General features: G+C 66.3%; 45 protein-coding genes and 2 pseudogenes. 31 read left to right on the forward strand and 16 right to left on the reverse strand.

Features of this window, described 5'->3' with window-relative positions:
- Positions 1 to 1,232, reverse strand: a 1,232-nt coding sequence (locus AB1I47_RS06390) for a hemagglutinin repeat-containing protein (protein WP_354682931.1), incomplete at its 3' end; no start/stop codon positions are given.
- Between AB1I47_RS06390 and AB1I47_RS06395 the strand changes: the two are divergent.
- Positions 1,195 to 1,502, forward strand: a pseudogene (locus AB1I47_RS06395) (transposase family protein); the annotation flags it as partial. The gene AB1I47_RS06390 and the pseudogene AB1I47_RS06395 sit on opposite strands and share 38 nt — an antisense overlap.
- Positions 1,503 to 1,526: 24 nt before the next feature.
- Here AB1I47_RS06395 and AB1I47_RS33940 read toward each other — a convergent pair.
- The 6 genes from AB1I47_RS33940 to AB1I47_RS06420 form a co-directional block, all read right to left on the reverse strand.
- Entirely contained in the window at positions 1,527 to 1,814 is a 288-nt protein-coding gene (locus AB1I47_RS33940) for a MafI2 family immunity protein (RefSeq protein ID WP_475572025.1), read from the reverse strand.
- Positions 1,815 to 1,840: 26 nt separating this feature from the next.
- The gene (locus AB1I47_RS06400) at positions 1,841 to 2,419 is read right to left on the reverse strand and encodes a hypothetical protein (protein WP_354682932.1); all 579 of its coding nucleotides are present in this window, start codon (positions 2,417 to 2,419) and stop codon (positions 1,841 to 1,843) included.
- 109 nt (positions 2,420 to 2,528) lie between these two features.
- Positions 2,529 to 2,984 carry a hypothetical protein gene (locus tag AB1I47_RS06405; RefSeq protein WP_354682933.1) on the reverse strand — a complete coding sequence of 152 codons (456 nt, stop codon included), beginning with the start codon at positions 2,982 to 2,984 and terminating at the stop codon, positions 2,529 to 2,531.
- Entirely contained in the window at positions 2,981 to 12,574 is a 9,594-nt protein-coding gene (locus AB1I47_RS06410) for a hemagglutinin repeat-containing protein (protein WP_354682934.1), read from the reverse strand. The genes AB1I47_RS06405 and AB1I47_RS06410 overlap by 4 nt, the downstream gene beginning before the upstream one ends.
- A gap of 58 nt (positions 12,575 to 12,632) precedes the next feature.
- Entirely contained in the window at positions 12,633 to 12,893 is a 261-nt protein-coding gene (locus AB1I47_RS06415; RefSeq protein WP_354682935.1) for a hypothetical protein, read from the reverse strand.
- 17 nt (positions 12,894 to 12,910) lie between these two features.
- Positions 12,911 to 14,719 (reverse strand): ShlB/FhaC/HecB family hemolysin secretion/activation protein, encoded by a 1,809-nt coding sequence (locus AB1I47_RS06420; RefSeq protein WP_354682936.1) that lies wholly within the window; start codon positions 14,717 to 14,719, stop codon positions 12,911 to 12,913.
- A 512-nt stretch (positions 14,720 to 15,231) separates the two neighbouring features.
- Between AB1I47_RS06420 and AB1I47_RS06425 the strand changes: the two genes are divergently transcribed.
- Positions 15,232 to 15,435, forward strand: coding sequence for a hypothetical protein (locus tag AB1I47_RS06425; RefSeq protein WP_354682937.1), 204 nt, complete (start codon positions 15,232 to 15,234; stop codon positions 15,433 to 15,435).
- Between the two features lie 76 nt (positions 15,436 to 15,511).
- Here the strand turns inward: AB1I47_RS06425 and AB1I47_RS06430 are convergent.
- A pseudogene (locus AB1I47_RS06430) lies at positions 15,512 to 18,450 on the reverse strand (Tn3 family transposase).
- Positions 18,451 to 18,688: 238 nt separating this feature from the next.
- Here AB1I47_RS06430 and AB1I47_RS06435 point away from each other — a divergent pair.
- The 23 genes from AB1I47_RS06435 (at position 18,689) to AB1I47_RS06545 (ending at position 41,755) form a co-directional block, all read left to right on the forward strand.
- Positions 18,689 to 18,817 carry a nuclear transport factor 2 family protein gene (locus AB1I47_RS06435; RefSeq protein ID WP_354683024.1) on the forward strand — a complete coding sequence of 43 codons (129 nt, stop codon included), beginning with the start codon at positions 18,689 to 18,691 and terminating at the stop codon, positions 18,815 to 18,817.
- 167 nt (positions 18,818 to 18,984) lie between these two features.
- Positions 18,985 to 20,055, forward strand: a complete 1,071-nt coding sequence (locus AB1I47_RS06440; protein ID WP_354682938.1) for an ABC transporter substrate-binding protein — start codon at positions 18,985 to 18,987, stop codon at positions 20,053 to 20,055.
- Positions 20,056 to 20,079: 24 nt separating this feature from the next.
- Positions 20,080 to 20,955, forward strand: a complete 876-nt coding sequence (locus AB1I47_RS06445) for an ABC transporter ATP-binding protein (RefSeq protein ID WP_354682939.1) — start codon at positions 20,080 to 20,082, stop codon at positions 20,953 to 20,955.
- Positions 20,949 to 21,737: an ABC transporter permease gene (locus AB1I47_RS06450; RefSeq protein ID WP_407935801.1), complete on the forward strand. Its 789-nt coding sequence runs from the start codon at positions 20,949 to 20,951 to the stop codon at positions 21,735 to 21,737. Before AB1I47_RS06445 ends, AB1I47_RS06450 begins: the two co-directional genes overlap by 7 nt.
- Positions 21,730 to 22,680, forward strand: coding sequence for a substrate-binding periplasmic protein (locus tag AB1I47_RS06455; RefSeq protein WP_354682940.1), 951 nt, complete (start codon positions 21,730 to 21,732; stop codon positions 22,678 to 22,680). The genes AB1I47_RS06450 and AB1I47_RS06455 overlap by 8 nt, the downstream gene beginning before the upstream one ends.
- Before the next feature lie 272 nt (positions 22,681 to 22,952).
- Entirely contained in the window at positions 22,953 to 24,212 is a 1,260-nt protein-coding gene (locus AB1I47_RS06460) for an SfnB family sulfur acquisition oxidoreductase (RefSeq protein WP_354682941.1), read from the forward strand.
- A gap of 4 nt (positions 24,213 to 24,216) precedes the next feature.
- Positions 24,217 to 25,479 (forward strand): SfnB family sulfur acquisition oxidoreductase, encoded by a 1,263-nt coding sequence (locus tag AB1I47_RS06465; RefSeq protein ID WP_354682942.1) that lies wholly within the window; start codon positions 24,217 to 24,219, stop codon positions 25,477 to 25,479.
- Complete coding sequence (locus tag AB1I47_RS06470; protein WP_354682943.1) at positions 25,479 to 26,840, forward strand: LLM class flavin-dependent oxidoreductase; 1,362 nt, start codon at positions 25,479 to 25,481, stop codon at positions 26,838 to 26,840. Before AB1I47_RS06465 ends, AB1I47_RS06470 begins: the two co-directional genes overlap by 1 nt.
- Positions 26,841 to 26,911: 71 nt before the next feature.
- On the forward strand, positions 26,912 to 27,730 hold the full coding sequence (locus AB1I47_RS06475; protein WP_354682944.1) for a MetQ/NlpA family ABC transporter substrate-binding protein: 819 nt from the start codon (positions 26,912 to 26,914) through the stop codon (positions 27,728 to 27,730).
- Positions 27,730 to 28,938, forward strand: coding sequence for a methionine ABC transporter ATP-binding protein (locus AB1I47_RS06480; protein WP_407935802.1), 1,209 nt, complete (start codon positions 27,730 to 27,732; stop codon positions 28,936 to 28,938). The genes AB1I47_RS06475 and AB1I47_RS06480 overlap by 1 nt, the downstream gene beginning before the upstream one ends.
- Positions 28,919 to 29,572, forward strand: a complete 654-nt coding sequence (locus tag AB1I47_RS06485) for a methionine ABC transporter permease (protein ID WP_354682946.1) — start codon at positions 28,919 to 28,921, stop codon at positions 29,570 to 29,572. Before AB1I47_RS06480 ends, AB1I47_RS06485 begins: the two co-directional genes overlap by 20 nt.
- 203 nt (positions 29,573 to 29,775) lie before the next feature.
- Complete coding sequence (locus AB1I47_RS06490) at positions 29,776 to 30,243, forward strand: rhodanese-like domain-containing protein (RefSeq protein WP_354682947.1); 468 nt, start codon at positions 29,776 to 29,778, stop codon at positions 30,241 to 30,243.
- 36 nt (positions 30,244 to 30,279) lie between these two features.
- Positions 30,280 to 31,215: a serine O-acetyltransferase EpsC gene (epsC, locus tag AB1I47_RS06495; RefSeq protein WP_354682948.1), complete on the forward strand. Its 936-nt coding sequence runs from the start codon at positions 30,280 to 30,282 to the stop codon at positions 31,213 to 31,215.
- Positions 31,212 to 31,475, forward strand: coding sequence for a helix-turn-helix domain-containing protein (locus AB1I47_RS06500; RefSeq protein WP_354682949.1), 264 nt, complete (start codon positions 31,212 to 31,214; stop codon positions 31,473 to 31,475). Before epsC ends, AB1I47_RS06500 begins: the two co-directional genes overlap by 4 nt.
- A gap of 121 nt (positions 31,476 to 31,596) precedes the next feature.
- Positions 31,597 to 32,529, forward strand: a complete 933-nt coding sequence (locus tag AB1I47_RS06505; protein WP_354682950.1) for a family 2A encapsulin nanocompartment shell protein — start codon at positions 31,597 to 31,599, stop codon at positions 32,527 to 32,529.
- A complete protein-coding gene (locus AB1I47_RS06510; RefSeq protein WP_354682951.1) occupies positions 32,504 to 34,354 on the forward strand; it encodes a family 2A encapsulin nanocompartment cargo protein cysteine desulfurase in 1,851 nt (616 codons plus the stop codon). Before AB1I47_RS06505 ends, AB1I47_RS06510 begins: the two co-directional genes overlap by 26 nt.
- Positions 34,355 to 34,602: 248 nt before the next feature.
- Entirely contained in the window at positions 34,603 to 35,502 is a 900-nt protein-coding gene (locus tag AB1I47_RS06515) for a GntR family transcriptional regulator (RefSeq protein WP_354682952.1), read from the forward strand.
- A complete protein-coding gene (locus AB1I47_RS06520) occupies positions 35,499 to 37,244 on the forward strand; it encodes a fumarate reductase/succinate dehydrogenase flavoprotein subunit (protein ID WP_354682953.1) in 1,746 nt (581 codons plus the stop codon). The genes AB1I47_RS06515 and AB1I47_RS06520 overlap by 4 nt, the downstream gene beginning before the upstream one ends.
- Before the next feature lie 13 nt (positions 37,245 to 37,257).
- A complete protein-coding gene (locus tag AB1I47_RS06525) occupies positions 37,258 to 37,503 on the forward strand; it encodes a 4Fe-4S dicluster domain-containing protein (RefSeq protein ID WP_354682954.1) in 246 nt (81 codons plus the stop codon).
- 100 nt (positions 37,504 to 37,603) lie between these two features.
- A complete protein-coding gene (locus AB1I47_RS06530) occupies positions 37,604 to 39,043 on the forward strand; it encodes an ABC transporter substrate-binding protein (RefSeq protein WP_407935799.1) in 1,440 nt (479 codons plus the stop codon).
- A gap of 14 nt (positions 39,044 to 39,057) precedes the next feature.
- Complete coding sequence (locus AB1I47_RS06535; RefSeq protein WP_354682955.1) at positions 39,058 to 39,915, forward strand: ABC transporter permease; 858 nt, start codon at positions 39,058 to 39,060, stop codon at positions 39,913 to 39,915.
- Positions 39,912 to 40,757 (forward strand): ABC transporter ATP-binding protein, encoded by an 846-nt coding sequence (locus AB1I47_RS06540; protein ID WP_354682956.1) that lies wholly within the window; start codon positions 39,912 to 39,914, stop codon positions 40,755 to 40,757. The genes AB1I47_RS06535 and AB1I47_RS06540 overlap by 4 nt, the downstream gene beginning before the upstream one ends.
- 26 nt (positions 40,758 to 40,783) lie before the next feature.
- Positions 40,784 to 41,755, forward strand: coding sequence for a HEAT repeat domain-containing protein (locus AB1I47_RS06545; protein WP_354682957.1), 972 nt, complete (start codon positions 40,784 to 40,786; stop codon positions 41,753 to 41,755).
- A 103-nt stretch (positions 41,756 to 41,858) separates the two neighbouring features.
- Here AB1I47_RS06545 and AB1I47_RS06550 read toward each other — a convergent pair whose 3' ends face one another.
- A complete protein-coding gene (locus AB1I47_RS06550) occupies positions 41,859 to 42,263 on the reverse strand; it encodes a VOC family protein (RefSeq protein ID WP_354682958.1) in 405 nt (134 codons plus the stop codon).
- Between the two features lie 87 nt (positions 42,264 to 42,350).
- Here AB1I47_RS06550 and AB1I47_RS06555 point away from each other — a divergent pair, with 87 nt between their 5' ends.
- The 4 genes from AB1I47_RS06555 to AB1I47_RS06570 all read left to right on the forward strand — a co-directional run bounded on the left by AB1I47_RS06555 (position 42,351) and on the right by AB1I47_RS06570 (position 47,091).
- Positions 42,351 to 42,926, forward strand: a complete 576-nt coding sequence (locus tag AB1I47_RS06555; protein WP_354682959.1) for an NnrU family protein — start codon at positions 42,351 to 42,353, stop codon at positions 42,924 to 42,926.
- A 275-nt stretch (positions 42,927 to 43,201) separates the two neighbouring features.
- Positions 43,202 to 43,963 (forward strand): cell envelope integrity protein TolA, encoded by a 762-nt coding sequence (gene tolA, locus AB1I47_RS06560; RefSeq protein WP_354682960.1) that lies wholly within the window; start codon positions 43,202 to 43,204, stop codon positions 43,961 to 43,963.
- Positions 43,964 to 44,170: 207 nt separating this feature from the next.
- Positions 44,171 to 45,280: an ABC transporter substrate-binding protein gene (locus AB1I47_RS06565; RefSeq protein WP_354682961.1), complete on the forward strand. Its 1,110-nt coding sequence runs from the start codon at positions 44,171 to 44,173 to the stop codon at positions 45,278 to 45,280.
- A complete protein-coding gene (locus AB1I47_RS06570; protein ID WP_354683027.1) occupies positions 45,280 to 47,091 on the forward strand; it encodes a sensor histidine kinase in 1,812 nt (603 codons plus the stop codon). Before AB1I47_RS06565 ends, AB1I47_RS06570 begins: the two co-directional genes overlap by 1 nt.
- A gap of 573 nt (positions 47,092 to 47,664) precedes the next feature.
- Here the strand turns inward: AB1I47_RS06570 and AB1I47_RS06575 are convergent.
- From AB1I47_RS06575 to AB1I47_RS06585, 3 genes are read right to left on the reverse strand one after another with little or no spacing between them, the layout of a single operon-like run.
- On the reverse strand, positions 47,665 to 48,447 hold the full coding sequence (locus AB1I47_RS06575) for a citryl-CoA lyase (protein ID WP_354682962.1): 783 nt from the start codon (positions 48,445 to 48,447) through the stop codon (positions 47,665 to 47,667).
- An 11-nt stretch (positions 48,448 to 48,458) separates the two neighbouring features.
- Positions 48,459 to 50,006, reverse strand: coding sequence for a class I adenylate-forming enzyme family protein (locus tag AB1I47_RS06580; protein ID WP_354682963.1), 1,548 nt, complete (start codon positions 50,004 to 50,006; stop codon positions 48,459 to 48,461).
- A gap of 59 nt (positions 50,007 to 50,065) precedes the next feature.
- Positions 50,066 to 51,073 (reverse strand): tripartite tricarboxylate transporter substrate binding protein, encoded by a 1,008-nt coding sequence (locus AB1I47_RS06585; protein WP_354682964.1) that lies wholly within the window; start codon positions 51,071 to 51,073, stop codon positions 50,066 to 50,068.
- Between the two features lie 99 nt (positions 51,074 to 51,172).
- Between AB1I47_RS06585 and AB1I47_RS06590 the strand changes: the two genes are divergently transcribed.
- Together AB1I47_RS06590 and AB1I47_RS06595 are read left to right on the forward strand one after the other, a co-directional pair.
- A complete protein-coding gene (locus AB1I47_RS06590) occupies positions 51,173 to 52,126 on the forward strand; it encodes an IclR family transcriptional regulator (RefSeq protein WP_407935800.1) in 954 nt (317 codons plus the stop codon).
- Between the two features lie 152 nt (positions 52,127 to 52,278).
- Positions 52,279 to 53,247, forward strand: a complete 969-nt coding sequence (locus AB1I47_RS06595) for a tripartite tricarboxylate transporter substrate binding protein (protein WP_354682966.1) — start codon at positions 52,279 to 52,281, stop codon at positions 53,245 to 53,247.
- An 8-nt stretch (positions 53,248 to 53,255) separates the two neighbouring features.
- Here the strand turns inward: AB1I47_RS06595 and AB1I47_RS06600 are convergent, their stop codons facing one another.
- From AB1I47_RS06600 to AB1I47_RS06615, 4 genes are all read right to left on the reverse strand, one after another.
- Positions 53,256 to 54,188, reverse strand: a complete 933-nt coding sequence (locus AB1I47_RS06600) for a LysR family transcriptional regulator (protein WP_354682967.1) — start codon at positions 54,186 to 54,188, stop codon at positions 53,256 to 53,258.
- 48 nt (positions 54,189 to 54,236) lie between these two features.
- Positions 54,237 to 55,430: an iron-containing alcohol dehydrogenase gene (locus AB1I47_RS06605; RefSeq protein ID WP_354682968.1), complete on the reverse strand. Its 1,194-nt coding sequence runs from the start codon at positions 55,428 to 55,430 to the stop codon at positions 54,237 to 54,239.
- 387 nt (positions 55,431 to 55,817) lie between these two features.
- Complete coding sequence (gene hisN / locus AB1I47_RS06610) at positions 55,818 to 56,594, reverse strand: histidinol-phosphatase (RefSeq protein ID WP_354682969.1); 777 nt, start codon at positions 56,592 to 56,594, stop codon at positions 55,818 to 55,820.
- A 522-nt stretch (positions 56,595 to 57,116) separates the two neighbouring features.
- Positions 57,117 to 57,641, reverse strand: coding sequence for a GlcG/HbpS family heme-binding protein (locus AB1I47_RS06615; RefSeq protein WP_354682970.1), 525 nt, complete (start codon positions 57,639 to 57,641; stop codon positions 57,117 to 57,119).
- Between the last annotated feature and the right edge of the window lie 30 nt (positions 57,642 to 57,671).

Consider the following 57,671-nt stretch of genomic DNA (forward strand, 5'->3'; position numbering starts at 1 on the left):
GTGGTGCCATAACAGAACGGCGGCACGCAGATGCTGGCCTGCATGCCGGACGACGATTCCTTGCTGTGATAGGTCTCGGTGTCCGGACGGCTCTCGATGTTCAGGTCCCGGCCCACCGTGCCCGCGACGGTGTCGCCGATCAGCTGCGCGCCCTTGAGGTTGGTGTCGCGGCCGCTCAACACCGTCACGCGGTCGGTGCCCAGCACGTGCGAGTTGTGATTCGTCACCGACTCGCCATTGGCGCGGGCCTTGTTCTGGCTCGCGGCCAGCTCCAGTGTGAAGCCATTCTGGTCACCGCCGAGGCCGAATCCGACACCGATGCTGGCATTGCTGCCCGAGCTGCGGCTGTCCAGGGTGGCATGGTCCTGCGCGCTTTCCAGGTTCACATCTCGCGCTGCGGAGAGGGTCACGGTCTTGCCCTCGATCTGCGCGCCACGCCCGCTGATGTCGCCGTCGGTGGCGAAGCCGTCAGCATCCTTCTGGCCGGAGCCCGTCGCCACGATGGTGACCGCATTGCCCGCCTTGACGGCCGAGCCCTGGTTGGTGCTCGCCTGGCTGTGCGATTCGCTGCTCTGGCTGCCACCGCCCACGCTGGCGGTCACCTTGATCGCCGCAGTCTGGCTCACGCCGCCGCTGGTCACGGTCTGGATGCCCTGGATGCCGTTGGCGATCGCCAGGCCCGCCTGCACCCCGTAGAGCGTCGCCACCCGGCCGTCCTTCTTGTCCTCGACAGCGTGGGCGGCATTCTCGACGGCCTGCGCCGCGGTCACCGTGTAGCCCGACAGTGCCAGCGTCGTGCCGTACTGGCTCACGCGATGGCTTTCGTTCTGGCTGGCAGCGTCCGTTCCCGGGTCCAGAATGACGTTCTTGCCGATCATCGTCACATCGTTGCCGGCGGCAATGTCGGCGCCGCGCGCGGTGATGTTCTCGCCCGCGCTCATCGTTACGTTGCCTGACTTGCTGACCACCTGGCTGCGGATGGTGTTCTGGGTCGTCTGGTTGAAGTCCGTGTGGTGCGACTCGCTGCGCACGCCCACGGTGCCGGAATACCCGGTACCCCCCAGGTCGCCGATCTGGCGGCTGGAACTGTCCGAGCGCTGCGACAGCGTGTCCTGCCCGGACAGGATGTCGATCTTGCCCTTGGCCGCCGACAGCGCCACGTCGCCCTCGGCGGCAATGCCGCTGCCGGCGAGGGCAGTGCCGGAGCTGCCTGGCCGGCCGCGGAGCCGCACCGACAAGCTTCACGCCCACAAGAGGTATGACTTCGAACGATGTCATCGGCATTTGCGTAAGCGGGGCATCAGCCCACGAATTCCACGCCGCGGCATGGAGAAGAACGTCCGCCTCACCAAGCATCGTTGGGCTGTGGAACGCAGAATGCCTGGCTTGCCGGGTTCGAGAAGCTGCGCATTCGCTCTGAACGGCGCCTCGATACCCCGCTCGCCCTGCTCAAGCTCGCTTGCGCTGACATCTGCTCCCAATTCGTCGAGGAGTTTTGTTAGCCAGGCATAATCAAATTTAATGAGCTACGTCTCTTTTCGCTGGTAAACCCACCACTTCTTACCAACATCAGCAAAGCAAGCGGGAGCATCAACACGGGCACTCAGCATTCTCACCTCGCAACCCGGAAAGTGAGACCAGAGTTCTGATGCAATCTCTTCCATGGCTTCCTGATCATTCTCGGATGCAGGGCCATCAAATATGATCATCACTGCAATTTCATCTCCATCATATTCGCATGAAATTGCCCTCATATTAGGCGTGACGTTACCTAGGAGAGACGCTTGCGTAGATAGCAAGAGCCGAATCCTCATGTAACTGATTACTACTCATTTTGGTCTCACCGGAACCGCTTCTGCAAATCCGGATTGTCGAGGATCTGCTGGCCGACCAGTTCAGCCGCTGCGGTGGCCACAGAATCACCGGCTGCACCCGCCGCAAAGCTGCCACCCATGGCTTGCGCCATCAACCCACCGATGACCGCGTGCGCCGCCACCTTCACTTCCGGCGGCTGGCTCTGCGTCAGCGTGCCGACTTGGTCATACACCATCGGCGCCAACTGCTGCGCCACCTGGCTCTGCAGCTGGTTCAGCTCCCGCTGATCCTTGACCTTCTGCGCATCGAAGATCTTGTCGATGCTCTGGTTGGCGTTCGCCGTGTCGCGGTTCAGGCCGGCAACGGCCTCGTCTGCGGTCTGGCCGGTCTTGGCCTGCTGGCCCGCGCTGTCCGTAATAGCGACCGTGCCCGCAGCAATCGCGCTCCTGGTGACGCCAGCGGCACTGCCGTCAATCGACTTCTGCGCATTGCCCGCCGCCGTCGCCGCCAGGCTGTTGGCCGCACCCTGCAACAGGTGGATGTTGACACCCCACTCCACATGCGCCGGCAGCACCGGACCGAGGTTCGGGTCGCTCGCCGGCACGCTCTTGCCGCCGCTGTAGCTGGCACGAGCGTGGTCGCGTCGCTGCTGTACTCGGTCCTGTTCTCGCTATTAGCCCTCTGCCAAACGGTTTCCCGAGGCGCACCGTGATTTACTTTTTCGCACTCTTTCTCAAGATTGACATGGCCCGGTGCCGCAACCTTTGGCTAGCCCAACGCTGTTTGGTGAGAACCCGCAAGCTATGCTGTAGTTCTTCTGGAATATTTGCGCCGGCATCGAGCCAATCCATGGCTTTCTGAGGCCAGTAGTCAGACACGGACGTTTCGAAGGCACATTTAATCAAAAGCATCTCGGGGAAGGCCGTCCCCGGGAGATCCGGGACGGCCTGAGCAACCTTCTCAAGATGGCAGTAGAAGATCGAGCGACTAAGCTCGAGCAGCGGGAGCATGGAAACCATATCCTCTTGCGCAGAAATTGAAATAAATTGCCCCTTAGAGCAAATACACCAGCCAGTTCCCGCTTGGAAGCCAAGCTGGAGTTGACCAATCTCCACCAACCACCAGATCGGAGACTCGGCGCATGGCAGAAAGATGAGTTGAGGTTTCATTTTCCTCCCCAAGGCTGATGATTTACCGGAACGCCAACTCGATCAGAAAGCCATTTCTGAAACTTGGCCCATATTTCAGGAGTCCAATTTTGACCATAGTGGCCACTGTTCTCCGTGGTAACAATTGACCCATCGGCGGCTCGACTGAATGTTCCGCCGACAACATTTTCGTCCTTTGCGCCAATTGCTTGAGCCAGCTGTTGGTGAGGTGAGCCATCAAAACCCCCTCCGCGCGGCTTTCCTACAGCGAATGTATTTGTTGACGTATCGAATACAAACTCAATACCGCCGCCAGCTGGATGGTAGTTTCGCAGTGCCCCCACTGAGGTACTATCCGTGATTGCTATCACGCCTGGGGCCGGACCTGATCCAACGAAAGTCGGCGCGACGTTCTTCGCCGCCCATTTCGCTACCGTTTCCGCTGCCTCGGCCTCGCCGTTCTTGACGATGCCAAGTAAGCCAGCATTGACAAGCGCTGTTGTGGCACCTTTGACACCTGTTACCGCAAGCGTCGAAATGCCTTTATAGGGTATCAGATCGTCAGGCGAGATAAGAGGGGCTTCCAACCCTTGTGCCTTTTTTTGTGCGGCCAACCACGCGTTGCCAAGCTTCGTGCAATCCGCGCTCGACGGATTCGTACCACAGCCGGCCGCCTTCATCTGGTCGAGGATAAAGTTGGACACTCCTTGGCAATCCTCGCCGGTATGGCATCGATTCACGGAACCGGCCAGATTACGATCTTTCTCCTGATCGAGTGCTTCCCAAGTCTTCGCCTCCGCACAAGCGTTCGCATTGCCCTGGCTGCATGCCTGTTTCGACTTCTCGTACTTCTCGCGCTCAACGTGGCTCAGATAGTTGCTCTCCGTCGCCACCTTGCCAACCGAGACACCCGCCGCCGCATCCGACAATGAACCCCCTGCCGCCGCCCCGGCCGCCCCGCCAACGATCGCGCCAGCCAACTGCACCAGCGCCTTGCGATCGCCCTCGCTCAAGTGCTTCTGGTCGAGCAATGCCTGGCCGAAGGCCTCCATCGCCAGCGAGGCCGCAGCTCCACCCGCGGCGCCCGCGTCGAAGCTGCCCCCCAGCGCCTCCGACAGCAGCCCGCCGACCAGCGCGTGGACCGCGGCCTTGGTCTCCGGCGCGGCGCCCACGAGCACATCGCCAACTTGCTGATACACCATCGGCGCCAGCTGCTGCGCCACCTGGCTCTGCAGCTGGTTCAGCTCCCGCTGATCCTTGACCTTCTGCGCATCGAAGATCTCGTCGATGCTCTGGTTGGCGTTCGCCGTGTCTCGGTTCAGGCCGGCAACGGTTTCGTCTGCGGTCTGGCCGGTCTTGGCCTGCTGGCCCGCGCTGTCCGTAAGGGTGACCGTGCCCACAGCAATCGCGCTCCTGGTGACGCCCGCGGCACTGCCATCAATCGACTTCTGCGCATTGCCCGCCGCCGTCGCCGCCAGGCTGTTCGCAGCACCCTGCAGCAGGTTGGTGTTGCCTGCCCACTCCACATGCGCCGGCTGCACCGGACCGAGGTTCGGGTCGCTTGCCGGCACGCTCTTGCCGCCGCTGTAGCTGGCCACGAGCGTGGTCGAATCGCTGCTGTACTCGGCCTTGTTTTCGATATCGCTGGTGGTCAGCGTCCCGGTCTTGAAGTGGTTGTTGGCCGCATCCGCCGTGCTCGCCAGGATGCCGCCCTTCAAATCGGTGTTGCCCTTGACGTCGAGGTTGAAGCCACCTTTGCCGGCGTAGATGCCGCTCTGCTCCTGTACCGAGCTGTAAGTGCTGTCGGTATTGCCCTGCGTCACGCTGCCGCTGGCGTGCACCGTGGTGCCATAACAGAACGGCGGCACGCAGATGCTGGCCTGCATGCCGGACGACGATTCCTTGCTGTGATAGGTCTCGGTGTCCGGACGGCTCTCGATGTTCAGGTCCCGGCCCACCGTGCCCGCGACGGTGTCGCCGATCAGCTGCGCGCCCTTGAGGTTGGTGTCGCGGCCGCTCAACACCGTCACGCGGTCGGTGCCCAGCACGTGCGAGTTGTGATTCGTCACCGACTCGCCATTGGCGCGGGCCTTGTTCTGGCTCGCGGCCAGCTCCAGTGTGAAGCCATTCTGGTCACCGCCGAGGCCGAATCCGACACCGATGCTGGCATTGCTGCCCGAGCTGCGGCTGTCCAGGGTGGCATGGTCCTGCGCGCTTTCCAGGTTCACATCTCGCGCTGCGGAGAGGGTCACGGTCTTGCCCTCGATCTGCGCGCCACGCCCGCTGATGTCGCCGTCGGTGGCGAAGCCGTCAGCATCCTTCTGGCCGGAGCCCGTCGCCACGATGGTGACCGCATTGCCCGCCTTGACGGCCGAGCCCTGGTTGGTGCTCGCCTGGCTGTGCGATTCGCTGCTCTGGCTGCCACCGCCCACGCTGGCGGTCACCTTGATCGCCGCAGTCTGGCTCACGCCGCCGCTGGTCACGGTCTGGATGCCCTGGATGCCGTTGGCGATCGCCAGGCCCGCCTGCACCCCGTAGAGCGTCGCCACCCGGCCGTCCTTCTTGTCCTCGACAGCGTGGGCGGCATTCTCGACGGCCTGCGCCGCGGTCACCGTGTAGCCCGACAGTGCCAGCGTCGTGCCGTACTGGCTCACGCGATGGCTTTCGTTCTGGCTGGCAGCGTCCGTTCCCGGGTCCAGAATGACGTTCTTGCCGATCATCGTCACATCGTTGCCGGCGGCAATGTCGGCGCCGCGCGCGGTGATGTTCTCGCCCGCGCTCATCGTGACGTTGCCTGACTTGCTGACCACCTGGCTGCGAATGGTGTTCTGGGTTGTCTGGTTGACGTCCGTGTAGTGCGACTCGCTGCGCACGCCCACGGTGCCGGAATACCCCGTGCCACCCAGGTCGCCGATCTGGCGGCTGGCGCTGTCCGAGCGCTGCGACAGCGTGTCCTGGCCGGACAGGATGTCGATCTTGCCCTTGACTGCCGACAGCGCTACGTCGCCCTCGGCGGCAATGCCACTGCCAGCGATCGTGATGTCACCCGTGCGGGCCTTCACGCCCACAGTGTTGCCCTTGATGGTGCTGGCGTTCTGCTTGCTGCTGGTGGTGGCCCCGCCGACGTTGCTGGTCTGGCTGCCGAACGGCACCATGCCCACGCCGCTGTTGTTCGGGCCACCGCCGAGATGGCGGGCCACGTCACCGGGGCTGGGCAGCGCGCTGCTCACCTGCCAGCCGCTGCTGCTGGCGCTGTTGGACGCCTGATAGGTGTCGGTGGAGGCACGCAACGTCACGTCCCGGGCTGCGTCCAGGAGGGCGGCGTCGCCCGCGCTGATCGTGCTGCCCGACACCAGGATGTTCCCGTCCACTGCCTTGCCGTTGGCATCGGTCTCGCCGTTGCCGGTGGCACGTACGCGCACATTGCCGGCGCCCGTCAGGTTGCTGCCGCTGCTGGTGGTGGCAACGCTCGAGCCCTGAGCGTTGCTCTTCTGGTTGCCGATGCGCACAGCGACCTGCGGCAGGGTCAGCGCGGACGCGCCCAGTTCCTTCATCGTGCCCGTCACGCGCGACACGGTACTGGGGTCCTGCTGCACCGCCTGCAGGTTCTTGGCGGTATCGTAGGGCGTGCCGACGAGCGCCACCGACAGGCCGCTGGACCTGTTGCGCTGGCTCGCGTCCTGGTACACGCGGTCCACGCCCTCAGTAATGGTCACGTTCTGCGCGAGGATATCGATGTTGCCGGCGCTGGCCGCCTCCTTGTTGCCTTGACGTCCGGCGATCAGGTCGCTGCCGATGATGGCTGCGTCCTTGCCTGCGGTGATGATGACGTTGCCGTTGCTCGCGCCCACCACGCTGCGCGCATCGCTCTGGGTGATGGCCAGGGTGTGGCTCGCCCCCGACGCCTCGCTCTTGCCCACCGAGACGCCGATGCCGCCCTGGCCCGCGAAGCCGGAGATCCCCGACTTCTTGACCTGTTTGGCATCGCTGTCCTCGCGGATATTCTGCCCGGCGGTCACCAGCACGTTCCCCCGGGTGGCGGTCAGCGCCACGCCATCGGTTGCGGCGATAGCGCTCTGGCGCACCGTCACGTCGTTGCCGCCCTTGACCCGCACGGTATCGCCGGACAGCGTGCTGCCCACGCCTATGTCGCTGTGGCGGCTCGACTGCTCGCTGGTCGAGGTGCGGGACACGAAGCTGCCGCTCTTGCGCTGGATATCGACGCTGCTGTCGTGCAGCTCCCGCACCTCGGCCACGGTCACATCGCGGTCGGCCACCACGTTCAGGGTGCTGCCACCCTGGCCGTTGGCGCCTGCCGTCACGTTGGCGCCGATCAAGCTCACCTTGCCCTGGCCATCCGTACGGTCCAGCCCGCCCCCCTGGCTCGTTGGCTTGACGGCGGCCAGCGTGGCGTTGCCACCTGCCTCCAGATTTACACCGACCGTGCTCTGGTCGCGGCGGTGGTCTTCCTGCTGGCGCTGCTTGCTCTGGCGCGCCACGTTGTCATGGCTGGTTTCGTTGATGACGGCACTCGCCTTCAGGTCGCCACCGGCCACCATGGTCAGATCGCTGCCGGTCTTGACCTGGGTGCCCTTGAGGGTGGTGTCGCCGCCACTGCTGGTTGTCAGGCTACCGCCAGCCTGGACGGAACTGACCGTGTGCTCGGTGCGGCTGTCCTCGCTGTGGTGCCTGTCGCTGTTGTAGACCGACTGATGAGTCTTGCCCTCGAGCGTGTCGAAGGTGAGATGGCGCCCCGCCAGCACGGCGGCATCGCCGCCTGCACTGATGGTCGAGCCGGTGGCGGTGATATCCCGGCCTGCCGAGAGCAGCATGCCGCCGGTCGAGGTAATGCCTGCCTGCTGGCCGTACAGACTCGTGGAGGCCTTGGCGTTGCCCGCCGCGGACTGCTCCCCTTGCTGGTCAAAGAGCGTCGTGTTCTGGATATCGCGCGCCGCGACCAGCCCGACCTTGTCGCCGCTGATCTGGCCGGACTGGTTCACGATGTCTCGCCCCGCAGAGATGGCCGTTACCCCCGCGCTGCGGATGGCGCCGCCCCGATTCACCACATCGTCCCTGGCGGCAATCGACAGGCGGCTCTTGGCATCGACAATGCCGCTGTTCTGCATCGTGCCGGCACTGTGTAGTTCCAGGTCGTCGGCGGCGATCAGTGCGCCGTTGGCCTGCAGGTCGGCGGCATGGGCACGCGCCAGGTAGATGCGCGGCACCAGCACGCTCTGGGTGCTGCCGTCCGGCAGAGTGACGGTCTCTGACACCAGCCACACGATATCGGTTGTAAGCGCCTCCATCTGCGCCGCGGTGAGCGCCATCCCCGGCAGGATGTTGAACTGCTGGGCGGCCTGCACGCCCGACGCCATCAGTGCCTTGTACTGCTCCTCAGCGCTGTCATAGCCCGCGAGATAGACCCGCCCGGTTAGCTGGCTCACCTGGTCGCGGATCAGCTTCTGCTCATAGAAGCCGTCGCCGAGGCGCTTCTGTGTCATGGCCGGGTCGATACCGAGCAGCCCCAGCATGTAGTCCGACGAGAGAAAGTTGCCGTACTTCGTGAAGCGCGGATCGGTCTCGATCAGGTAGGTGTAGCCCGGCTCGGTGTGGTATTTGTACAGGCCGTTGCTCGGCAGGTTGAGGGGCTGGTTGGTCAGGGTGACGGTGGACACGCGGTGCGCGCTCACCTGGGTGCCGGTCACGGTCGTGCTGCCGGTGCCGGCCATGGGGTCACTCTTGCCGACGTCCTGGTTCTGGACGCCACCGCCATAGATCGCCAGGCGCTGACCGGCGGTGATGCTTCCGGCAACCCTGCCGATCACCACGGGGGTCATCACCACGCTGGGCTGGACGACCGGCCCCACGTCCTGGGTGGTGTCCTTGCTCCAGGCATACGTGGACACGATGTCCTGGGTCGTGCGCTGGTACAGCGTCTGGCCAACATTGGTGACCGTGGTGGCCCCGAACTGGCCGGATTCCAGCGCGCCGGACGAAGTGCTCTGGTCGCCGATCTGCATGCTGCCGCCCGAGGCGATGGTGCTGTAGCGGTTGGTCAGGCTGCCAACGTTCGCCAGGATCATGGCACCGCCCGAAACCAGGTTGGCGCTTGGCTGGTTCGGGTTGGCGTCGCGGTCGGTCACCGTGGTGGTGGTGGTATCCCGGGCGATCTCGACCCGTTGCCAGCCGCGCTGCGCGTCATTGAGGATCGCATATTCGGTGCCGGGATCGTAGTGAATGTCGCGGTCGTACCCATCCCAGTAGTTGACCTGCAGCACGCCATTGCTTTCGGTGAGCGTGTTGTAGTCGATCTGGGTGGCGATCCCGTTGATATTGACCACCAGGCGCTGCCTGGCGTCGTCGCGCGACAGGATCTGCGCGGCGGTGAAGGTGGCGTTGACAGGGGTCTTGTAGGGGCCTTCCCACAGCGCCTGTGTGCAACCCATCTGCGGGTAGGCATTGGTGGTCGCGCAGTGAATATACTTCTCGCGCTTGAGCTGGTGCTTGGAATCGACCGTGGTGTCGCTCACGATCACCGGGTCGGGGCGCTGGTTGATCAGCTCCTGCGCCGCAATCTCGACCACGCTGTAGTCGCTGCCGCCCTCGATGGTGCTGCGGTCGTTGAGCACCCGGCCGGTGCGGTTCCTGAGATATCCCCGCTCGTCGCGCTCGCTGTTGGCGGCGATGTTCAGGTCGCCCAGGCTGTAATACGTCGCGCCTTCCGTGTTGGTGACCAGCTCGCGCCCATACACATTCAGGGTATCGGTGGCAGCCATGATGGCGGCGGCCCCGGTGTTATGGATCTCCCGGGCGTTCGCGGTGACCGAATCGCCGATCAGCGTCCCGGTATTGTCGAGGGTGTCGCTGTTGGTGGTGAGCGCATCGCCCTCAATGCGCCCGGCATTGGCGATGTCGGCGGATGCATTCAGGGTTGTCGTGGCGGAGTTGATCGTCGCCCCGGCCTCGTTGACGATGCGGCGGCCGTTGATCGTCAGGGCGTTGACGGCCTCGAACTTGCCCTGGTTGCTGAAGGTGCCGGTCGTGCCGAAGATAAGATTATGTTCGGCCTTCAGGAGATTGGCGGCGGTATTGACATAGTCGCCCTGCATGGCCACCGCGAGGTCGTTCCCCGCATGAACGGTCCCGGTCCCGGTGAACGCGGCGGTGTCCAGATTGATGTCACCGTCGGCCACCACCTTGCCGCCCTCGTTGCTGAGCGAGGCGAGCTTGAGCGCGGTATTCCCGCCGGCGGCAAGGCCACCGCCGTCATTGCTGAGCGCAGCACCCGCACCATTGACTGTGAGGCCAGTGCTTCCATAGGTTTGGCCACCCGCATTGTTGAACGCCAGGCCGGCGGTAATCTCCATTGCCTTGCCGGAGATCAGTTGGGCGCTTGCCGTGTTGGCGAGCCGATCCGCGCTGACGGCCACATCGCCGTTGCCGCCCAGCGTGGCGCCGTTGGTGTTGATGACGGTTGCCGCCGTGACGCTGGTCTTGCCGGTGCCCGTGTTGGCAAGCTGGCCCGCGTCGTTGCTGAGTGTTCCCGCGGCCGAGACGTCCAGCGTGGTGCCGCCCTGCAGCACCCCGCCCGTGTTGTCCAGGTCGCCGCCAATTCCGACCTTCAGGTCTTCATCCGCGAGGATCGTGCCTTGGCGGTTCGAGAGCGAAGCGCCGGAAATCTGGACCGACTTGCCCGAGATCGCGCCCCCGTCGTTGCGCCAGCTGACTTGGCTGCCATCGACGGTGAGACGCTGCCCGGCGTAGATCTGGCCACCAGCATTGTCCGCCGACTGGGTCAGGTGCAGGCCGAGGTCGGTGCCAGCGATCAGCTGGGCGCCACCGGTGTTGAACAACTGGTCGGCAGTGACGGAGGCGGCGCCATTGCCGCCGATTACGCCGCCGTTGGTGTTCTCAAGGCGCTGGGCACGGATGGCTGCCAACCCGGCTCCGGCGTTGGTCACACGGCCCCTCGCATTGCTGAGCAGGCCGTCGGCGGACAGCGTCAGGTCGCCGGCATCGGTCAACACCTGTCCGTCGGTGTTGTCGGCGTTGCCAAGGATCGTCAGGGCCGCGCCGTTCCGCGCATAGAGTGTGCCGCCCCGCCGGTTGGAGAGTTGCTGCGCGGTGCCATCGATCCGCGCGGCGCTTACCTTGGCGCCGTCGCTGCGCAGCAAGCCCGCGGCGTTAGCTGTCAACCCCTGGCCGGCCGTGACGGTGGCGTTGGTCAGATCGAGCGCTCCGGCCTGTGCGGTGAGCGCGATGGCGCCAACCGCGCGTGTCTGGCTGCCGGCGAGGCTGACATGGCCACCGGTGACCGCCATATTGCTGCCGGCCAGGTTCTGGCCGGTGGCCACTACGCCTTGCACGCCGCTCACGGACAGGTTGGCCGCCTGGCTCATATTTCCGTTGGCATCGATGCCGGCGGCCAGGGTGCCGCTCGACTGCACCGACTGGCCCGTGACGCCCAGGTTCTGCCCCGCGATCAGTGCGCCGGTGTTCTGGATGTCGGCTTCGCTGGTGGTCGAGAGGTTGGCACCGGCGGCTGTGGTGCCGAGGTTGTCGACACCCTGTGCGCCGTGAATGGCCAGGTTGCCGGTGGCGGAGGTACTGCCGGTAAGCGTCACGCGCCCGGCACTGTCGATCGAGAAGTCACCCGCCTGCGCCGCCAGCGTGCCGGCGCTGCGCACCCCGACGCCTGCCTCCGAGCCGATGAGCCGGATGCGGTTCGCGTACATCCCGCCCAGGTTCGACACGTCGATGCCCACCGTGGGGACCGCGCCTTCGCCCTGGATCACCTGCACACCCAGGCTCGCGTAGTCGACCTGATTGGCGCCAGCCATGACGTTGACCTGGTTGGCCCACAGGTTGGCATTGACTGTCACCGAGCGGGCAATCAGGTCCACCTGGTCAAGATTCGTACCGTTGAAGCCCTGGCCCTCGACCTGGATGCCGCCGCGTGTGACGCGGAAGGCCGCGAGGCTGCCGTCCCCACCAAACACCGGGGTGCCGGTGGTCAGTGTGGCGCGGTTGACGTTCAAAAATCCGCCGCCGTTGATCGAGATCCCGTTCAAATTCGAGACCACCACGTCAGCCCGCCGCCCGGCCATTTCAATATAGCCATTCAACTGGCTGGGGCTGGTTCCCGTGATTTCGTTCAGGATCACCCGAGCCGGGCCGCTGGCGCCAAGGTTGGCATTGCCAGGCACGTACCCGCCCAGTTGCGTCTGCGCGATGCTGGTGGCGTTATTGAGGATCGCTCCTCGTCCATCGACCGAGAATTGCTGGTACTGGTTGTGCGAGACGCCAGCGCCCGACGGAGCCTGAATATTGACCAGCGGCGTGCCATTGGGCGCGGTGGTCACGCCCGGGCCATGTCCGGCGCGCGGGTCGGACACGATCTGGGCGCCCGCCATCTGAACGCCCCCCATCGCCACGAGCAAGGCCCACGCCAACGGGCGCAGCGCGGCCCAGATTGCACCTCTTGCACCACCCGCCGCGCCGCCCGCGCGTTCCCCTGACGCGGCCTTGTGCGCGCCGTTGGCGCACTCGGCGACGGCCATCAGCATGCCACGATGTTTGTTGAAGACCAGACGAAAACGGTTTTGATTCATGGCTTGGTGTACATCACGACATCAGAAGAGCTGCATGCGGGGCCGACGCGCCTGGCAATCAGGTGCCAGCCTGACCCGTGTCGACGGGTGGTTCCCCAACCGGCACGGCGACGGGATGCCACAGCAGGTTGCGGCGCAGGCCAAAGCTGCTGGCATCGTGGGCGTCCGGCTGAGGCAACAAGGCATATGGGGAAGGCGGGGTGACTTCGGCCAGAGATTCCGGAGCCGGGTGCACCGCTGCATCGGCGGCAGGCTCCGCTGTCTGCACATGGCACGCCGCGAGAGACAACAGGAGTGAAAGGGACAGCGAGCGCTTCATGACGCAACCTTCGACGGTCAGTACTGATAGGTCAGGAAAAATCCGCCCGCCGGAGAACGGGTGGGGAATCCGTCGGGCTTGACCAGTGCCCAGCCCAGGAAGGCGTCGTAGTAAAGCCCCTTGACGGGCGAGCCGCGCAGGCCGATCGCCGTGCCGGCCAGGGTCTTGCCCGGCAGGTAGGCCGCGCTCGGACCGCTCACGGTGCCGGCATCCAGCCCCACGTAGACGCTGTGGCCCGTGCTGCCCAGTGGCGCTTCCAGATCGTTGCGCCAGTAGAACCCCCGCTCCGCCGCCAACGTCACGTCTCCGCTGAAGCCGCGCACCGTCCAGCGATTGCCGATGGACAGGAACTCGGAAGCGAGCAACTGGCGGTCGGAGTATTGGCCGTGGAAGGTGGTGGTGTAGCGCAGCGGCAGCCGGCGCTCGGCGGACAGCGGCACGGCGAACGGCACCGAGAGCGTCGCGTCCAAGAGGCCGATGCGGTAGAGAAACTTGTCGCGCTGGCTCGGTGCATCGGGCACGATCGTCTTCACCTCGGTCTGGCCGTTGAGCCAGGGCACGCCGAAGCGGTAGGCCAGTGACAGGTCGAACTGCGCAGTGCCGAAATAGTGCCGGTGCAGCCAGTCGATCTCGGCGAAGGTCGTGCTGCGCTGCTGGTTCAGAATCTCAGTGTCTTCGATAAAGGCGTGGCTCCAGCGGTGGCCGATACGGAACTGCAGGCTGTTCTTCTGAAACTGGTCGCGCTGGAACAAATACATGGCCTTCAGCTCGGCGTTCTTCGAGTTGCCGCTCGATTCGAACACCTGGTTCACGCCGGCGATGCGCTGGAAGTAGTTGCTGCTGCTGGCGGCGGTGGCAAACGTCCAGTCGCCCCACGGCACGGAGTAGAAGGCATTGAAACCGCGTGTGCCGCGCCCGCCCTGATTGACGTTGGCGTCGTGGCCATATCCGATATTGAAGAGGTCGTTCAGTCCAAGCGGGTTGTCGATGCCCAAGGATAGATTGCCCTGAAGCTTGCCGGTGCCGGTATTGCCGCTGTCATCAAGCGACGCCACGACCTTCAAGGCCTTGGTGCGCCGCACCGTGATCACCACATCCGACTCACCCGGCAGTTCGCCTGGGACGATCTGCATCTCGACGTCCTGGCTGGGTACCCGCTTCATCTGCTCCAGGCCTTGCTCCAGGTCCCGCACGTTCAGCAGGTCGCCGGGGCGTGCGGGGAATGCGGACTTCCAGCTCCCGCGCAGGGCTTCATCGGCAAAGCGGATTTGGCGAATGACACCTGGGATCAGGGACAGGCGCAGCTCACCGGTCGACAGGTCCTGCTCGGGCACCGCCACGCGGGTGGTGGTATAGCCTCGGCCAAGGATCTGGGCGCCCAAGCGCCTGACGATGGTGTTGACACCGTCGCGGCCGATGCACTGGCCGGCATACTGGTCCAGATATTCCTGCGCAAAGCGGAAGGTGTCCAACGGCAACGCGCTTGCGCCCAATGCGCGGATGCTTCCCGGTAGTGCCTCTGGTACTGAAAGCTGCATGCGGGTGATGGCAAAGCAAGGCGATTCCACCGGCAACTGCGTCGACAGGGCTTCGCGTTCAGCCGCGGCGCCGTCCAACGACACGCTGGGCGCCTGCACTTGCCGGACACGTTCGTCGGCCTGTTCGATGTTGCGCTCACGCTGGAGTTGCTGATTCTGCTCGGTGCGCGAGCGGCGCAGGGCCTCTTCGACGTCAGGCAAGGCCTGCGCGAGTGCAGGCGCCGCCAGGATCAGGCTGGCGGCAGCGGGGATCGAGTGGCGTAGGAATGGGGCAAGGCGAAGGCCCATGCATCAAGGCTCAGAGGTGGGGTCGTACACAACGGACAGACTAATCGGCCCGCGATCTTCGCACCCCGATGGCTCGCCAGAACCGCGCTTAACAAAATTTCACGTTCCGTTGCGGCCACGCAAATGCCTCCAGCCGTCGGGGGGACAACAGCTTGAGGCAGAACAGGGACTGCGGAGTCGGCTGATATTCGGCTCAGGTCCGCCAAGGCTAAATCGAGCGAGCATAGCGAGACCTACTTGCGGCAGATATAGGAATAATCCGATTTTTGATGTGATTTTTCTCGGCTCTGGTCGAGAGAGTGAGTCGCCGTGTCCCAGTTGACGGACATCAGGCGGCCGGCATAGCGCTTCAACCAGGAGAGGCTCTCCGGCGGTTGTCGTTCTACAATCGAGCCGCATTGCCATGCCTTTCTGGCAACGCCGTTACGAATCCGTATCGAACCCCAACCGGAGACTCTCAATGGCCACGCCGCCATTTGCCTGGCCGAAGGACGTCGGCTGAGCGCGAGCTAATGCCGGGAGGCACCTTCGTCTACCACCTGTCGCATGCGCAGATCGGCAAGCTGGGCCGCATCCTCCTGACGCCGGCTCCCGGCAGCGGTGCCCGGCTCGACTGCAAGGTCTACGCTGAAGGAGCCACCAGCGTGATCGAGCGTCGCCGTGCGGTGATCGAACCGCTGGCACGTGCCGTCTCGGCGATGCTGGGCGGCCGGTAAGCGTGATTGCCCGAGTAGACTGGCCCTGGCTCCTGGCTCCTGGCTCCTGGCTCCTGGCTCCTGGCTTCGGCTGCCTCTAGCCGGCCTGCTGATGCCAGGCCGGCAGCTCCAGCGCCGGCGCGGCGTTCGGCAGCAAGCGATGGGCGTAGCGCGCGATGGGAAACTCGAAAGTGCCGCGCAAGTTGATGCCCTCCAGATGCGTCGGCGCGATCTGGCGCAGGTCTTGGGCACGCATGGTTTCGCCGCCGATGGCCTCGATTGCATCGAGGGCGCGCTGCATGTGCAGCGTGTTCCAGGCCATCACCGCATTGGATAACAAGGTCAGTGCCGACGAGACCGCCGCCAGCGACGCATCATGCCGGGTCAATTCGACCGGAATCTTGCCATAGTGGATGGCCCGCTGCACCGTGTGGACCGCCTCGCCTCGGTTCAAGGCATGCTGCATCTCATGGCGGAATGCGCGAACGGTGAAATAGTCGATCAGGAAGATGGTGCGAAACAGCCGGCCAAGATGAACGCCAGCTTCATAGACTGGCTGACCCTTCGCCGCCGCACCAAAGCGCGTGAGCGCCTGGACAGCCGTACATTGCCCGCTCTGCACCGATGCCGCAATGCGTACCAGTTCGTCCCAGGCGCGTTCGATCAGCTCCAGCCGGACATCCGCGTCCGTCACCGCAGCCAGCTCCGCTAATATGTCGTGGTCCCGGGGGACATGCAGACGGCGGTCGCGCAGATGAGCAAGCCGCGGGCAAAGATCAAAACCGAGCAAGCGGGACAGACACATGGCGAAGTCGGTAAAGCCATGGGTATCGACTGCCAGTTGTGCCACGTCTTCCGATCCGCTCTGGCGGATGACGCCCTCGATGGCGGCACCGGCCTGCCGCTCGTTCAGCAGGATCGGCTGGTCGTAGAAGATGCCCCAGCGGTCACGGACATGCGTATACATGCCGATCGATGCAGTGCGTCGGCGCGGATCGGCCCGTGCCCGCCAGACTGTTCGCGTGGTCTCCAGCGACATCATGTCCGACGACGCCAAGTCGGCGCGTCCCCAGTGCTGGGCGATCGGGTGCTGATGCATGAAAACCAGGACAGCATCGGCAGCCTGTCGCAGTTTGCGCTCGTCCGCGATGCGATGCATCATTTGCCGGATCGCGCTGGGCGACAACTCCGGCACCATACGTGCAAGGTCTGCCGCCGACATCGAGGTGCCGTGCGCCAGTACCGCGGTGTAGACCATCAACAGCTCGCTACGCGAATGCGGTTCCCGGCCCAGCAGGAGCCAGCTGAAGTGCGTACTGCTGTCAATCTCCAGAAGGATTTCTGGCAATTGCCCACCGGGGTGCCGCTCGAACAGCGCGCGCCGCAGCGCCTCCACGGAGGCTTCCGGTTTCATTGCCGTGAGCGGATCGATATGGATCGCGCTATCGATCTTCAGCTCCCCACGCTGGGCAGCGTCGCGCAACCTGGCGAGCCCTGCATCCAAATGCGCCACCACGGGCTCCAGGAATGCCTTGGCGTCCTGCGGCAGCTTGAGATGGCCGTAGAAATGGTTACGCCGGGCTTGCCAAGCCTCGTTGGAGATCAATAGTGCCGCTTGGCTGCGGTAGGCGAAGCTGTGGTCCAGAAATACCGAGCCATTACGCAGGGCCACCCGCAGGGCAAACAGCGTCCCCCATTCGAAGGCGGCCAGGGCCCGTTTGCGATCCTGGCCCTCCATTGCTGGCTGCCAGGCGCGTCCCAATCGAACCGTCACCCGATCGGGAAGCCAGTCTGCCCGGCGCGCATAGAGCTTGCGAAGCACCTCCATGGCCTCGATCACCGGGTGGGCCGACTGGGCGGCGAATGGTAGGCGGATCAGCCTGCCCAGCATGGCCCTGGCTTGCCGGTGTCGTGACAGGAATTGTGCGCGGATCAGGCTGGCTCGGCTTGGCAGATTCTGGGAAGTCGCCGCATCGGCCAGGGCGCCCAATTGCTGGCAAAGGGCTTCTCGTGTCAGCGTCTCGTCGCCGACCAGTGCCTTGACGGCAGCAGCGAATTCCCGCAGCTTGACGCCAGGGTCAGGGCGGCCGGCATCAATCAGGCGGCCGGCATCGTTGACGGATTTTTGAATCCAGTGCCGCAGCATCGACGACAGCTGGTCCGTGGCCGCACACAAGGCATAGCGCAAGAAGCATGCGGCTTCCAGCCGGCGGGACAGTTGTGCAACGCGCTTGCTAACTGACGCCGGGCGATTCGCACAGCGCCTCGCGTAGTGGCGTACCACCGCCTCGTTGCAGACCGCCGGCCAACCTTGGTGGATGCCCAGTTGGTACAGCCGGTCGATCTTGTCAAACAGCTCGCCCATCTGATGCGTGGAATTGCGCAGCGGGACCGCCCACAGCCATTGCTGGAGGCTCGCGCGGTCGCCTTCCGGCCGCGGGAGCAAGGTCCCCCACGCGTCGAGAGAGGCCTCGCCATAGGCTTGCACCAGCGCTTGAGACAGCGCCGCCTCATAGGCTCCACAGCCTGGCTGATCAGCCGCTTCAGCGCCCGGTCATGTGGAATCAGGATGCGATGTTCGTACAGCCAGCGTTTCAATTCATGCAGCAGGTCATTGCGGCTCGGTTGGCCTGCCAGCCGCTCCTTGAGCCAGCGCGTCACGTAACGCCGCTGATGTTCCGCCATCGGGCTGAACCCGAGCGCTTGGTAGGCCAGCATCTGGTGGTCCACCAAGGTATCGGTACGCCCGTCATAGAGCGCGCCCAGCGTGCCCATAACCGGTGGGGTGATGCCCAGTTGCTCGCCGACAAAAGCCCAGAGGAACTTGGGCACCTGCTTGTAGGCATCGAGCGTGCGGCCCGTCATACGGACAAAGCCAATGTGAACGGCGCAGGCCAAGCGGTACAGGTGGCTGCGCCGCGCATCGATCAGGGCCCGCTCCTTGGCGGAGAAGGTGAAGAACGTGGCAAGCTCGAACTCGCTGAGTTCGCGCGGAATCTGCCGCATGCCGAGATACGCCTGTTGCCAGTGATCCATCGCGCTTTCTCCCACGCCTGAGACGGACGGCAGAGATTAGCGGCAATGCGACGCGGACGCAACGCAGGCGCCAAGAAAGTGCGCTAGAAGGCGATTCTTCTGGTGGGGAAATAGCAGACAGCAACTTATTGATTTACATGGCTATTTCCGCAGCCATCGCCCGTAAACCCGCGTGGCTGCTTGGGGTGGCTATCCCGGTAAACTGCACGGGAATCAAGGGGATCCCAACTTCCGCTTTGTGCTCGCCGACGGGCGCGAAACCGCCTCGGCACCGCGGACGACGTGGGTGCTCGTCAGGCGCCTGGGGGTGTGGCAGATTCTGCAGCACCACTTTTCCCCGACACCGGAGGCACCGCCTATCCAATAGCCGGCGCCCCCGCATCGACAAGACCCGATGCACGAAGACCATGCGCCCGCCGACCACGCGGCGCCGACGCCTACCCGCGAATTGGCGCAATATCGATAGTCGAAAGGCTTCGTTGTAGCCGGGCTGTCCTTTCTGAATACTGCACATCTCAGAACCAGGAAGCTCCGATGCCCCTTTCCAACACCCTCCCCGGCGCGCGGCGCACCGCGCTCAAGCAACTTGTCTCGCTCGCTGCGGCTGGCGGCGTTGGTTCGCTGCTGGCGGCATGCTCGCGCGGCGGCGATGAGACGAAGCCCGCGGCGGCATCGGCAAATGCGCCGGCGGTGGTCGGCAAGGCCGGCGACAAGGTCCGCTTCCGCTACCCCGACAATCCGACCTTCGACCTGGTCTATCTGGCCGATCAGCTGGGCTACTTCGAGGGTACCAATACGCGCCCTCAGTACATCGGCAAGGTGGCCGCGCCACAGATCATTCCGCTGGTGGGAACCGGGGAGATCGATTTCGGTTCCCGCATGGTGCCGCTGGTGATTTCGGCGGTGGCCAGCGGCTCCGATCTCAAGGTGGTCGCGGCCGGCAACAAGACCCTGAAGGATGCCCCGCACATGAAGTACTTTGTGCGCAAGGCATCCGGCATCCGCGCACCCAGGGATCTGGAAGGCAAGACCGTTGGCATCAACAGCTTTGGCGCCTGCGCGGAGTTCGTGACCAAGACTTACCTGCGCCAGCATGGGGTGGATGTCAACAAGGTGAACTTTGTCGTCATCCCCGATGACCAGGCCGAACAGACGCTTGTCACCGGCAATACCGACCTGGCCATCATCCATGCGCCCTTCTCGGGCCGCGCGGACCACACCGACCAGCTGGTACGGCTGTGGAGCGACTTCGACCTGGACGGCGGGCTGGGTGGCATGCAGCCATACAGCGCGCATGGCAAGTTCATCCGCGAACATCCGGAGTCGGTGCGCGACGTCGTGACGGCCCTGGCCAAGGCGGCCAACTGGGTCAATGCAAATCCGGAAGACGCGCGCAAGCTGGTTTCGCAGCGTATCAACCTGCGGCTGGATTTCGTCGACCGGTACGCGTACGTCGACAACCTGGTGGTCACCGAGCCGCCGATCCAGTACTACATCGACGTACTGGAAGCGGAAGGCAAGCTGCCCAAGGGCAAGGTGGCGGCACGGGACATCTACACCAATGCGTTCAACCCCTACGCGGGCGCCACGCCGGCCAGGGCCTGAACGCGGAGGCGGAGCGCAGGCATCATGACAGACAAGATCCTGGCGCGCGGCGTGCGCATGGACTACACCGTGCGCAATGACGCTGGCCGGCACGAGGACGTGGCAGTGCTGCGGGATTTCAACCTCGCGATCCGCGACGGCGAGTTCCTGTCCATCCTTGGGCCGTCGGGCTGCGGCAAATCGACATTCCTCAGCATCCTGGCCGGACTGACCGACCGCACTGGTGGCGAGATCGCCATCGACGGCAAGGCGTTGCAAGGCATCAATCCGGCCCAGGGGGTCGTGTTCCAGGGTTACGCACTGTTTCCCTGGCGGACTGTCTTGCAGAACATCGAAGTGGGGCTGGAAATCCGCGGCGTGCCGCGCCAGGAGCGGCGGCGCATTGCCCAGGAGCATCTTGATCTGGTGGGCCTGTCCGGCTTTGGCGAGCGGTTTCCGCACGAGATTTCCGGCGGCATGAAGCAGCGCGTGGCCATTGCGCGCTCGCTGGCATACAAGCCCGAAGTGCTGCTGATGGACGAGCCGTTTGCAGCGCTGGACGCGCAAACGCGCGAGATCCTGCAAGGCGAGCTGCTGCGGATCTGGGAGCAGTACCGCAAGACCATCGTGTTCATTACGCACAGCCTCGATGAAGCGATCTTCTTGTCGGACCGCGTTGCCGTGATGACCCGCCGGCCTGGCACGATCAAGCAGATCCTGGACGTGCCGCTGCCCCGCCCTCGCCCGCCCGAGCTGCGCAATGCCGAGGCGTTCGTCCGGCTGCGCCAGCAGGCGTGGGACATCCTCAAGGACGAAGTGCAGTTTGCCAGCCCGGCCGCGGTACACCGTCCACTGGGGGCTACGGCCAATCCCGGCGAGCGCGTGGAGGGCGAGCGCGCCATGGCAAAGGCGGTATCGTGAGCAGCCATCCGCGCCCCCTTTCCGGCGACCGCGCGCTGGGCCTGCTCGGCATCGCGGGCTTCCTCGTCCTGTGGGAACTTGTGCCTCGCACCGGCATCGTCAGCCAGGCGTATCTGAGCCCGCCTTCGCAGATCTTCGAGACCATCTGGCAGCTTCTGCACAGCGGCACGTTGTTCAGGCACCTGGGCGCAAGCCTGCAACGATCGCTGTGGGGCCTGTTGCTGGCGATCGGGCTGGGCGTGACGCTGGGGCTGCTGATGGGCTGGTTCAGCCGCTTCGAGCGCATTGTCGACCCGATCCTCCAGCTGTTCCGGCAAACGTCGGCGTTTGCACTATTCCCCGTGTTCATCCTGTTTCTTGGCATCGGCGAGCTGTCCAAGATCGCCATCATCTTCTGGGCGTCGTTCTGGCCGGTGCTGCTGAGTACCATCAGCGGGGTCAAGCAGGTGGACCAGCTACTGATCAACGCCGCGCGTTCAATGGGTGCGTCACCGCTGTTCGTCTTCCGCAAGGTAGTGCTTCCGGCGGCATCGCCATCCATCTTCACCGGCGTAAGGCTGGCCGGCACCTATTGCATTACCGCGCTTGTCGCCGCGGAAATGATCGGGGCCCATTCCGGACTGGGGTTCCTGACGCTGAATTCGCAGGAGGTATTCCAGATCCCGACGATGTATGCGGGCATCCTGCTGCTGGCCCTGCTCGGCCTGGCCCTGAACTACGCCCTCGCGCTGATCGAGCGCCGCCTCACGCGCTGGCGCAAAGGCCTGACGCTCAATGCCTGAATTCCCTTCTGCACAGGCATTGCCGGCAGCGGGGGTTGCCGCGCGCCGCTTCTGGTCCATCGTGTTTCTGACGGCCTCGCTGGGGCTGGTGCTGGCGTGGGGCGGTCCGCGGATGCTGGAGCGGGCGCCACATGTACCGGAACGGCTGCCTGCACCGCTGCAGGACTGGCTGCAGCGGCTGCAGGCAGAGCCCGATTGGTCTGAGGTTCCAGTCGGCCCGCTCCTTGGCAAGGCCCGCCGCCGCGGCGAGCTGGTGGTGGGCATCCGGCAGTACGCCCGCCCTGCGCCGCCAGGCGCCCCGGCGCCCGCTGAGCCTGACAACTTCGATGCCGCGCTGGCGCGCTTCCTGGCCGAGCGGCTGAATGTCCGGGTGCGACTGGTCGGCCTGGGCCCCGACGCTGCCCCGCAGGCAGTCGATCTGATCATCGCTGGCACCCGCCAGGCGGGCAGCGGTGTACCGGCCGTGCCAACCCCTTACACCGGTGGCGACGGGGTTCTCGTCGTGCTGCGTGGCAGCGCATCTCGGCATGCATCCGACCTGCGGCAGCGCACGGTTTGCGTTGCACAAGGCAGTCCCTACGCAGCTGACCTGTCGCAGCGGATGGCCGCGCAACTCAAGGTCTATGGTTCTGCGATCCGCGCGGTGTCGGGTTTCATGGCGGGGGAATGTCAGGCACTGGCTGAAGACGGCGTCGTTATCGCCCGCCTGCTGAGCCTGCCGGAATGGCGCTTCTACCGCCAGTTGGACACCACGCTGAGACCCGACAACAACAGCCCGCAGATTGCGCTACGAATGAACGATGCGGTATCGGCTGCGTGGCTGGACCGCGCGGTGCGCCAATGGAAGCTCAGCGGCGCACTGGCACAGGCGCGCGAGCGCCGGGCGGGCGATGTGGCATTCGAAGCCAGCCAGCTGCAGGACGGGCTGGTCTGCCATTCGTAAGGGCAGGCGTCGTTCGCCGCGAGCGCAGCTCGCATAAAAAGCCCGCTCCACGCAAAGCCAGATCCGAGTAAGCATCTACGCAAATCTTCGTGGAAATGGTGTGGGCGGCCATGCTGGAATGCAAGCATGCTTTTCGCTCTCTCGTCCGGCTTCCGCCCTCCTGCTGTCCTCCTGCCGCCCGTATTCGCCTGCGCCTTGCGCCGATGCTGAGCGCATTGCCCGGGCCTGGACGGCAGCAACGGAACGCCATCCCTCTCTTCTCCACGAGTGCCATGACAATACCAATCGACTCTCCCATTGCATCCAATCCTGCGCCGGCGGCTCGCCTGCCGGATCCCGCGCGCGTGCGCCGCATCGCCAACGACGGCGAAGCCCTGGAGGCGGCGCACGCGTTGGCCGCCGTGTTTGCCGAAGGTGCCGCCGAGCGCGACCGCCAACGCCGCCTGCCATGGGCTGAACTGGACCTGTGGTCGGAGAGCGGCCTGGGCGGCATCACCGTGCCGCGCGCCTTCGGCGGCGCCGAGGTTTCGTACGCGACGCTGGCCGAGGTGTTCGCCATTGTCTGCGCGGCCGATCCCGCGCTCGGTCAGATTCCACAGAACCATTTCGGCCTGCTGGCGGTACTGCGCGAGGCGGGCAGCGAGGCCCAGCAGCGCCGCTTCTACAGCGAGGTGCTGGCCGGCGCGCGGCTGGGCAATGCCGGCCCCGAACGCCGCTCAGCGGGCAGCGAGACCATCTTGCAAGGCACCACGCGACTGACCGCGACCGCCCAGGGCCTGCGCCTTAACGGCTATCGCTACTACTCGACCGGCGCGCTGTTCGCCCACCGCGTGCCGGCGCGCGCCGTGGACGACCAGGGTCGCACGGTGCAGGTCTGGAGCCCGCGCGAGGTGCGCGGCCTGGCCATCATCGACGACTGGTCGTCGTTCGGCCAGCGCACCACCGCCAGCGGCAGCGTGGTGTTCGACAATGTTCCGGTGGCGCCCGAGGACGTGCTGCCGATCTGGCAACTGGCCGACCGGCCCGGCCTGTACGGCCCCACCTCGCAGCTGATCCAGGCCGCCATCGACCAGGGCATCGCCGAGAATGCGCTGGCCGACGCCATCACCTTCGTGCGCGAATACGCGCGGCCCTGGATCGATTCAGGACTCGAGCGCGCCGTCGACGACCCCTACATCATCCAGGACGTGGGTCGCCTGCAAATCGATGTGCACGCCGCGCGCGAGGTGCTGCTGGAAGCCGGCCGCACGCTCGATGCGCTTGCCGCTGCTCCCGTCGACGCCGAAGCCAGCGCGCGTGCCTCGGTGGCCGTGGCCGCGGCCAAGGTGCTGACTACCGAAGCAGCGCTGGCCGCCAGCGAGAAGCTGTTCGAGCTGGCCGGATCCTCCGCCACGCGCGCCAGGCACAACCTGGACCGCCACTGGCGCAATGCCCGCACCCACACCCTGCACGACCCGGTTCGCTGGAAAACCCACCTGATCGGCAACTATCACCTCAATCACGTGCTGCCCGCGCGGCACTCCTGGAACTGACATCATGTCCGTGCTCCTCTCCCCGGCGCCCGCCGCCGGCCACCCGGCCAGCCGCCCTGCTCCCGCCGCGCCACCCGTGCGCAAGCCTGACCTGATCCGCGACGACGCCGGCGCCCTCCAGGCCGCGCGCCGACTTGCCGCCCGGTTCGCCCCCGAAGCCACGCTACGCGACCGCGAGCGCCGCCTGCCGTGGGCCGAACTCGACGAGTTCAGCGCCAGCGGCCTGTGGGCCATCACCGTGCCGCCCGAATACGGCGGCGCCGGCGTCTCCAACGTAACGCTGGCCGAGGTGGTGGCCACCATCGCCGTCGCCGACGGCTCGCTCGGGCAGATCCCGCAGAATCATTTCTACGCGCTGGAGGTATTGCGCGTGGGCGGCAGCGACGCACAGAAGCGCTATTTCTACGAGCGAGCGCTGGCCGGCGAGCGCTTCGGCAACGCGCTTGCCGAGATCGGCCATAAGGATTTCAAGCGCCGCACACGGCTGACTCCCGACGGTGACGGCTGGCGCGTGGACGGCAAGAAGTTCTACTGCACCGGCGCGCTCTACGCACACTGGATCCCCACGCTGGTGGTGGCCGACGAAGCCGGGCGCGACGTCACCTACCTGGCCTTCGTGCCGCGCACGGCGGACGGTGTGTCGATCACCGACGACTGGGATGGCTTCGGCCAGCGCGTGACCGGCAGCGGCTCGGTGTCGTTCGACAACGTGCGCGTCGAAGCCGCATGGGTGGTGCCCTTCCTCGCCTCGTTCGAGAAGCCCACCACCATCGGCCCGGTGGCGCAGATCCTGCACGCAGCGATCGACCTGGGCATCGGCCGCGGCGCCTTCGAGGCGACCCTGCCCTTTGTGCGCGAGCGCGCCCGCCCCTGGGTGGATGCCGGCGTGGCCAGGGCTGCCGACGACCCGCTCACGATCCAGCAGGTCGGGGACGTGGCGGTGCGCATACGCGCTGCCGAGGCGCTGGTACGCCGCGCCGGCCGCATCGTCGATGCCGCCCAGGCAGCGCCCACCGAGCGCAGCGTGGCCGAGGCCTCCATCGCCGTGGCCGAGGCGCGCGCGCTGACCACCACGGCATCGCTGCTGGCTGGCAGCAAGCTGTTCGAGCTGGGCGGCACCGCTGCCACGCTCGACAATCTGGGGCTCGACCGCTTCTGGCGCAACGCACGCACCCACACCCTGCACGACCCGGTGCGCTGGAAATATCACGCCGTCGGCAACTTCTACCTCAACGACCGGCTGCCGGTCCGGCACGGAGCGCTGTAATGGCCAGCAAGCAGATCCTGCTCAACGCTTTCAATATGAACTGCGTCGGCCATATCAACCACGGCCTGTGGACGCATCCGCGCGACCGCTCCACCGACTACAACACGCTCGAATACTGGACCGGCCAGGCGCGCACGCTGGAGCGCGGCCTGTTCGATGGCCTTTTCATCGCGGACATTGTCGGCGTCTACGACATCTACCAGGGCAACGTGGACGTGACGCTGCGCGAGTCGATCCAGCTTCCGGTCAACGATCCGCTGCTGCTGGTGCCGGCCATGGCGGCGGTGACGCGGAACCTGGGCTTCGGCGTGACCGTCAACCTGACCTACGAGCAGCCTTACCTGCTGGCGCGCCGCTTCTCCACGCTGGACCACCTGACGCGCGGACGTATCGGCTGGAATATCGTCACCGGCTACCTGGACAGCGCGGCGCGCGCCATGGGCCTGGACGGCCAGGTCGCCCACGACGAACGCTACGACCGCGCCGACGAATATCTCGACGTGCTCTACCAGCTCTGGGAAGGCAGCTGGGAAGACGGCGCCGTGCGGCGCGACAAGGCCGCGCGTGTGTTCGCCGACGCTGCGCGCGTGCACAAGGTGGCGCATCAAGGCAAGTACTACAAGGTGGAGGGCTACCACCTGGCCGAACCATCGCCACAACGCACGCCGGTGCTGTTCCAGGCTGGCAGCTCCGGACGCGGCCAGCGCTTTGCCGCGCGCCATGCCGAATGCGTGTTTATCTCGCCGCCCAGCCGCGAGGCCGCGCGGCAGACCGTGAAGGCGCTGCGCGAGCAGCTGGTGCGCGCCGGCCGCCGCCCCGACGACATCAAGGTCTTTGCCGGCGCCGCCGTGGTGCCCGGGCGCACCGCCAGCGAAGCTCGCCAGAAGTTCGCCGAGTACAGGGACTACGCCAGCCGCGAAGCCGGGCTGGCCCACTTCGCCGCCAGCACCGGTGTGGACTTCGGCAAGTACGACCTGGATGCGCCAGTGGACTACGGCGGCGGCAATGCCATCGAATCCGCCACCCGCACGGCGCAGCAGCACGGATGGACGCGCCGCCGGCTGCTGGAGCTGTTCGAACTGGGCGGACGCTACCCCGCCATCGTCGGCGATGCGCAGCAGGTGGCAGACGAGCTTCAGTCCTGGGTGGACGAGACCGGCATCGACGGCTTCAACCTGAGCCGCACGGTGGTGCCCGAAAGCTATGAGGACTTCGTCGACCTCGTGGTGCCGGAGCTACAGACCCGGGGCATCTACAAGACCGCATATGCCGAGGGCAGCCTGCGCCGCAAGCTGTTCGGCGAGCAAGACCGGCTGCCGGCGCGGCACGCGGCGGCGCAGTTCCGGCGCCCCCCGGACTAAGCGATGAACTTGCTTGATCCAACACCCAGATTCGTCCACAGAAACCGACTCTCTCCAACGCAACCCCGATCATGAAACTGAAGACCCTGCTCCTTTCCGCCTTCGCCAGCTTCACCGTGGCGCTCACCGCGCAGGCGGCGCACGCCGCACCGCTGCGCATTGGCGTTACCCCCGGTTCCCTGGCCGACTCCGTGCAGGTTGCCGCCGCCGAGGCCCGCAAGCAAGGCCTCGATATCAAGGTGGTGGAGCTGACCGACTGGACCACGCCCAACGTGGCGCTGGCCGCCGGTGACCTGGACCTCAATTACTTCCAGCACCAGGCCTTCCTGGACAACGCCGTCAAGGAACGCGGCTACGCCTTCAAGAGCGTCGCGGTGGGCGTGCTGCCCAACATCGGCCTGTACTCCACCCGGATCAAGCGCTTCGATGAGCTGAAGGAAGGCGCCCGCGTGGGCGTGGCCAACGACCCGGTCAACCAGGGCCGCGGGCTATTGCTGCTGCAGAAGGCGGGCCTCATCAGGCTCAAGGATGGCGTGGGCGCGCGCGGCGGGCTGGACGATATCGTCGCCAACCCCAGGAAGCTGAAGTTCGTGGAAGTCGAAGGTCCGCAACTGGTGCGCGCGCTGGACGACGTAGACCTGGCGCAAGGCTATCCGGCGCACTTCGTCAACGCCGGCAAGCCGCAGATCGCCGGCGCCGGGCTGCTGTACTCTGGCATCGACGATCTGTACTTCGCCATCCGCTTCGTCAGCCGCCAGGCCAACGCCACGGATCCGCGCATCGCGCGTTTCGTCAAGATCTACCAGGAGTCGCCCGCCGTGCGCCAGCAGTTGAGCACGTCGTTCGCCAACAACGAAAAGCTGTACAGCCTGCCATGGCTGAAACGCTGATGGCTACGGGCGCCGACACCATGCACTCGCCAGCCACACTGCAACGCAGCGGACACCCGGCTGCAGCGCGCGCAGCGGGCGGCCACGCCGCGCCACGGTCTGCAGCGCTTCCAGCGACTACTGCTGCCGACGACGCCCCGGGGATCGGCGCCGTGACCTTCGAGCACGTCGGCAAGGTCTATCGCGCCCCGGCGGGCGATGTCCATGCACTGCAGGACATCGACGTGGCGATTCCCGCCGGCGGCATCTTCGGGATCATCGGCCGCAGCGGCGCCGGCAAGTCCAGCCTGCTGCGCACCATCAACCGGCTGGAGTCGCCCACCAGCGGCCGTGTGCTGGTGGACGGACGCGACATTGCCCGACTGGACCAGCGCGGCCTGGTGGCGCTGCGGCGACGCATCGGCATGGTCTTCCAGCACTTCAACCTGCTGTCGGCCAAGACCGTGTGGGACAACGTCGCGCTGCCGCTCAGGGTAGCCGGCGTACCGCGCGCGGAAATCGACCGGCGGGTGGAGGAGTTGCTGGCGCTGGTGGGCCTGGAAGGCAAGCGCAGCGCCTACCCCGGGCAGCTTTCCGGCGGGCAGAAGCAGCGCGTGGGCATTGCGCGCGCGCTGGTGCACCGGCCGGAGATCCTGCTGTGCGACGAGGCTACTTCCGCGCTCGACCCCGAGACCACGCAGTCGATCCTTGCCCTGCTGCGCGATATCAACCGCCGCTTCGGCCTGACCATCGTGCTGATCACGCATGAGATGCGGGTGATCCGCGATATCTGCGATCACGTGCTGGTGCTCGAAGCCGGCCACATCGCCGAGCTGGGCCCGGTCTGGCAGGTGTTCGGCAACCCGCGCCACCCTGCCACCCGCGCGCTGCTGCAGCCTCTGCAGGCCGCTCTGCCGGAAGACCTGGCGCGCCTGCTGCAGTTGCAGCCGCCGGCGCACGGTGCGGCCGAGCAGTTGATCGAGCTGCACTACACCGGTGGCGACGCAGGCGCCGAAAGCAGCGCGCCGGAACTGGCCACCATCGTCGCAGCGCTGGGCGGGCGCGCCCGCCTGCTGCAGGCGGGCGTCGACCGCATCCAGGGCCATACCCAGGGCCGCCTGCTGCTGGCCGCGAAATTTGCCGGCGGCGGCATTCCCGCCGAGGCCCTGGCCACGCTTGCACTGTCCCAACCTCCCAAGGTGCTCGGCTATGTCCCCGCTGACGATTGAACGTATCTGGCAAGGCCTGTTCGACACCTTCACCATGGTCGGCGCGTCCTCCATGGTGGCGGTAGCGCTGGGCATTCCGCTGGCACTGGTGCTGGTGGTGAGCGCGCCGGGCGGCGTGCTGGAATCGCCGCGGCTGCATCGCGTGCTGGGCAGTGTAGTCAACGGCTTCCGCGCCACGCCCTTTATCGTGCTGCTGGTGGCGCTGCTGCCGTTCACGCGGCTGGTGGTGGGTGCGACCATTGGCGTGTGGGCCGCGGTAGTACCGCTCTCCATCAGCGCCACCCCGTTCTTTGCCCGCATCGCCGAGATCAGCCTGCGCGAGGTGGACCGCGGCCTGGTCGAAGCGGCCCAGGCCATGGGCTGCCAGCGCTGGCATATCGTCTGGCATGTGCTGCTGCCGGAGGCGCTGCCCGGGATCATCGGCGGCTTCACCATTACCGTGGTGTCGCTGATCGGGGCTTCGGCCATGGCCGGCGCGGTGGGCGCGGGCGGGCTGGGCGATCTCGCCATCCGCTATGGCTACCAGCGCTTTGACACGACGGTGATGGCGGTGGTGATCGTGTTGCTGATCGGGCTGGTCAGTGTGGTGCAGTGGCTGGGCGATCGTACGGTGAGGTGGTTGCAGGCGCCCTGAGCGGATTTGCGCAGCGCAAGTCAGAACCGGACGCTCCGGGCTGTCTTTAGAAATGCGGATTTCTTCGTTTTCATTCCCGTGGCGTCCTTTCATAGTGTGGCTGATGGCTATAGACAGTTGCCATTGCCCCGCAACCATGCGCTGTGCAAGCAAGCCAGCGCAATCCCAGCGGGGCTCAAGCCCGGCACAAGGAGAAGAACGCCATGACGACTGCACTGGAAGAACGAATCGCGCATCCCGCGCTGCAAGCTGCCCGCGACGTTGCGCGCTCCGCCGGCCTGCCCTATGCCGGCAGCATCTCGCCGCGACAGGCGTGGGAGTTGTTCAACGCCGGCCACGCGCTGCTGGTCGATGTCCGCTCCCTGGAAGAGCGAACCTTTGTCGGCCATGTGCCGGGCAGCCTGCACGTGCCCTGGGCGACGGGCACCAGCCTGACGCGCAATCCCCGCTTTGTGCGCGAGCTCGAAGCCAGAACCGGCAAGGACGCGGTGGTGCTCCTGCTATGCCGCAGCGGCAACCGCTCCGCGCTCGCCGCGGAGGCGGCAACCAAAGCCGGCCTCGCCCACGTCTACAACGTGCAGGAAGGCTTCGAGGGCGATCTCGACGAACAACAGCGGCGCGGCGGCCTGGGCGGCTGGCGCTTTCACGGCCTGCCATGGTCGCAGCAGTAGCCGCCTCACAGGCATAAGAAGAAGGAATAGTCAGCAATGGCGAACTTTGACGTCGACGAAATCGTCCAGGCCCTGCAGCAGGTACGCCGGCAATGGCGCGAGGGTCAGCAACGGTTGCTGGAGCCGGGCGGCCGGGACCTGCCCTCGCGCGAAGCGCTGGCCCAGATCGTGGCGGCACTGAAGGGCGCGCTGTTTCCGATGCGCCTCGGCCCGCCGGACCTGCGCCAGGAGAGCGAGGATCTGTATATCGGCCATTCGCTCGACGCGGCGCTGCACGCGCTGCTGACCCAGGCGCGCCTGGAGCTTGCCTACACCTCCCGCCACGCCGAGCGCGAGGCTCCCGAGATCGAGGCCCGCGCGCTGGCGGCGGTGCGCGACTTCGCCGCCAGCCTCCCGCAGATCCGCATCTTGCTCGACAGCGACGTGCTGGCGGCCTACCACGGCGATCCCGCCGCCGGCAGCGTCGACGAGGTATTGCTGTGCTACCCCGGCGTGCTGGCGATGATCCATCACCGCCTGGCCCATGCGTTGTATCAGCTCGGCCTGCCGCTGCTGGCCCGCATCGTGGCCGAGCTGGCGCATGCCGAAACCGGCGTCGATATCCATCCTGGCGCGCGTATCGGCAGCGGGTTCTTTATCGATCATGGCACCGGCGTCGTGATCGGCGAAACCGCCATCATCGGCGAGCGGGTGCGCCTCTACCAGGCCGTCACACTGGGCGCCAGGCGTTTTCCGCGCGATGCCGCGGGTCACCTGCAAAAGGGTCTGCCGCGCCATCCCATTGTCGAAGACGATGTGGTGATCTATGCCGGCGCGACCATCCTTGGCCGCATCACGCTGGGCCGCGGCGCGGTCATTGGCGGCAATGTGTGGGTCACGCAGGATGTCGCGCCCGGTGCGCATGTCACGCAGGCGGTATCGCGCAGCGAGGGCGAACCTGCCCGACCCTTTGCGGAGGCTGCGCTGCCATGAACGACCTTGTCCGTACGCTGGGCAGTGCCGTGCGCGAGCTGCGCGAAGCCCATGGCTGGTCGCAGGAAGCGCTGGCCGAGCATGCCAGCCTGAACCGCTCCTACGTGGGCGAGATCGAGCGTGGCAGCGTGATCGCCTCGATCGTCACGGTGGAAAAGCTCGCGCTGGCGCTCGGCGTTCCGATCGCATGGCTGCTTGGCGCCAGCCATGGCGCGACGCCGGACCTGCCTCGGCAGGCCAGCGTGGGTGGTAGCCGCTAGCGTGTCCTCACCCGCAGGGCGGTTTTGCCGTCTATAGCCTGTTGAAGGCCGCCATGACGGCTTTGATAATCGCCCTGCGCATAACCTTCCCTGTTTTTCTCATATCAACCAGGAGTTCTACATGTCGGCATCAGCAGGCGGCCAGACCGCGCTCGGCGATAACGCAGCACGGCAACTAGCCAACGCGACCAAGACCGTTCCCCAACTCGCGTCGATCACGCCGCGATGGCTGACGCATTTCCTGCAATGGGTCCCGGTCGAGGCGGGCATCTATCGCCTGAACAAGGTGCAGAACCCAGAAACCGTGCAGGTGGCCTGCACCCAGCGCGACAGCGAGGGCCGCCTGCCCCGCACCTTCGTCGACTACGAAGAGCAGCCGCGCGAGTATTTCCTGAACGCGGTCAGCACCGTGCTCGACGTGCACACGCGCGTGTCGGACCTGTACAGCAGCCCGCACGACCAGGTCAAGGAACAGCTGCGCCTGACCATCGAAACGATCAAGGAACACCAGGAAAGCGAACTGATCAACAACCCGGACTACGGCCTGCTGGCCAATGTGGCCGAAGAGCAGCGGATCTTCCCGCTGACGGGCGCGCCCACGCCGGACGATCTCGACGAGCTGCTCGGCAAGGTGTGGAAGGAGCCCGCGTTCTTCCTCACGCATCCGCAGGCGATCACCGCCTTCGGGCGCGAATGCACGCGCCGGGGCGTGCCGCCGCCCACGGTCAGCCTGTTCGGCTCGCAGTTCATCACGTGGCGCGGCATTCCGCTGATTCCGTCCGACAAGGTGCCGGTGGCCGACGGCAAGAGCAAGATCCTGCTGCTGCGCGTGGGCGACAAGCGCCAGGGCGTGGTCGGGCTGTACCAGCCCGGCGTGGCCGGCGAACAGGGGCCGGGATTGTCGGTGCGCTTCATGGGCATCAACGACCAGGCCATTGCCTCCTACCTGATCTCGCTGTACTGCTCGCTCGCGGTGCATGCGCCGGACGCGCTGGCGGTTCTCGATGACGTGGAAATCGGCAAGTACCATGACTACCCTGACACCTACAAGTAATCCGGGCGCAAGCATTCCGGCAGCGCCGCAGGTGCCGGCCGGCCTGCCCGATCCTGCCGCGCTGGCGCGGCTGGCGGGGGCCTTCTTCGCGGCCTTGCCCGGCAAGCCGGCCGACCATGCGCCCGAGCTTGCCCCCGCGCTCGCGGTGGCGGGCAATCCCGCGCCGGCCGGCTCGCCGCTGGCGGGCCCGGGCGGCACCGGCACCGGCGTGCCCGGTGCGGCCATCCCGCAAGGCACGGTGCCGGGCGCCAACCTGGCGCCGGCCGCGCCCACTCATGTGCTGTCGCTAGGCAACCGCACGCCGGCGCTGCTGCCGAGTGCGGCCGCGCAGAACGGCCTGGCCGATACCGTCACCACCGTGGCGCCCGCGCTGGACAGCCGTTTCGGCGGCGCCGCGCTGGGCGTGCCGCCGCTCGCCGACGCTTCGCCCGGGCCGGGGCAGGCGGCAAGCGCCTATTATTTCCTCGACACCGCGGGGCTTGCGTCGCGCAGCGGCGCGGGCAGTCTCGACCACATCGCCCTGCCCGACGCGAGCGGAGTGCCGCGCCTGGTACCGCAAGGCGTTGGCCATGGCGACGGCTCGCCGTGGGCGGCTGCGCCGTCGGGCGCGCCGTTCGATGTGCACGCCGTGCGGCGCGACTTCCCGATCCTGCAGGAGCGCGTCAATGGCCGGCCGCTGGTGTGGTTCGACAATGCCGCCACCACGCACAAGCCGCGCCAGGTGATCGAGCGCATCTCGCATTTCTATGCGCACGAGAACTCGAATATCCACCGCGCCGCGCATGCGCTGGCGGCACGCGCCACCGATGCCTACGAGGCGGCGCGCAGCAAGGTGCAGCGCTTTATCGGCGCCGGCTCGCCCGACGAGATCATCTTCGTGCGCGGCGCCACCGAGGCGATCAACCTGATCGCCAGGACCTGGGGAATAAGCAATGTGGGCGAAGGCGACGAGATCATCATCTCGCACCTGGAGCATCACGCCAACATCGTGCCGTGGCAGCAACTGGCCGCACAGGTCGGGGCCAGGCTGCGGGTGATACCGGTGGATGATTCCGGCCAGGTCCGGCTCGACGAGTACCGGCGCCTGCTGAACCACCGCACCCGCATCGTGGCGGTGACGCAGGTCTCCAATGCGCTGGGCACGGTGGTGCCGGTCAGGGAAATCGTCGAACTGGCCCACCGCGCAGGCGCCAGGGCGCTGGTTGACGGCGCGCAGTCGGTCTCGCACATGCGCGTGGACGTGCAGGCCATCGACGCCGATTTCTTCGTGTTCTCGGGCCACAAGATCTTTGGCCCCACCGGCATCGGCGTGGTCTATGGCAAGCGCGAGATCCTGGAGCAGATGCCGCCCTGGCAAGGTGGCGGCAACATGATCGCCGACGTCACCTTCGAGCGCACCGAGTTCCAGCCGCCACCCAACCGTTTCGAGGCAGGCACGGGCAATATCGCCGATGCGGTCGGCCTGGGCGCCGCGCTGGATTATGTGGATCGGGTCGGCATCGACAAGATTGCCCGTTACGAGCATGACCTGCTCGACTATGCCACCCGGCTGCTGGCGCCTGTGCCAGGGGTGCGGCTGATCGGCACCGCGCGGGACAAGGCCAGCGTGCTGTCGTTCGTGCTCAAGGGCTATCAGACTGAGGAAGTCGGGCGCGCGCTCAATGAGGAAGGCATTGCCGTACGCTCGGGCCATCACTGCGCCCAGCCCATCCTGCGCCGCTTCGGCGTCGAGGCCACGGTGCGTCCCTCGCTGGCGTTCTACAACACGGCGGAGGAAGTGGATCATTTCATCTCGGTGATCCGCCGCCTTGCGGGCCGCCGCTGACCCGCGCTGACCCGCGCTGACCCGCGCTGACTCGCGCTGACTCGCGCTGACTCGCGCTGCGGTCTGGTCAGCACTCTGTCCCGCCAGGCTCTCCGGCGGGATTTTTTTTGCTCACTGATGCCTTGCCGGCCGCGCCACGCTCTCCCGCAAAAAAATCCGCGCTTGCATATCCGAAATCATTAGTTCCTCCGGGCGCCACCGCCTTTCTACACTGACGCCAACTTGTCATAACAAGATATGGCGCCCCAATGAAGAACCGAATTGCCGCGGCACTGCCTGCCGCGCCCGCGGCCCTGCCGATCGCCCTGCCCCTCTATACGCAGATCAAGGATGCATTGCGCGGGCGCATCCTCGACGGCACCTATCCCCCGCATCACCAGATGCCCTCCGAGAGCGAGCTGGGCGCAATGTTCCAGGTCAGCCGCATCACCGTGCGGCAGGCGCTGGGTGACCTGCAGAAGGAAGGCCTGATCTTCAGGATCCACGGCAAGGGCACCTTCGTGTCCAGGCCCAAGGCGTTCCAGAACGTCACCTCGCTGCAAGGATTTGCCGAGGCGATGTCGAGCATGGGCTATGAAATCCTGAACCTGTTGCGCAGTTGCAAGCGCGTACCCGCCACCCGCCAGGTTGCGCAGCGGCTGAACCTGCGCGAAGGCGACCCGGTGGTGGAGATCAAGCGGGTGCGCCTGCTCAACCGCGAGCCGGTGTCGCTGGAACTGACGTGGATTCCGGAGGCGATCGGCAAGCGCCTCATCCATGCCGACCTGACCACGCGCGATATCTTCCTGATCCTGGAGAACGATTGCGGTATCCGGCTTGGCCATGCCGACCTGCGCGTCGATGCCATCCTTGCCGACGAAGACCTGACCCAGGCGCTGCGCGTACAGGAATGCGCGCCGGTGCTGCGCATCGAACGGCTGACCCACGACGCGCAAGGCGCGCCGATCGACTACGAATTCCTCTACTTCCGTGGCGACGCCTTCCAGTATCGCCTGCGCGTGGACCGCCACAAGGCGGTGCCGGCCGCCGCGGCCGCATCCGCATCCTCCCCCACATCCGCATCTCCCACACCCGCCATGAAACCCGCCAGGGCCGCCAGACGCGAGCCATCGCACACAGCCGCCGGCAAAGGGAAACCGACATCATGAACACCATCACTCACGTGTACGACATCGTCGTCGTTGGCGGCGGCACGGCCGGCCCCATGGCCGCGATCAAGGCCAGGGAGCGCAATCCCTCGCTGCGCGTCCTGTTGCTCGACAAAGCCAACGTCAAGCGCAGCGGCGCCATTTCGATGGGCATGGACGGCCTGAACAATGCCGTCATTCCCGGCCATGCCACCCCGGAGCAATACACCCGGGAAATCACGGTGGCCAACGACGGCATCGTCAACCAGTCGACGGTCTATGCCTACGCGCGCCACAGCTTTGCCACCATCGAGCAACTGGATCGCTGGGGCGTCAAGTTCGAAAAGGACGAGACCGGCGACTATGCGGTCAAAAAGGTCCACCACATGGGTTCCTACGTGCTGCCGATGCCGGAGGGGCACAACGTCAAGAAGGTGCTGTACCGCCAGCTCAAGCGTGCCCGCGTGGAGATCACCAACCGCATCGTGGCCAGCCGCGTGCTCACCGATGCCAGCGGCGCGGCCTGCGGCGTGATGGGCTTCGACTGCCGCACCGCCGATTTCCACGTGATCCGGGCGGGCGCGGTGATCCTGTGCTGCGGTGCCGCCGGGCGCCTCGGCCTGCCCGCCTCCGGCTACCTGATGGGCACCTACGAGAACCCCACCAATGCCGGCGATGGCTATGCCATGGCCTATCACGCCGGGGCCGAACTGGCCAACCTGGAATGCTTCCAGATCAATCCGCTGATCAAGGACTACAACGGGCCGGCATGCGCCTATGTGACCGGGCCGCTGGGCGGCTATACCGCCAACGGCAAGGGCGAGCGCTTTATCGAATGCGACTACTGGAGCGGCCAGATGATGTGGGAGTTCTACCAGGAACTCCAGGGCGGCAACGGCCCGGTCTTCCTCAAGCTCGATCACCTGGCCGAGGAAACGATCCGTACCATCGAGACCATCCTCCATACCAATGAGCGGCCCAGCCGTGGGCAGTTCCACGCCGGGCGCGGCACCGACTACCGCAGCCAGATGGTGGAGATGCATATCTCGGAGATCGGCTTCTGCAGCGGTCACAGCGCTTCGGGCGTGCATGTCAACGAGCGTGCCGAAACCACCGTGCCGGGGCTCTACGCGGCCGGCGACATGGCTGCCGTGCCGCACAACTACATGCTGGGCGCCTTCACCTATGGCTGGTTCGCCGGCCAGAATGCCGCCGACTATGTGGCCGGCCGCGCAAAGGCGCCGGCCGATCCCGGCCAGGTGGCGGCCGAGCGCGCCCGCATCTTTGCGCCGCTCGGGCGCGAGCATGGCCTGCCGCCGGCGCAGGTGGAGTACAAGCTGCGCCGCATGGTCAACGACTACCTGCAGCCGCCCAAGGTCACGCGCAAGATGGAGATCGGCCTGCAACGCTTTGCCGCGATCGCGCAGGACATCGAGCAGATGCGCGCGGACAATGCGCATGAACTGATGCGCGCCGTCGAGGTAATGGCCATTCGCGACTGCGCCGAGATGGCGGCGCGGGCCTCGCTGTTCCGCACCGAGAGCCGCTGGGGCCTGTACCACCATCGCGTCGATTACCCCCGGCGCGACGATGACCAGTGGTTCTGCCATGCCATCCTGAAGAAGGACGACACCGGCCGCATGGCGAGCCACAAGCGTCCGGTCGAACCGTACATCGTCCCGGTCGCGGGCGAAGAAGCGACCGCCTACCAGCGGCTGCGCACGCGGCACGGCAGTGCCGCAGCGTCGCTCGCCACCGTCTAGAGGAATCGCCGCCATGGCCTACACACCACGCGAGATCGCCCTGCGCAGCAGCGCGCCTGTCACCATCGACGAAGACCTCTGCATTGCCGACAAGGGCTGCACTGTCTGCGTCGACGTCTGCCCGATGGACCTGCTGGCCATCGACCTGAGCAAGGGCAAGGCTTATATGCGGTTCGACGAATGCTGGTACTGCATGCCCTGCGAAGCGGACTGCCCGACAGGCGCGGTCAAGGTCGCGATTCCGTACCTGCTGCGCTGACTCAACGCTTTTTTCCTTGCCCCCGCCCCCATGCGTGCACGCGTTCGCCAGATGCGGCGGACCCTAGCCTATCCCGGCACTGACAGATGAGAGGAAACCAGTGAAAGCACCCACCAGCATCATGCGGCTCCTGCTGGCCGCCCTGAGCGCCACCGCCCTGGTCAATGCGGCCGGCGCGGAGACCATTCGCGTCGCCATCGGCACGCAGGACACCACCATCAACTGCGCCACCGGCGGACTGCTGATCCGCGAGCTCAGGCTGCTCGACAAGTACCTGCCGCGTACCGGCAAGTACAAGGACGTGAGCTACGACGTGCAGTGGAAGAACTTCACGTCCGGGCCGCCGCTGACCAACGAGATGGTGGCCGACAAGCTCGATATCGGCGCCATGGCCGACTTCCCGGGCTCGCTCAATGCCGCCGCCTTCCAGAAGGCCGGCAAGAGGAGCCTGTTCATCGCGCCGCTTTCAGGCAGCGCCATCGGCACCGGCAACGGCGTGGTGGTGCCGGCGGATTCGCCGATCCAGTCGCTGGCGGAGCTCAAGGGCAAGACCATCTCGGTACCGTTCGGCTCCACCGCGCACGGCATGCTGCTGCGCGCGATCAAGCGGCAGGGCTGGGACCCGGACAAGGACGTGACGCTGGTGTCGCAGGCGCCGGAAGTGGGTGGCTCGGCGCTGCAGGCGCACAAGGTGGATGCGCATGCGAACTTCGTGCCGTTCGCGGAGCTGTTCCCCTTCCGTGGCTTCGCGCGCAAGATCTACGACGGCGCCCAGGCCGACGCCCCCACCTTCCATGGCGCACTGGTCAACGCCGACTACGCGCAGAAGTACCCGGAGATCGTGGTGGCCTACCTGCGTGCCGCGATCGAGGCCGACCGGCTGCTGGCGGCGGAGCCCGAGAAGTACAGCGAGCTGATCGCCAGGGTGACGGGCATCGACGCCGAGGTGAATTACCTCTTCCATGGCCCGCTCGGCCTGCAGAACCGCGACTACACCTGGAAGCCGGAATACCGCAAGGCATTGCAGACCTCGATCGAGACGCTCAAGCTGCTCAAGCGCACCGACACCGACCTGAACGCCGACAGCGTGATCGACGACCGCTATATCCGCGAGGCGTTCAGGCAGGAAGGGCTGGACTACGCTGCGCGCCTGAAGTCCTACGACAAGCAACTGCTCTCGGCCAGGGATGCCGACAGCGGCAAGGCCATCGCCGACCCCAGGCTCGCCGCGCAGCTCTGGCTGCAAGGGGAAGCCAGGGTGCGCGCCTACACCGCGCCGGCTGCCGCGTTCGCCGCGCTCCGGCAGGCTGGCAAGGAAGGGAAGAAGGCACGCGTGCTGTATGTGCATGACCGCAACACGGGCCTCAAGCTGCTGGCCGACAAGGCGTGGTATGTACAGGACAGCAAGGGCCAGGTCAGCGCCTTCCTGCTCAAGGGCTCGGCCGATGCCTGGGCCGGCACCCATGGCGGCAACGTGCGCGACTTCGCGGCGGTCAGCGGCGTGGGCGGCACCGGCGCCGTTGCCGTGGCCAGCCGCTGAAAGGGAGCGCGCCCATGACCTCTGTCAGCCTTGAAACGCTGGCGCCCGCCGCGGCGGGCGAAACACCCCCCGCCACCATTGGCGCGGCGCGTGTGCGCGCCACGCGGCTGCTGCTGCGCGCGGCCGCGCTGGCCGCCTGCATCGGCCTGTGGCAAGTGGCTTCCTCTCAGCGGCTCCACCTTGGCATCGTCACCTTCGCCAATGTGCCGGCGCCCGGGGATGTGGTGCCGGCCGCCTGGCAACTGCTGCAATCGCCCAAGCTCATGCTGCACCTGGCCAACAGCCTGTACCGCGTGTTTGCCGGATTCGGCGCGGCGGCACTGGCCGGCATCCTGCTCGGGCTGGCGATCGGCCGCTCGCGCTGGCTGGAAGACCTGCTGATGCCGCCGCTGGAGGTGCTGCGGCCCATCCCCGGCGTGGCCTGGATACCGCTTTCGATCCTGATGTTCCCCTCCTCGGAGCTGAGCATGATCTTCATCACCTTTATCGGCGCGCTCTTTCCCGTGCTGCTCAATACCATCCACGGCGTGGAGCGCACCGACCCGCGCCTGGTCGCCACCGCGCGCAGCCTGGGCGCACGGCGCGGCGCGGTGTTCGCCGAGGTTCTGCTGCCCGCCGCCCTGCCCAGCATCGTCACCGGGCTGGCCATCGGCATGGGTACCTCGTGGTTCTGCCTGGTCACGGCGGAGATGATCGCCGGGCAATACGGCATCGGCTACTACACGTGGGAAGCCTACAACCTGCAGAACTATGCGGACATCGTGGTCGGCATGCTGCTGATCGGCGCGTTCGGCATGGGCAGCAGCGCACTGGTCAAGCGCCTGGGCGCCTGGCTGATGCCATGGACGCAGTTGCAGGGAGCGCGGGCATGAACTCCGCCACGCATTCCGGCACGCACGGACATGTCCAGGTCAAGTCCCTGGACGTGGCGCTAGGCAAGGGCGCCAGCCGCTTCACCGCGGTACGCCAACTCTCGGTCGACATCCCGGCCGGACAGTTCGTCTGCATTCTCGGCCCGTCCGGCTGCGGCAAATCCACGCTGCTGGGGGCCGTTGCGGGGCACCTGCCAGCCGCGGCCGGCGAGATCCTGCTCGATGGCGAAACCGTCCACGGGCCCGCTCCCGAGCGCGGCCTTGTGTTCCAGCAGCACACGCTGTTTCCGTGGAAGCGAGTGGTCGACAATGTCGCCTTCGGCCTCAAGATGCGGGGCGTAGCGCCTGCCGCGCGCAAGCGCCAGGCGCTGGACTTGCTCGAGCTGGTCGGGCTGAAAGGCTTCGCGCACCGCTATCCCGCCGAGCTCTCCGGCGGCATGCAGCAGCGCGTGGAGATCGCGCGGGTGCTGATCAACCGTCCGCGCGTGCTGCTGATGGATGAGCCCTTCGGCGCGCTGGACGCCCAGACCCGCGCGCATATGCAGGCCTTGCTGCTCGATGTATGGACCGAGCTGCGCACCACCGTCGTCTTTGTCACCCACGATGTCGACGAGGCGCTGTTCCTCGGCGATCGCGTGCTGGTGATGTCGCAGCGGCCAGGGCGCATCCTGGAAGACATCCAGGTTCCGTTCCCGCGGCCGCGCCGCGCGGCGTTGCTGACCGACTATGCCTTTGTCCACCTCAAGCGCCATTGCCGCGAACTGATGCGCGACGGCTATCAGGGCGGACCGCTGCAGCCCTTCTCCCGCCCCGCTGCCTCCGCCGCCGCCCTGGCGGACTGACAAACCACAACCCTTCTACCTCGTCTATGTCGTACCCTTTTTTCGATTCCGTTCCTGCCGACCTGTTGTCCCGGCTGGATGATCCCGACCCGGTGGTGCGGCGCGTCGCCGTACTGCAACTTGCCGACCTGGAGGACGAGGCCGGCGTGCCGCTCCTGGTGGAGCGCCTGCAATCGGATTCCGCCGCCGCCGTTCGTGCGGAGGCCGCGCGCGCGCTTTCCAGCTGGGAGGAGGCGCATGTCGTGGTGGCCCTTGCCGCCGCACTGGCCGACGACGCGCGCGAGGTGGGCGAGGCCGCGGCGCAAAGCCTGTGCGAGCTGAAGGATCCCGCATCGGGTCCGGCGTTGTTGCCGTGGGTGGGGCATGCCGATGCCTTCATCCGTGCGTCTGCCTGGCGCGGGCTGCGCGAGCTGCGCTATAGCGGCTGCCTTGCACCTGCGCTCGCCGCACTGGCCGACCCCGCGGCCCAGGTGCGCCGCGAAGCGGTGGCGGTACTCGGCTGGCTCAAGGACGATGAGGCGCTGCACGCGCTGGCGCGGCTGGCTGCGCAAGACGTCGATGCCGAGGTGAGGCGCGCCGCTACCGGCGCGCTCGGGCTGGCGGCCGGCCCGGAGGTGCTCGGTGCGCTGTTGGCGGCGTTGCGCGATGACGCATGGCCGGTGCGTGAAGAAGCCGCGCTGACCCTCGGCAAGCTCAAGCTCGACGCAGCCGGCCAGGCGCTGACGGCGGCGCTGGACGACAGCTACTGGCAGGTTCGCCTGCAGGCGGCCAGGGCGCTCGGCAAGCTGCGATGCCAGTCGGCCCTGGCACCGCTGGCGGCATTGCTCACGCATGCCATCAGCAATCTGCGCAAGGAAGCGGCGCTCTCGCTCGGCAGCCTCGGCAATGAGGCGGCCCTGCCCGCGCTGACGACTGCCGCCGGCGACGCCGACCCCGAAGTGCGCAAGGCGGCGCGCATCGCGCTCGCGCAGATCGGCACGTCTTCTGCGGCGGCGTGACCGGCAACAGGCTCCGTTCCGGCTGGAACTCGACCCGCGCGCCGGCCGGCACAACCGATCGCCGAGCGGCGTCCGCAGGAACAGTCCGGTCAGATCGACGGATTCACCTGACCGGCTGCCCGATGGCAAGCAGATTGCCCTCGCTGTCCCTGAACCAGGCACCTTTCTCGCCGACACCACCCTTGGATGGGTAGTTTCCCTGGACCTCGGCAATCCCATTGACGGTCTTGAGGCCGGGAAGATCGTATTCCTCGAATGCGATTCCCCGCTGCCGCAGCTCACTGACGGTTGCCTGAATGTCATCGACCTCCCAGGCCATTTGTGTATGACTGCCAGAGGCCGAGCCGGCCGACTGGAAGAGTACGAAGTAGCTGTTGCCGCACTTGTAGCGGAGGCCACCCGGCCGTTCCTCGACCGGCTCAAGACCGAGTTTGCTGGCGTAGAAGGCTCTCGCCCGTGCCAGGTCTTGCGCAGGAATCCTGGTCGCGACGTCACTGTCTTGAAGCATGGAGAATCCCCCTGGTTGCGGCTGGACCGTTGCAATGCGATGCGTCTAGCATAGGCGTACGCCGGGCGCTGAAGAACGGGGAACAGCATGACGGTACTGGTATTGGGATTGATCATTTTTCTGGGTGCGCACTCGGTACGCATGGTTGCCGACCGATGGCGCACGGCGCAGATTGCCAGGCTCGGCCCGGGTCGCTGGAAAGGCCTGTACACCCTGGTTTCGATTGCCGGCCTGGCGCTGGTTATCTGGGGCTACGGCCTGGCCAGCGCGCATCCTGTGGTGGTCTGGACGCCGCCGGCGTGGGGCCGGCACGTTGCGGCATTACTGACGATCCCGGCCTTCGTGCTGATTGCGGCGGCCTATGTGCCCGGCAACCACATCAAGGCTGCGCTCGGTCATCCGATGCTGGCAGGCGTGCAGGCCTGGGCCCTGGCGCACCTGGTTGCCAACGGAACACTCGCCGCAGTGGTGCTGTTTGGCGCTTTCCTGGCATGGGCCGTGGCGGACTTCGTGTCAGCGCGCCGGCGGGACCGGCAAGCCGGAGCCGCCTACCCGGCCGGGACGGCTGCGCGCGATGCCATCGCAACGGTTGTGGGGCTGGCAGCCTGGGCGCTGTTCGGATTCGTGCTTCATGCATGGATGACCGGCGTGCGGGCGATCTGATCCGGCGAGAACAGCACATCGAATCCTCCCAATCCTGCAAGCTCTGGTGACGGGTGCCGCCCCTTGGTTCATCCGGTTGCACCCCATAAAATGAAGTGGCGCCCTGGAAGGCGGCGTTGGTTTCTGCCGCAGCAAAGGAGATGTCATGAAGCGTCCTATGCAATTGCATCGCTATGCGCAAAGGCCCATTGACGAGCCCGCCAGCGGGGCTGGCGTCCCGACCGCCGGCTAGACAAAAAGACCCGACAACAAGCAGCGACGAGGCGCGTAAATCCATGGAGAGCGTCGCCTATCCCTACCGGCCCGTACGCGAACGGGGCACCTTGGCGTGCTTTCTGCTCGCCCTGCTCATGCACCTGCTGCTCGGCGCCCTGCTCTATTACGGCGTGCGCTGGCGCAGCGCGGCGCCGGAAGGTGTCGCGGCCGAATTGTGGGAGGCCATCCCGGAAACCGCAACGCCGGAGCCGGTAACCCCGCCGGTGGCACGCGCGAAGCAACCCGTCGAAGAGGAAGAGGCAGACATCTCGCTGCAGGAAAAACAGCGCAAGGCCGAGCGCGCCGCGCGCGAGGACGCCCAGGCGCGGCAGCGCGAAAACCAGGCCCGTGCCGAAGCCGCCCGCAAGGAGGCACAGCGCAAGGAGATGCAAGCGCAGCGGCAGGCCAGCAATGCCCAGCGCCAGGGCGAACTGGCGCGGTTGCAGGCGCAGGCGGCGGGCAGTGCCGGCTCGGGGTCCGGCACCGGCGCAGCCGCGAAGCCTTCGTCCCGTTATGCCGAGCGGGTCCGACAGCGGGTCAAGCCGAATATCATCTTCAACGAAGAAGTCAGTGGCAATCCGGCGGCGGTGGTGGCCGTGCACATGGCGCCGGACGGATCGCTGCTGTCGACCAGGCTCGCCAGGTCAAGCGGCAATGCGGCCTGGGACAGCGCCGTGATGCGCGCGGTGGCACGGTCCGACCCGCTGCCACGCGACGAGAACGGCGTCGCTCCCGCCAATATCAACATTACGTTCTGGCCCAAGGACCAGGCAGGCTCGTAGCGCTGGCTTCTGGCTCGCGCGGTTGTCGCGGGAAATGCGGCCAGGCGATTATCCTTTCCTCGCCGGCCTTAAAGTCGACCTGCCTCCACATGAAACGCCTGATCGGACCTGAAGCTGTAAAATGAGCCAGCCCGTTTGCGCGGCGCAACAACGGTCCGCGTACGAAGTGCACCAGCGCCCGCGAGGGGAAACCGAGAAAATTGCCTCATGAATCGTAGAGATGCGCTGCGCGCCTGCATGGTTGCCGGCCTGATGGGCACGACGGCATCCACGTTTGCATCCAGGCAATCCCCCCGCGTGGTGTTCCTGAACCCTGGCGAATCGGTCCTGCGCGGCACGGGGCAGCATTGGCAGCTGGTCTCCAAATTCATGAACATGGCCGCAACGACATTCGATATGCGGCTGGAGGTGCTTTACGCGGAGCGGGACCATTTGCTGATGCAGCGCCAGGCCGAGGAAGTCGCTCAACGTAGTGACCCGCCAGATTACGTGGTGATGGTCAACGAGAAAATGGCCGCGCAGCAGATGCTGAAGACGCTGGCACGATCGCCGGCAAAGGTCCTGGTCATCCACAACGACCTCACCCCCGACCAGCGCCGCCAGATCGGAAACGAACGAGAACAATTGCCTAACTGGATCGGTACGCTAACCGCAAACGCCGAGCGCGGCGCCTACCGCCTGATGCAATATCTTTATCAACGGCTGGGCCAGCGCGAGGCGCAGGTGATTGGCATTACCGGAGATCCCAATACGCCGGTCTCGCTGGAGCGCGCCGCTGGCGTCGCTGCATTCCTGGCGCAGGTCCCAAATGCGCGCATCCGTCAGCTGGTCTTCAGCGACTGGAGCTACGCCGACAGCAACCAGAAGGCGCGCGTGCTGCTTGCCCGGTACCCGGAAACCACTGTGATCTGGGCCGCGAACGACGTCATGGCGATGGGCGCAATGGATGCGGTCAAGGCAAGCAAGGCCCGCGTCCTGGTGGGAGGAATGGGCGCATTGCCGCAGACGCTTGCGAGTCTGATCGACGGGGACCTGGCGGCCATCGTGGCGGGAGACTATTTTATCGGTGCCTGGGCCATGGTATTGCTGCACGACTACCACTGGGGCAAGGACTTTGCCACGCCCGGAGGCGCTCGCCTGAAGCTCGACTTTCTGAGCATCATTCACCGTGACAACGCTGCCCGCTTCGCCGATGTCGTGTTCCGGCGCGGCGAGACGCTGGACTTCGGGCGATATTCAAAGCGTCTGCACCCACGTCCCGGCGCCTACGATTTCAATCTGGAACATCTGTTGAAAACCACGACGAAAGTCTCGTGATGCAACTGTCGCCACGGCTTGCGCTGGGTTCGCTCAGTCTGCACACCAAACTGATGCTCGCGCTGGTCGTGCTCGTCGCGACCGTCGCCGGCACCTCTGCCTATACCCTGGTCGAGCACGAGCGCAATCGCCGGCTTGTCGAACTCCAGGAGCGCGCCACCCGCATCGCTGACTTGCTCAGCCGGTCACTGGCCCAGCCCTTGTGGAATATCGATCTTGGTGCCATCGAGAGCCAGCTTGCCGCGCTTTACCCGAATCCCGAGGTCGCCGAGTTCACCGTTACGGCCGTGGGCTACGGCACGGTGTCCAGCCTGAAACGCAAGTTGAATCCTGATGATGGCGTGGTGCGGATCAGAACCATTGAATACGGCCCACCTGGCAACACGTCGAAGGAAAAGATCGGTGAGGTTCGCGTCGTCCTGACGAAAGCGGTAGCGCAACAGGCGATCAGCGGCGCCCGTCGGGCCATTCTCGCCATCATGACGGCTGTCGTTGCCGTGATCTATGCCGCGACCTTCCTGTTGCTGAAGCGGATGGTGCGCAGCCCGATCAATCGCCTTGAAGAAATGGTCGACCGGATCGCCGGCGGGGATCTGAACGCGACCTGCACCGTGGAATCCGGCGATGAACTGGGACGGCTAGCCATGCGCGTCAATGTCATGGGTGAGCGCCTGCGCGCATCGACGCTGCGCCTGCGCGACAGTGAAAGGAAATATCGCGGCATCGTCGAGAATGCGGTTGAGGGTATTTTCCTGCTCAATGAGGAGGGGAAACTGGGCGAGGCCAATCCTGCGATGGCGAAACTGCTCGGTTATGCCAGCGCGGCCGAGCTGATTGCGACTGCGGAGAACGATCCGCGTAAACGACCGTTTTCGCCGACGCAGACTGAAGGGCTGTTTGAGGTGCTGCGCACCACGGGCGAAATCCTCGGCCTCGAACTGCAATTAAGTCGCCTTGACGGCACTCCCATCTGGGTTCAGCTCAATGCGCGCGGCCTGGCCGAAGACGATGGCAGCTTGCGCAGCCTTGAAGGCCTGCTGACCGATGTCACCGCGCGCAAGCACGCCGTGGAAAACCTGCGGCTCCAGCGCGACCAGCTCGAACTGGAAGTCAGCGAGCGAAAACGGACCGAGCTGGAACTGCTGGCATCGCGCGAACGGCTACAGCAACTGGCCGCGCACCAGGAAGCGATCAGAGAGGAAGAAAGAAAGCTCATCGCGATGGAAATCCACGATGAGCTTGGCCAGCTGCTGACTGCGCTAAAAATGGACGTGTCGTTACTGAGAATGCAATTGCCGCCTGGTTCCGCTGCGTTGCAAAAGGCCAATGGGATGCGCGACCTGGTCGAGAAAACCATACAGATCGTGCGCAACTTGGCCAGCCACCTCCGGCCCACGGCACTGAATTATGGCCTCGCTTCCGCACTGGAATGGCTCGCAGCGGATTTCAGCCGTCATACCGAGATTCCGTGCCATTTCGATGCAAAAGGACCCGAACCGAGCCTGCCGGACCCGCGTGCGACAGCGATTTTTCGTATCGTGCAAGAATCGCTGACCAATATCGCCCGCCATGCCAACGCATCGCGTGTGGATGTCACGCTGGCCAACACCGAAGCGGGGATCGAGCTGATCGTCAGGGATGACGGGCAGGGCTTCGACATCGTTGCCGCGCGGGCTGGCCACTCGTATGGTCTCCAGGGCATGGCCGAGCGTGCCCGATTGATTGATGCACAACTGGATATCGACAGCGAGCCGGGGTGCGGCTCGGTCATACGCCTGCAGATTCGCGATGATTCCCCTGCGTCCCAGTGAGCATGAGTCTTAGCCGGCGCCCTAAATCAACTAAGCTTGAGGCTGGACTCTCAAAGCGGGCTTCCCATGCACTGCACCCTCCTCCCTCCGCCTGGCCACGCCTTGCGCAGCGTGCTGGCCAAGTGCACCGTCATCGCCCTGCTGGCCGCCGCCATGGCCGGATGCGAAGCGCCGCCGCGGGACACCTCGAAAACCCCTGCGCCGCCACGCTTGCCCATCGCGGCCGATGACGACGTATTCCCTGACCCGACGACCGTGCGCGACCCTCGCGCCCCGGCAGCGCCCGCTCCTAAGTAGGGCGTTATTTTCCTGGACGCGAAAAAAAGCCCGCTGTAATCCAGCGGGCCTTCCTATTCGATCAACTCCTGCCTGCCATAACTATGGCCAAATGATCACCTGCGGGCTGACCACGATAGCTGGTTCCGCCTGATAGACGGCACCAGGCGGGTAATACGCCGCGGGTCGATCCTTGCACTTGCGTTCTTCCTTGTACTCACCGTTGCCCTTCCCCTTGCGCTCAACTTTGCAGTGGCCGTCCCAGTACTCTTCGGCAGCGCCGGCGGGGGTCCCTGCTCAGGCTTCTTCCCTCCCGCCCTCGCCCACATAGGGAATGGCGTGCTCGACCGTGTCCCAGATATAGCGGCCCGACGGGCTCTGCTGCTCCTCGACGATATGCGCCACCAGCCCGGCTGCGCGCGAGATCACCGCAAAGCCGCGCATCACCCCGGTCGGCACGCCGATCTCGCCCAGCAGCGCCGCCACCGCGCCGGTGGCGTTGATGGTGAGCGGGCGCCCCGCCACCTCGTCCACCGCGCGCGACAGCGCCTCCAGCGCGCGGATGCGGCCGCCGGCCAGCTCGGCCTCGGCGCGGCCCAGCTCCAGCAGCTTATAGGCGCGCGGGTCCACCGGCTTGTGCAGGTGGTGGCCGAAGCCCGGCACCGGGCTCTTCAGGCCCTTGTAGTGGCGCGCGATCTCCAGCGCCTCGGCCCCGGCATCCCCGGCGGCAACGATGCGGTCCAGCAGCACCGAGCAGTTCTCCATGGTGCCGACGAAGGCGCTGCCCACCGCCAGCAGGCCGGCCGACACCGCGCCCTGCAGGTTCTCCGGCGCGCTCATGTAGATCAGCCGGGTAGCGATGGCGCTGGGCGTCAGCCCGTGCTCCATCAGCACGATCAGCACTACGTCCGTGATGCGCAGGTCCACCGGGCGCGGCTTGCGGCCCAGGATCTGCATCAGCATCACCTCGGTGAAGGTGGTCTTGCCCATCAGGTCTTCGACCAGGTCGGCGTCGCGATAGTGCAGGCTGGTCAGCGTGTGCGTACACAGGCGGGTCACGGGCTTGGCGGAGAAGGTCATGGTCTGGTCTCTCATTGCTTGTTGTCGGTATCGGATGCCGGCTCGGCGCCGCCCGCCAGCGCGCGCTCGCGCACGGCGGTCTTCAGCACCTTGCCCACCGGCGAGCGCGGCAGGCTGGTATGGAAATGGATGCGCTTGGGCGTTTGCACCGGCCCTAGCCGCTCGCGCACGAAGGCGACCAGCTCGGCCTCGCTGGCCTGCTGGCCGGGGCGCAGCTCCACCGCGGCCCGCACGGCTTCGCCCCACTTCTCGTCGGGCACGCCGAACACGCTGCACTCATGCACCGCGGGGTGCTGGCCCAGCGCGTTTTCCACGTCCACCGGGTAGACGTTGAAGCCGCCGGTGATCACCATGTCTTTCAGCCGGTCCTTCAGGTGCAGGTAGCCGCGTTCGTCGAGCAGGCCGCGATCGCCGGTGTGCAGCCAGCCGTCCACGATGGTCTCGGCGGTCTTGTCCGGCAGGCGCCAGTAGCCGCTCATCAGCAGGTCGCCGCGCGCCACCACCTCCCCTACCTCGCCCGCCGGCAGCAGGCGGCCGTCCGGCGCCATGATGGCAATGTCGCTGAACCAGCCGGCCAGGCCGACCGACGTCCAGTTGCGCGCGTCAGCGAAGTCGTCGGGACGCATCACGGTCAGGATCTGCGGCGCCTCGGTCTGGCCGTAGGTGGTGCCCAGCACCGGACCGAAGAAGTCGCGCACCTCGCGGATCTTCTCGGGCGGCATCGGCGCGCCGCCGTAGATCAGCCGGCGCAGATGCGGGAAATCCGCGCGCGAGGCGCCGGGCAGCGCCATCAACATGTAGAGCAGCGTGGGCGGCATGAAGCAGGCGGTGCCGCCCCGCGCGCGGAAGGCCGTGCGCACCGCCTCGGCGCCGGCGCCGTCGAGCAACACGTGGCAGCCGCCCTGGGCCAGGACTGGCAGCAGGTAGGTGGAGGTGCCGTGGGTGATTGGCGCGGCCACGATGTAGCGCTCGTTCTGGTCAAAGCCCCAGGCATGGATCTGGTTGGCAATATTGGCCATCCATGCCCGGTAGGGCTGCATCACGCCCTTGGGCGCCCCGGTGGTGCCGCCGGTGAACTTGATGGCCTGGGTGGCGTCGGGTGGCAGGTCGAAACCGGGGCGCGGCGCGCCGGCATGGCGCTCGGCAAGCCCTGCCAGCGTGGCGATTTCCGGCTCGCAGCCGGCTTCGTCGCCGCAGCGCAGCCGCAGCCCCGGCGCACCCTCCAGCAACGCCGCGCCGCCCGCATCGGCAATCAGGATCGACGGCTCGGTGGCATCGACGATGCGGCGGATCTCCGGCCGCGTGCTCTTGGGATTCAGCGGCACCCAGACCTTGCCGCAGGCCAGCACCGCCAGCAGCGCGGCGATATGGTCGGCGCTGTTGCCGGCGCAGATGCCGACGCGGCTTTGCGGGGCCGGGTCCAGCGCCAGCAGCGCAGCCGCCAGCGCGGACACGCGCATCGCCAGCGCGTCGTAGCGGATCGGCCCGGCCGGCGCGTCGATGGCGATATTGGCGGGCCAGCGATCGGCCGCGCGCCAGAAAAAGTCGATGGGATACATGAGAGGAAGACGCTCCTTGCTGGGGGGATGGCCATGGCCGGCGCGGCGGCGCGCTGCGGCTACTCCGCGCGGGCGCCGGACTGCCTGACCACGTCGTGCCAGCGCCGCGTCTCCGACACCATCAGGCTGCGCAGCTGGTCGGGGGTGCCGGGCTCGGTCGTGGCGGCCAGATCCTGCAGGCGCTGGCGCACCTCGGGCGCGCCCAGCACCTTGTTCAGCGCGCCGTTCAGGCGCTCCACCACCGCGCGCGGCGTGCCGGCCGGCGCCGCCAGGCTGAACCAGGACTGCACGTCGAAGCCGGGAAAGCCCGACTCGGCCACGGTGGGCACGTCCGGCAGCAGCGGCGAGCGGCGCGCACTGGTAATGGCGATGGCGCGCAGCTTGCCGGCCTGCACGTGCGGCAGCGACGACGGGGTGTTGTCGAACATCGACTGCACCTGCCCGCCCATCAGGTCGGTCACCGCCGGCGCGCTGCCACGGTAGGGCACGTGCAGCATGTTCAGCTTCGCCTGCATCTTGAACATCTCGCCCGACAGGTGGATCGACGAGCCGGCGCCCGAGGAAGCGAAGGTGACGCCCTGCGGCGACTCCCTGGCGAACTTTATGTATTCCGCCACGCTGTGCACCGGCAGCCTGGGGTTGACCACCAGAATGTTGGGAATCCTGGCGATCAGACCGATCGGCTCGAAGTCCTTCAGCGGCTCGTAACCGGGCTTGTCGTACAGCGAGGCATTGATGGTGTTGGCGATGGTGTAGACGTACAGCGTATAGCCGTCGGGCGCGGATCTCGCTACCACTTCGGCGCCCACATTGCTGTTGGCACCGGGGCGGTTGTCCACCACGACCGGCTGGCCCAGTTGCGCGCCCAGCTTCTGCGCCACCACCCGCGCGATCACGTCGGTGGCACCGCCGGCGGCGTAGCCGACCACCAGTCTGATTGGCCTGGCCGGCCAGGCGCCGGGCTGGGCATGGGCGGCAAGCGGGGCGAAAGCGGCCAGGGCGGCGCTGCAGCAAAGCGCGGCGCCCAGCGCCAGCAGGCGCCGGCGCGGCGCGTCGGGGAAGGTCATGGCTGTCTCCGGTTTCGGCGCGGCGCCTGCGATGGCGCCATCTGTTCGGGCTGCGGCATACTGCGGGGATCGCAGTGGCCGGCCAACCCATTCTTTCCCATGCCTTCCCGCACCGCCAGTCAAAACGTCCGCCAGGCGGACGAAACGTCAGCCGCCAAACGGGCCCGGCGCAGCACGCGCGCACCTGCCGCAGTCGCGCCGCAGGCACGCCGCCGCAGCCAGGCAGTGGCAAGCAAAGCCACGCCCGAGTCCGCCCGCGCAGGCACCGCCGAGGCTGAGGGCGACCCCGGCGGCTGCCGCACACTGCTGCGCGGCCTGCAGCTGATCGACGCCGTGCGCGCCGGCGGCCGCGACGGCCTGCGCGTGGTCGAGCTGTGCCGCGCGCTGGGGCTGGAGCGCGCCACCATCTACCGGCTGCTGCATACGCTGATCGAGGCCGGCTACGTGGCGCAGCGCGGCCGCTTCCACTACGCCGCCGGCCCCCGCGTGGCGGCGCTGGCGCAGCCGCCCGCGCCGCCAGACCTGGCCGCCAGGCTGCAGCCGGTGCTGGCACGCGTCAGCGCCGCCTGCGGCGACGCGGCCTTTGCCATCGTGCGCGAAGGGCCGCTGTCGCATTGCATCGCGCGCCAGGTCGGCACGCATCCGGTTCAGGTCCTGGTGATCCAGGTCGGCACGCGCCAGCCACTGGGCGTGGGTGCCGCCGGCCTGGCGCTGCTGTCCGCCCTGCCCGACGACGAGGTGGCCGCCACCATCGCCGCCAATGCGCCCGTACTCGGCCAGTACGGCGGCATGACGCCGGACCGCATGAAGATCCTGGTGCGCGCCACCCGCGCGCGCGGCTGGTCGGTGATTGGCAACCACGCCACGCGCAATGTGCTGGCCGTGGGCATGGCCGTGCGCAATACGGATGGCGAGCCGGTCGCGGCGATCAGTGTGGCATCGACCATGGCTCGCATGCCGCGTGAGCGGCAGCAGCTGATCGCGCGCACCATCCAGCAGGCACTGGCTGCCGAGCTTCCCGCGCGCGTGGCACTGCGGCGAGGACTGAGATGAGGGCGATGGTCGAGCAGGCACAGCCATCTCCACCCACGATGGTGCGATAGCGAATCATTGATTTGCAGCGGTCCGGCCGTCCTTCACGATGAACGCACCAGGCCACCGCGACACCGGGTCGCGACGCCTGGCCATTCATCAGAGGAGACGGCATGAAAACCCTGAAGACAACTTGCCTGGCAGCGCTGGCGCTGGCCTTCGCGACGGCGGCTGCCGCGCAGGACCTATATCCCGCGAAACCGGTTGTGGTGGTGGTACCGCAACAGCCGGGCGGCGCCAACGACGTGATCGCGCGGATCGTGACGACAAAGCTTGCCGCGCAACTTGGCCGGCCGGTGGTGGTCGAGAACCGCCCGGGGGCAGGCGGCAATATCGGCACCGCCCATGTCGCAAAGGCCGCGGCGGATGGCTACACGCTGCTGTTCACAGTGAGCAGTGCGCACGTGATCAATCCGGCGTTGTACCAGCGCACCGGCTTTGATCCCCTGCTTGCCTTCGTGCCCGTCGGCAGCGTGGCGACGGCCGGCTATGTACTCGTTGCCAACCCGTCCTTCGGGCCGGGCAACGTGCGCGAACTGGTCGATGCCGCGCGCGCCAGGCCGGACACGATCACGTTCGCCTCGGCCGGCAACGGCACGCTGAACCACCTGCTCGGCGAAATGATCCAGCAACGCGGCGGCATCAGGCTGGTCCATGTGCCGTACAAGGGCGCCGCCGCCGCGGCGTCAGACGTAGTGGGCGGACAGGTGGCATTGTCCGTGCAGAGCGTACCGTCGGCCCAGGCTTTCATACGCGCCGGCAAGCTGAAGGTGCTGGCGGTGACCAATGAGAAGCGACTGCCGTCGATGCCCGGCGTGCCGACCGTGGCCGAGACGCTGCCAGGCGTCGGGGCGACGCCCTGGTACGGGCTGTTTGCCCCCGCCAATACACCGGCTGATGTGGTCGCGCGCTTGCGTAGCGCGCTGGGCAAGGTCTTGGGGGATGCCGAAGTCCGTGATGCGCTCGGCCGGCAAGGGGCCGAACCGTTTGCCTCGGAGCCGCGCCAGTTCGACGCGCTGATTCGCAGCGACCTGGCCCGCTGGGCCGACATTGTCAGGACCGCCGGCGCCACTGTGGACTAGACGTCGGGTCAGCGTGGGGCGCGTGTCGCCCCGGCGGACGCAACGAGGGCCTGTGCCGGCGGGCACAGGTGGTCGACCAGTTTCCGCGCCGCGACGGGCAAGGCCTCATAGGATCGGATGCAGAGGTTCAGCTTGCGATGCGCCCACGGCGCATCCAGCGCGACCACGCGGATACCCATGGTCCTGGCATAGCGCCGCGCCAGGCTGACAGGGAGGATGCCGATGCCCATGTCGGATTCCACCATCAGGCAGACGGCATCGTAGCTGTTGACTTGCATGCGGAACTTCACCGGCACGCTGTGCTCGCTGCCATAGCGCAGCAATTGCAGATTGATGTAGCTGCCGGTCTGCAGCCCGATCAGGTAGTGCTCGAGCACTTCCCGCGTGCTCAGCTTCTTTCGCGACGCCAGCGCGTGGCGCCGCGGCACCACGACTACCAGCTCGTCCTCGCGGTACGGCAGCGTGATCACGTCCTGCGGCGTCGTGCCCAGATCCGCAAAGCAGCCGACATCCGCGGCGTTTTCGGCGACGCCCCTCAGGATTGCCGTGCTGATGCGCTCTTCGAGCTGCAGTTGCACGTCGGGGTATTTCTCGATGAAGCCATGAAGATCGGCGGGCAGGAACTGCGCGATCGAGGACACGTTGGCATAGATTCGAACCAGGCCGCGGGTGCCGCTGGCGTAGTCCTGCATCATCGCGGCGATATTCTCGAGGTCGTTAACGATCCCGCGCGACAGGTTCTGCAGGGCGATGCCCGCCGGCGTCGGCACGATGCCCTTGTTGCTGCGTTCCAGCAACTGCGTGCGCAGCGCCGCTTCCAGATCGCTGATGCGTTTGCTGACTGCCGAGGCGGCGATATGCTCCCGTTCCGCGGCGGCGGCAATGGTACCGAGCTCAGACACTGCAAGGAACAGCCGCAGCGAGACGGGATCGATCTTCATGGCGTCAGCGGTCCGGCAGCGGACCGGGATATCGACAGGTAGCAGGCATTATGCGCGCCACGCAAGCTCCAGCACAGCCCGCAGGTCGGCCTCGTTCGTGATCGGCCGGACATTGTTGCGCGTCACCATCGGATGGTCGAGCGCCGGGCCGATCATCGCATCGACCTGGGCCCGCGTCAGCCCCAGGTCATCCAGCGTGGTCGGCATGCCCAGCCGCACCAGCAGGCCGTGGAGGATGGCATGGAACGGCTTGTCCGGCTGGCCGATTGCGGCACGCAGGCGCGCATGCTGCGGCTCGACCCAGCCTTCCAGCCATTTCGCCTGGGCCAGCATGAGCACGCATGCGGCATCGCTGTGCGCGATCCCGCCATAGGGTCCGATGATATGCACCATCCAGTGGCTGAAGCCGTGCGGCACGGACATCTGGCCCATGCCGGTGTACCAGGTGGCCAGCTGGCACTGTGTCAAGGAGGCAAGGGCATCCGGCACGCTGGCGTCCGCCAGCTCGGGCAGGTGCCGGACGTACAGCGCGACGGCTTGCTCGGCCAGCAGGCCCGCAAAGGGATGGGGCGACGACGAGCAGGCCGTGTTGATGGCATGGTCCAGGCCACGGACGCCGGTCGACCACAGCAGCCGGACAGGCGTCTGCTGCAGCAACGCGGGGTCATAGAGGATCGCCTGTGGCGAGCCGTCGGGCACTACGAAACGTGCCTTCAGCCGGGTTTCGTCATCGATCGGCGTGCTGACCGGCGTCCATTCCGACGTGGCCAGCGTCGTCGGGATCGCGATCTGGCGGATGGCGGCGGGCGCGTGCGATGTGGTCAACATCTCGGTGCCGTCTGGCGACAGAACGAACTGCAGCCTGAGCAGGGCCTCGCGGTCATAGGCGTTCTCGGAGATGCACAGTTGCATCGCCTTGCACATGTCCATGACCGAGCCGCCGCCCACCGAGACGATGACGTCGGCGCGCGCGTCGCGCGCCTGCCTGGCAGCCTTCAGTACGTTGGAAAGCGGCGAATGCTCGCCAACTTCATCGGTGAGGCCGACGATCACGTTGCCAAGCCGCGCCTGCAGCCGGCCGATCCAATCGGTCCTGGTCCGGATCGAGCGGGAGCATACGACGAAGACCCGCCGGTATCGGAACAGCGCCAGCACATCTGGCAGGGCCTCGATAGCCGACACGTTGTGGAAGACACGTTCATGTCCGGTGAAGCGGTAACGCTTCGGTTCGACGATTGCCATCTGGAGTCCTCGCGAAGGGTGGAAAGGTTGTCAGATGATGGCGCCGGGCCTGCCGGCGGCAAATCAGTGAATCGAGAGGCTGCCATCGTGGATGGCGAAGGTAGGTGGCGTCGTTGGCGCGAACTGCGAGTTTCCGCACGCCGGAAGTGCCGGGGTTGATTGGAGCCTTTGCCAAAAACGGATATCCGTGCCGGTGCAGCCCCTGCCCGCCGAAAGTCGGTGTGGTCGATGGCATGGGGGCGCGGGGCGTTGTGCGCGCGGCTCGCCATTCCGGGCCGGGCGTGGCGGCTTTGTCGGGACTGGCTAAGTGGCGTCCGGTCGGCGGCGTGCGCGGCTGACCAGTTTAGCGAAGAGCGCGTACCCCGCGGAAGGGGAGAACCCTGACGATCAAACCACTGCCCGCAAGACCGCCATCGCCTGCGCATGCAACGCGGGAGTCGCCGCCGCAAGCATCTGACCGTTGAACCTTGCATCGATCGGGTTGCCATCCCAGTCGGTAACCATCCCGCCGGCGTTCTCGATGACCGGGACCAGGGCAATCACGTCGTAATACTCGAGGTCATCCTCGACCACCAGGTCGCAATGGCCTGAGGCGAGCAATCCGTACGCGTAGCAATCGGTGCCGAAGCGGGTAAGGCGAACCGCCGCGGCCAGGGCGTCGAACCTGGCCCGATTGCGGCCGAGGAACATATCCGGGGACGTGGCAAAGAGCCGGGCCTGCGCCAATGCCGTGCACGGGCTCGCATGGACCGCAACGCCATTCATCTCGGTACCGCCCGCCTGCCCGACCCAGCGTTCGCCCAGCGCGGGCATCTCGATGACGCCCAGGATCGGGCTGCCATCCACCACGAGCGCGATCAGCACACCAAACAATGGCACCCCGCAGATAAAGCTCTTGGTGCCGTCAATCGGGTCCACCACCCAGCATGAGCCGGAGACCAGTTCACCCCCCTCTTCCTCGCCGAGAAAGCCATGATCCGGGTATCGGTCAGCCACCATGCTGCGCAAGCGGGCTTCGATCTCGCGATCGGCGCGCGTGACCGGACTGGCATCGGCCTTGGTTTGCACGTCAATGGCGGTGCGGAAATAGCGAAGCGCCAGCGTCCTTGCCGCATCGGCAAGTTCATGGGCGAACGCTTCCAGGTTTGCGTGGTCCGTCGGCATCACGTTTTCCTCGGTTCAGGCGATGGTTCCAGCAGGATAGCGCGCTCGGCCGCGATCTGCCGCGCACCGGCTCAAGGCTTCGGCATCTCCGCGGGTGCAACCGCAAGGCCGTCGATGCCGCTTCGCATCACTGAATCGGCGAGGAATCCGCTCTCACGCAATCAAGGGCCGTGTTGTTGACATCCTCCCCTCCTTCGGCCTGCGGCCACCGCCCGACGGCGGAAAGGGAGGGGGTTCCTTCGGCGCTACGCGATGCGTTGCGCAGTCGCTGCGGTGGGTTCCTGCTTCACCGAGCGGCCCGACTGCACCGACTCTCCACAGGCTGCAACGCGATCCGGCGAATCGGCGCATGTCGCGCTGCTGCTCACCGCGCAGAACCAGCAGCGCACGCAGGCGCCGGAGCGCCTTAGCGCGCCAAAGTGGATTGTTGGCGTGCGAGTCGGAGTATTGCGTCATTGAGAATCTGCAAGGTTGGCGATGATCGTGTGCAGGCCTTATCGGGGGCCCGCTTCAGTCATGGGGTTACAGGTTCCGCTCCCCCAGGCCGACCTTCGCGTAGATGGTGTTGATGTGCTCTTTGACGTCATCCGGCGTGTCATCGTCAGCCGGCAGGTGCGACCACCCCACCTTGGCGCGGGCATAGCGTGCGATGACTTCATCCTGGTCCGACGTGCCGCCGCTGATGCCATAGGCGCCGACCATCACGTTGTGCTTGAAGACGGGAGCGCAGCCACCGGAGGCCACCACCTGGCCGTTGGTGAACACCGATGCGTTGGCCAGCATCTGGGGATTGCGTTCCTTGAACCACTGCTGGATGACCAGGCCATCCGGGAAGCGCGGGCTCATCGAGCGGAAAGCCGCGGCCGTGTACGCCTTCGCCCTGGCGGTGTCCGGCGTGATAAAGCCGGCATCGTCCATTCGTTCCAGCGCGATCAGGTGGCCCTCCGGACCAACCACCGCCACGGTGATGGGAACCCGCATCTCGGTGGCCTTTTCGACCACGACCTTGATGAATTCCCGGCACTCCAGTGCTGTGAGCTTTTCCATTGCTACTCTCTCTTCCTTGGTTGATCGCTT

The organism is Cupriavidus necator, assembly GCF_040578825.1.
Lineage (GTDB): Bacteria > Pseudomonadota > Gammaproteobacteria > Burkholderiales > Burkholderiaceae > Cupriavidus > Cupriavidus necator_E.

Coding starts and splice junctions, on each gene's coding strand:
- AB1I47_RS06485 (WP_354682946.1), top strand. CDS start 28,919: ATGTCCCCGCTGACGATTGAACGTATCTGGCAAGGCCTGTTCGACACC.
- AB1I47_RS06540 (WP_354682956.1), top strand. CDS start 39,912: ATGAACTCCGCCACGCATTCCGGCACGCACGGACATGTCCAGGTCAAG.
- AB1I47_RS06425 (WP_354682937.1), top strand. CDS start 15,232: ATGCCGGGAGGCACCTTCGTCTACCACCTGTCGCATGCGCAGATCGGC.
- AB1I47_RS06455 (WP_354682940.1), top strand. CDS start 21,730: ATGCCTGAATTCCCTTCTGCACAGGCATTGCCGGCAGCGGGGGTTGCC.
- AB1I47_RS06460 (WP_354682941.1), top strand. CDS start 22,953: ATGACAATACCAATCGACTCTCCCATTGCATCCAATCCTGCGCCGGCG.
- AB1I47_RS06510 (WP_354682951.1), top strand. CDS start 32,504: ATGACTACCCTGACACCTACAAGTAATCCGGGCGCAAGCATTCCGGCA.
- AB1I47_RS06580 (WP_354682963.1), bottom strand. CDS start 50,006: ATGTATCCCATCGACTTTTTCTGGCGCGCGGCCGATCGCTGGCCCGCC.
- AB1I47_RS06585 (WP_354682964.1), bottom strand. CDS start 51,073: ATGACCTTCCCCGACGCGCCGCGCCGGCGCCTGCTGGCGCTGGGCGCC.
- AB1I47_RS06415 (WP_354682935.1), bottom strand. CDS start 12,893: ATGAAGCGCTCGCTGTCCCTTTCACTCCTGTTGTCTCTCGCGGCGTGC.
- AB1I47_RS06475 (WP_354682944.1), top strand. CDS start 26,912: ATGAAACTGAAGACCCTGCTCCTTTCCGCCTTCGCCAGCTTCACCGTG.
- AB1I47_RS06535 (WP_354682955.1), top strand. CDS start 39,058: ATGACCTCTGTCAGCCTTGAAACGCTGGCGCCCGCCGCGGCGGGCGAA.
- AB1I47_RS06405 (WP_354682933.1), bottom strand. CDS start 2,984: ATGAAACCTCAACTCATCTTTCTGCCATGCGCCGAGTCTCCGATCTGG.
- AB1I47_RS06500 (WP_354682949.1), top strand. CDS start 31,212: ATGAACGACCTTGTCCGTACGCTGGGCAGTGCCGTGCGCGAGCTGCGC.
- AB1I47_RS06515 (WP_354682952.1), top strand. CDS start 34,603: ATGAAGAACCGAATTGCCGCGGCACTGCCTGCCGCGCCCGCGGCCCTG.
- AB1I47_RS06440 (WP_354682938.1), top strand. CDS start 18,985: ATGCCCCTTTCCAACACCCTCCCCGGCGCGCGGCGCACCGCGCTCAAG.
- AB1I47_RS06550 (WP_354682958.1), bottom strand. CDS start 42,263: ATGCTTCAAGACAGTGACGTCGCGACCAGGATTCCTGCGCAAGACCTG.
- AB1I47_RS06490 (WP_354682947.1), top strand. CDS start 29,776: ATGACGACTGCACTGGAAGAACGAATCGCGCATCCCGCGCTGCAAGCT.
- AB1I47_RS06605 (WP_354682968.1), bottom strand. CDS start 55,430: ATGGCAATCGTCGAACCGAAGCGTTACCGCTTCACCGGACATGAACGT.
- AB1I47_RS06565 (WP_354682961.1), top strand. CDS start 44,171: ATGAATCGTAGAGATGCGCTGCGCGCCTGCATGGTTGCCGGCCTGATG.
- AB1I47_RS06525 (WP_354682954.1), top strand. CDS start 37,258: ATGGCCTACACACCACGCGAGATCGCCCTGCGCAGCAGCGCGCCTGTC.
- AB1I47_RS06600 (WP_354682967.1), bottom strand. CDS start 54,188: ATGAAGATCGATCCCGTCTCGCTGCGGCTGTTCCTTGCAGTGTCTGAG.
- AB1I47_RS06420 (WP_354682936.1), bottom strand. CDS start 14,719: ATGGGCCTTCGCCTTGCCCCATTCCTACGCCACTCGATCCCCGCTGCC.
- AB1I47_RS06480 (WP_407935802.1), top strand. CDS start 27,730: ATGGCTACGGGCGCCGACACCATGCACTCGCCAGCCACACTGCAACGC.
- AB1I47_RS06570 (WP_354683027.1), top strand. CDS start 45,280: ATGCAACTGTCGCCACGGCTTGCGCTGGGTTCGCTCAGTCTGCACACC.
- tolA (WP_354682960.1), top strand. CDS start 43,202: ATGGAGAGCGTCGCCTATCCCTACCGGCCCGTACGCGAACGGGGCACC.
- AB1I47_RS06505 (WP_354682950.1), top strand. CDS start 31,597: ATGTCGGCATCAGCAGGCGGCCAGACCGCGCTCGGCGATAACGCAGCA.
- AB1I47_RS06470 (WP_354682943.1), top strand. CDS start 25,479: ATGGCCAGCAAGCAGATCCTGCTCAACGCTTTCAATATGAACTGCGTC.
- AB1I47_RS06465 (WP_354682942.1), top strand. CDS start 24,217: ATGTCCGTGCTCCTCTCCCCGGCGCCCGCCGCCGGCCACCCGGCCAGC.
- epsC (WP_354682948.1), top strand. CDS start 30,280: ATGGCGAACTTTGACGTCGACGAAATCGTCCAGGCCCTGCAGCAGGTA.
- AB1I47_RS06545 (WP_354682957.1), top strand. CDS start 40,784: ATGTCGTACCCTTTTTTCGATTCCGTTCCTGCCGACCTGTTGTCCCGG.
- AB1I47_RS06590 (WP_407935800.1), top strand. CDS start 51,173: ATGCCTTCCCGCACCGCCAGTCAAAACGTCCGCCAGGCGGACGAAACG.
- AB1I47_RS06520 (WP_354682953.1), top strand. CDS start 35,499: ATGAACACCATCACTCACGTGTACGACATCGTCGTCGTTGGCGGCGGC.
- AB1I47_RS06615 (WP_354682970.1), bottom strand. CDS start 57,641: ATGGAAAAGCTCACAGCACTGGAGTGCCGGGAATTCATCAAGGTCGTG.
- hisN (WP_354682969.1), bottom strand. CDS start 56,594: ATGCCGACGGACCACGCAAACCTGGAAGCGTTCGCCCATGAACTTGCC.
- AB1I47_RS06555 (WP_354682959.1), top strand. CDS start 42,351: ATGACGGTACTGGTATTGGGATTGATCATTTTTCTGGGTGCGCACTCG.
- AB1I47_RS06595 (WP_354682966.1), top strand. CDS start 52,279: ATGAAAACCCTGAAGACAACTTGCCTGGCAGCGCTGGCGCTGGCCTTC.
- AB1I47_RS33940 (WP_475572025.1), bottom strand. CDS start 1,814: ATGAGGATTCGGCTCTTGCTATCTACGCAAGCGTCTCTCCTAGGTAAC.
- AB1I47_RS06445 (WP_354682939.1), top strand. CDS start 20,080: ATGACAGACAAGATCCTGGCGCGCGGCGTGCGCATGGACTACACCGTG.
- AB1I47_RS06410 (WP_354682934.1), bottom strand. CDS start 12,574: ATGAATCAAAACCGTTTTCGTCTGGTCTTCAACAAACATCGTGGCATG.
- AB1I47_RS06575 (WP_354682962.1), bottom strand. CDS start 48,447: ATGACCTTCTCCGCCAAGCCCGTGACCCGCCTGTGTACGCACACGCTG.